We start from the raw sequence: 54791 nt of genomic DNA, 5'->3' as shown, positions 1-54791 counted from the left end.
GGAGGAGATGCCCTGCATCTGCGGGACCGACTTGGTCGTCGTGGCCAGCGTCCGGGCCGCCGCCCGCCCCAAGCTCGACGGTGCCTGCTCGGATTCCACCGGGTCGGTGACAGTCACAGCGAAAACCCCTATCAGTGGTAGCGGGGATTGGTGGCGTGCCAGGTGAAGCCGCCGCCCATCCAGGAACGGACACCCACGAGGAAACGCTGCAGCTCCGGCGACGGCACCGCCATCAGGTCCCGGTGGCCGTCCTCGAACTCGTGGACGATCTTGTTGTGCAGTGCGACGGTGGCCTCCACCGCCTCCTCGACCGGGCAACCCCGGTCGGCGGCGATCTGCAGCACCATGTTGCAGACCGGTTTTTCGTCGGCGGCGTCCTTGGCCACCGAGTGCAGGTCGTTGACCAGCACCGACGCCGTCCCGGCCCGCATCATCGCCTCGCGCACGCGCGGGTCGTAGTAGAACGGCGCGGCCAGCTCGTACCCGCCGACGGCGTCGACGAGGGTCATCGACGTGTAGAAGCTGTCGTGCTGCCGGGCGGCCAGGTACTCCCATGCCGGTGGGTAGCGCCCGGTGTGGCGCCACGCCGCGTAGGCGTCCCAGCTGACGAACATCGAGAACGTGGCGTAGCAAACGCGCTGTACGAGCACCGGCGAGCCGTGCCGGCCCAGGTGGCCGATCGCCGAGTGCAGCCCGACGAGGATCGGGTCGCTGCGCAGCGCCTCTTCCAAGGGGGTGGTGAACTCCCCGGCCGGCGCGACCGGGTCCATGGCCGCCATCACCAGCGCCAGCCGCGGCGGGAGCTCGGTGGGGGCCGCACCGAGCGTGCTGTCGTCGGCGTAGTAGTCGTCGGCCGCCCACCAGACCGCGTTGAGCTGCGCCGCGACGAGCAGCCGGTCCGGGTCGTCGCAGTCGGCGTGGGCCAGCATCGCCAGCCGCCCGAACCCGGCGCCGGCGATCTGCTCCAGGCCCTTGCCGGTGAACCCGCACTCGTCCGCCCAGGCGACCAGCCGGCGGTCGACCTCCGCGGCCAGGCCGTCGTCCACGCGGCCGACGACCGGGCAGTACAACGGCGACGCGCTGCCGTCACCCCACGGCAGGTACGCGTACGCCGGGTCGGGCCCGGGCGACGGCGCGAACTGCGTGGCGATCCGCGCCGCCGCCGTCCCGAGCCCGAACGGCGCCGCCGGCAGCCCGCCGGTGGTCCATTGTGGACAAATGGTGCTCTCCCCGGTCACCCCGCCCGCCTCAGACGCGGTCGGCGGCGATCAGCAGGTAGTGGAAACTGCCTTCGCGGTAGGCGGTCAGGAACGGCTTCTCCACGCCGGTGGCGACCGACGACTTCTCCCGCAGCTCCCAGTAGGGGATCGTCGCCGCGGTCAGGTCGACGACGTTGATCGGTACGAACCCGTTGGCGGCCAACGCCTTGAAGTAGTCGCCGCGGGCGTGGATGTTGCAGATGTAGTGCTGGTCGATCTGGCTCACCGCCCGCGACCGGCCGCCCGTGACGTCGTTGTAGCACCCGGTGATCGTCACGTACCGGCCGCCCGGCTTGAGCTGCCGCGCGTGCTCGGCGAACAGTTCGTTCAGGTCGACGTACATCGTGCTCTCGTTGTTCCAGATGCCCTGGAACGTCCCGGATTCGAAGCCGGTGTCGAGCATGTTCCGCAGGTGGTAGCGCACCGAGCCGTCGATCCCGCGCTGCCGCACGTGCTCGTTGGCGAAGCCGACCTGCTGCTCCGAAATGGAGATGCCGTCGACCTGGCAGCCGAACCGCAGGTGGGCCATGACGCTCGTGCCGCCGCGGCCGCAGCCGGCGTCGAGCAGCCGGTCCTCCGGCGTGATCGGGCCCAGGTGGTCGAGGAGGACGTCCGCCTGCGCGGTCTCGAGCCGGTGCATCTCCGCGATGATCGCCTGGTCCCGCGTGGCGGCCGGGGCCTCGAGCACGGCCGGGTCGTAGTCGCCGAGGCCGTAGTGGTGGTGGTAGAGGCCGTCGACGTCGCCCAGGCGGAGGTTCACCGGATCCTTTTCCGCGTTCCAGTAGTCGGCTACCGACTGCTGGTACGCGGTCCGGGTCACGGGCTTCTCGAGAGCGGTCATCGATTGAACTCCTCGGTCGTTTCCTTGGCAGGCAAGGGATCCCTCGGGGGCGTCCCTGATCGGAAACGCTAGTGGCGGGAGTTTCACGGGGACAAGGAGCTTCACCCCTGCTCCGCTTTCGTGGCCCGTCCGGCCCAGCGGGACCCCTGCCGCAGGTGGTTGCCCCCGAGCCGCCGCCGCTCGTTCGAGACCGGGGACGCCTCGACCGGGTGACGAAGCGCGACTGCGCGTGTCAGGTGATTTCGAGGTTCGCCATCATGCCCGTGTCCTCGTGTTCGGCGTTGTGGCAGTGGAAGAGGTAGCGGCCGCGGTAGCCGTCGAAGCGCGTGATGATCTCCGCCGCTTCGCCGGGACGCAGCGAGACGGTGTCCTTCAACCCGGCGTCGTGCGGCAGCGGCGCCCGCCCGCCGCGGGAGCGCACGCGGAACCCCGCCAGGTGCAGGTGCACCGGGTGGTGGACGTCGGCGACGAGCCGCCACACCTCGACGTCCCCGAGGGGGACGGCGACGTCCGTGCGCGCCGGGTCGAACGGCCGCCCGTCGATCAGCCAGCCGTGCCCGCCGCCGGTCCGCCCGGCGCGGAAGGAGAACTCGCGCACGCGGACCGGCCGGTCCCACGACGGCAGGTCCGCCGACAGGACCGGGGGAACGCGGCTGTCGTCCCGGGCCCGCCGCGCGACCCGGAAGGCCATCACTTCGGCCGTCCGCCCGGTCCCGAGCCGGTTGCGGAGCCGGACCCGGCCGCCGATCGGGACGGCCGCGAAGTCGACGACGACGTCGTAGCGTTCGGCCGGCCCGAGCGGCAGGGCCGCATGGGGGACGGGGGTGGCGAGCAGGCCCTGGTCGGCGCCGATCTGGACGAGCGGGAGCCGGCGGCCGTCGTCGGTGACCGCCTCGAGTTCGTAGTGGCGGGCGTTCGACGCGTTGAGGATCCGCAGCCGGTACCGGGCCGCGTCGACCTCGTGCACCGGCCACGGCGCGCCGTTGACCAGGATGACGTCGCCGAGCACGCCGCCCAGGAAGCTCTCCCGCACGCCCGGCCGCTCCCGCAGCGTGCCGTCCACCGACGGGTAGTCGAGGCTGCCGTCGGCGGCGAACGCGCGGTCGGCGATCAGCAGCGGCAGTTCCCGTGCGCCCGACGGCAGTCCGAGCGCTTCTTCGGCGTCGTCGCGCACGATGTGGAGCCCGGCGAGGCCGCGCCAAAGTGCCGGAGCGGTGAAGTCCATCCGGTGGTCGTGGTACCACAGCAGCGCCGGCCGCTGCTCGAGCGGGAACGTGTAGCTGCGGGTGACGCGCGTCCGGACGGCCCGCGGGTCGGGCCCGGCGTGGTGGCCCGCCGTCCAGCCCGCGGGCAGCACCAGGTCGGTCGGGTAGCCGTCGGAGTCCGCCGGCGTCCGCCCGCCGTGCAGGTGCACCACGGTCGGCACGGGCAGCTCGTTGCGGTGGGTCACGGTGACCGGCCGGCCCCGGCGCGACTCGATCGTCGGACCGGGGAACGTGCTGCCGTAGGTCCACATCGGTGTCCGGATCCCGGGCAGGACCTCGACTTCCGCGACGCGCTGGGTGATCTCGTAGCGGCCGGGGGCCACCGGCGCCAGCACCGCGGGCAGCGGCAGCGGCACCTCGAACGCGGGCGGCAGCGGTACGGCGCTGCGGAGTTCGGCGCCGGTGACCGGGGGACGCCGGGCCAGCGCGGCGGCGGTGGCCAGCCCGGCGGCGGTCAGCAGCCCGAAGGCGCCGCCGAGGCGCAGCACCTGGCGTCGCGACATGCCTTCACGCATCGACAGCCTCCAGCGGACGGCGCCACAGGGCGACGACGAGCGAGACGAGTCCGGCGACGGTCAGCACGCCCAGCGGGATATGCAGCCACAGGGCGCCGTCCAGGCCGGCGAAGTACTGGACCGTCTCCGCGGCCACCACCGCCGTCGTGGCGAGGCACGGCCACGCCCGCCGCAGCCGGAGCCGGACCACGATCGCCGCGACCAGCTGCAGGTAGCCGAGGGACGTGACGACGTCGGCCCCCGCCGCGTGCAGCCGCAGGCCGTCGTAGCCGCCGCTCAGGTACACCCCGGCGAACACCGGCTGGCCGGCGATCGCCACCAGGTGCGCGGCCGCCACGATCCGCAGCACCCAGCTCGTTTTCCCGGTTCTTTCCACGCTCCGAAGCTATGACCGGAAAGTCATCGTGTCTAAGATCGATATCGCTATGGCGTTATGACGCGGGAGGCATGACGTGGACCTGGGACCACTGCGGCAGTTCCTCGTGGTGGCCCGGCTGGAGCACCTCAGCCGGGCGGCCGAAGAGCTGCGCGTCGCCCAGCCGTCGCTGAGCCGCACGATCGCGCGGCTGGAGGACGAGCTCGGCACGCCGCTGTTCGACCGGGCCGGCCGGCTCCGCCTCAACGACGCCGGCCGGCTCTTCCGCGGTTACGTCGAACGCGCCCTCGGGGAGCTCGACGCGGGGCGGCGCGCGGTCGCCGACGCGACGGGCGATGGCTTCGGCACCGTGCGGCTGGCGTCGGAAACCTTCCTCACGCTCACCCGGCCGCTCGCCGCGTTCAAGCGGGCCCACCCGGATGTCGAGATCGGCCTGCACCAGCTGCCCGCCGACGCGATGGCGCGGGCGCTGCGGGCGCAGGAGATCGACCTGTGCGTTGCCTCGCAACCGATTCCGGACGAAGGCCTGGCCGGGGTCCGGCTGCTCGACGAACCCGTGCTGGTGGCCGTGCCCCTCGGGCACCGGCTGGCGGACCGCACCTCGGTCGCCGTCGAAGACCTCGACGGCGAGCCGTTCGTCACCGCCCGGCCGGGGCACTGGCACCGGCGGCTGCTCGACCGGCTCTTCGCCGCCCGGGGCCTGACGCCGAAGATCGTGTTCGAGGGCGACGAACCGGGCGCCATCCAGGAACTCATCGGCGCCGGGCTGGGCATCGGGCTCAACCCGGCGATGGCCCGCCGCGTCGCCGCGCAGGTGCCGGTCGTCTGGATCCCGGTGGACAGCCCGGACTGCCGGCGCACCCTCACCCTGTGCTGGGCGGCGGGCGACCGCCTGCCGGCGGCGGCCCGGCTGATGCGGGCCGCGCTCACCGGTTGGTCCTGGGACCCTCCGTCGTGATCCCGGCGAGGAACTGGCGCTGCGCCAGGAAGAACACGATCAGCAGCGGCACGGTCGTGATGACGCTGCCGGCCAGCACGATCTCCCACCGCTGCTCGCCGGCCTGGCCGAACTGGTCGGACAGCGCCTTGAGCCCGCGCGGCAGCGTGTAGAGCGCCGGGTCGCGCAGGTAGATCAGCGGCTTGAGCAGGTCCGACCAGCTGGCCTTCAGTTCGAACACGAAACTGACGATCAGCGCCGGGCGGCACAGCGGCACGGCGATGCGCCAGAAGAGCGTCCAGTGGCTCGCGCCGTCGACGCGCGCGGCTTCGAAGACCTCGCGGGGCAGGCCAAGGAAGAACTGGCGCAGCAGGAAGATGTAGAACGCGCTGCCGAACAGGTTCCCCGCCCACAGCGGCACCTGCGTGTGCGCCAGCCCGGCGCTGTTCCAGATCAGGTACACCGGGATCATGGTGACCGCGCCGGGCAGCATCATCGTGGCCAGTACGAGGCCGAAAAGCGCGTTGCGGCCCGGAAACCGGAAGTAGGCGAAGCCGAACGCGACCAGCGAACTGGTCAGTGTGACGGCCACGGCCGCCGCGAGCGACACCACGACGCTGTTGAGCAGCCAGGCCGCCACGGGCGCGGCCCGCCAGATCTCGACGTAGTTGTCCCAGGCCCAGGTGCGGGGGAGCAGCACGTTGTCGAAGACCTGCGCGCGCGGCTTCACCGACGCGCTCAGCAACCAGACGAACGGGTAGAGGAACAGCACCGTCGCCGCCGCCAGCGCCGTCCAGCGGACCACGCGCCGCGCCGTCACCGGTCACCGCCCTCGTAGTAGACGAACCGGCGGCTCAGGCGCACCTGCACCAGCGTGATCGCCAGGATGACGAGGAACAGCAGCCACGCCATCGCCGAGGCGTACCCGAGGTGCAGGAACTCGAACGCCTGCTGGAACAGGTAGATCAGGTAGAACAGCGCGGCGTCGTTGCTGTAGGTCGCCGACGCCGCGGAGCCGTAGAAGGCGGTGTAGGCCTCGTCGAACGACTGCAGCGCCGCGATCGTCTGGACGATCAGGGTGAAGAACAGCGCCCCGCTGATCATCGGGACGGTGATCCGCCGGAACCGCTGCCACGCCGACGCGCCGTCGAGCTCCGCGGCTTCGTACAGCTCCCGCGGCACCCCGCGCAGCGCGGCCAGGTAGATGATCACCGTGCTGCCCACCGACCACAGGTGCATGAGCACCAGCCCCGGCTTCACCCACGGCCCGTCGGTGCTCCACTGCGGCCCGTCGATCCCGACCAGCCCGAGCACGGCGTTGACCAGGCCGACCTGGCCGTTGAAGAGGATGAGGAACAGCACCCCGACGGCGACCTTCGGGGTGATCTCGGGCAGGTAGAACACCGTGCGGAAGAACCCGGCCGAGCGGCGCCCCGCGCGGCTGAGCAGGGCGGCCAGCGCCAGCGAGAACGCCATCGTGGCCGGGACCGACAGGACGGTGTACACCAGCGTGTTGACCAGGCTCTTGCGCACCGCGGGGTCCTCGAGGAGCCGCCGGTAGTTCGTCCAGCCGACGGCGTCGGGCGAGCGCAGCGCGTCGTAGTCGGTGAAGGAGAGGACCAGGCTGGCGACCATCGGGACCGCCATGAAGACCACGAACCCGATCATCCACGGCGACAAGAAGGCGTAGGCGGCCCAAGCTTCCTTCGTGCGCCGCTTCACCGGTGCGCCGCCGCGGCGTCCAGCGCCCGCTGGGCCTCCTGCTGCGCCTGCCGCAACGCGTCGGCCGGCTGCTGTTCGCCGGAAAGGACCCGGTTGACGGCGTTCTGCCACGCCGTCTTGAACTCGGAGCCGGCCGGGGAGGCCGGCATGGTGAAGGCGCTGTCCTGCGCCTGCAGGACCGTCCGGACCGCGGCGTCGAACGTCGGCCGGTCCTTCAGCTGCACGAGGTTGCCGAAGATCTCCTGGTCGGCGACGCGGTTGCCGGTGTAGACGCCGGTGAACGCCTTGCCGGCGGCTTTCCGCTTCTCCGCACGGGCCTTGGCGGCGGCGACCCACGTCGGCGCGTCGGTCATCGTCTTGATCCAGGCGCAGGCCTGGTCCTTGTGGGTGCTGCCGGCCGGGATGACCCAGGCGCTGCCGGTGACCCAGTCGATCGGCGTGCCGGCGGTGTCGGTGAACGGTGCCGCGGTGACCCGTACGTCGGGGGAGTAGTTGGCGAGGACGTTGAGGTACCAGTCGTCCATCAGGGTGGCCGCCAGCTGCCCCTGCTTGAAGGGGTTCTTCTCGCCGAAGAAGTCGAACGAGTCGCGGAACGCCTTCACCGTGCCCCAGCCGCCCTGGACGTCGATCAGCGACTTGGCGTACGTCAGCGCGGCGGCCAGCCGCGGGTCGTCGAGGTGCGCGGTGCGGCCGTCGTCGCTGAGCATCTGCACGCCGGCGGCCCTGGCCCACAGCGGGAGGAACTCCGGGATCTTCGGGTCGAACCCGATCCGCGACAGGGCGCCGTTCGTGCGGGCGGTCAGCTTCTGCGCGGCGGTGGTCAGCCCGGCCCGGTCGGCGGGGTCGACGTCCTTCGGCGTGAGCCCGCCCGCTTGGACGGCGGCGTCGTTCACGAGCAGGACGCGGTTGTCGTAGAACTCGGGCAGGCCGTAGACCTTGCCGTCGAGGGTGACCTCCTTCAGGGCGGCGGGCCGGTACTGGCCGACGTCGACGTGCTGCTTGGCGATGCAGTCGGTGAGCGGTTCGAGGGTGCCGCGGGCGGCGTAGGTGCCGAGCAGCTGCCGGTCGAGGTAGACGAGGTCCGGCGGCGTGTGCGACGCGACGGCGGCCAGGAACTGCTGGGCGTCGAAGGCACTGCCGCCGATCTTCACCGTGGCCGGCGCGATCGCCTTGCCCGCCAGGTCGGCCCGGGTGGTGGCGATCTCGTCGCCGAGGCCGAAGCCCATGGTCGTCAGGGTGGCCGCAGCGCCGCTGTCACCCCCGCTCCCGACGCCACCGCACCCGGCGAGCAGCAGGACGACACCGGCACCGGCCAGAAGTTTCCGCACCATTGCGCACCCCTCCCAGAAAGTAGCGGGACGGGTACCCGGCGCACCGGCGGTCCAAACCAGTCAGCGCGGCCAGGGGTTGGGGCGGCAGACGGCCCCGTCGGGCCGGACCTTGGTGGCGGCCCCGGGTTCGGTGCGGTTGAGGTTCGCGAGGTAGGTGTTGGAGAGCCCGAAGGTCTGCTGCATCATCACCGGCGCCGGCGCGCCGGGGGCGGGGCAACCGACGTGGCCGAGGCCGAGGGCGTGACCCATCTCGTGGTTGATGGCGTAGGTGCGGTAGGCGGCGAGGTCGCCGTCGTAGGAGTGGGCGCCGCGCAGCCACCGGGCCAGGTTGACGACGATCCGCCGGTCGTGCGAGAGGCGGCACGAGGAGTCGAAGGGGATGCTGAAGCCGCAGAGATCGGGGCGGCGCGCGGTCCCGGGCGTGGTGAGGCTGATCCGGATGTCGGGGTCGGCGCCCGGGTCCCCGAGCCGCCGGAAGGTCACGGCCCCCAGGCCGATCCAGCCGCGCGGGTCGGCGAGGATGACGTCGACGTCGTGGTCGAAGCCGGGAAGGTCGACGCCGTCTTCGACCTCGACGGTGTAGGTGAGGAGCTTTTCCCCGGCGCCGATGTCGTGCCCACCACCGGGAACGACGCGCCAGGCCCCGGCCCCGGCTTCGGTGACCGGCACCCCGTCGGGCAGGGCGGCGGGTTCGGGCGCGGGCTTCGGCGCGCCGGCCTTGACGGTGGGCTGGGCGACGGCGACACCGGAGATCCGCTTGGGCTGCGCGGCTTCCGGGGTGAGCAGAAGGCCGAGGGCAAGGGCCACGGCGAAGACGAGCACAGCGGGCGGCCACCAGTCATTCCGACCGGGAGCGGCGGCCGCGGCCGGGGCAGGCGGAACCCGCGGTTCGGGCGCCACGGCCGGGAGGCGCGGAACCCGCGGAGCGGGCGGGCCGACGGAGAGCGCGGGGGCGACGGCGAGGGCTGTCGGGAGCCGGGGGGCTGGGGTCGTTTCGGTGTCGTCGGGTTCCGGGGTTGTTCGGAGGGTGGTGTCGGGGGTGTGTCGCTCTGGTTCGAGGCCTTGGTCCGGTGTTGCTGTGGTGAGGGTCTCGGGTGAAGGTGGGGGTGGTTCTGGCGTGGCTGTTGCTTCAGCCGTGGGCCACGGTACGGCGGGCGTCGGGCTTTCGGTGGCGGCGTCCGGCGCGGTGGCTGATGCCGCTTCTTCGACCGAAGGCCACCGGACCGGTGCATCTGCCTGGGCTGCGGTGGGTGTTTCAGCTGCTGCGGACCAGGGCTGTGGTGCGAGGGTCTGGGGTCGGGCCGCGGATTGCGCTGCCGGGGCCGGTTCTTCGGTGGAGGGCCATGGTTGTGGCGCGAGGTCCTGGCTCGGGGCCGCGGGTGCCGATGCGGCCTGCGGTGCCGAGGCCGCGATTGGTTCTTCGGCGGAGGGCGTCGGCTGCGGCGCAGGAGCTTGGCTCGGGTGCGCGGTCGGCGGTGCGGCCTGCGGTGCAGAGGTCGTTCGTTTGGTGAAGGACCAGGGCTGTGGTGCGAGGGGCGAGGGCGTCGCGGCCTGCGGTGCGGAGGGGGCGGTTGGTTCCTCGGTGGGACGCCAAGACTGCAGCGCGAGGTCCTGGCTCGGGGCCGCGGGCGCCAGTTCGGGGGCCGCACCGGGTTCTTCGGTCGAGAGCCACCATTGCGGCGTAGAGTCCTGGCTCGGCGCCGCATCCGCCGGTGTTTCTTCTTCGGGCGAAGGCCAAGGCTGCGGCGCGCGAGTCCGGCTCGCGGGCGCTGGTGCCACTTCCTCACCCGCGGGCCGCTGCGCGGGTGCGGGATCCTGACTTGGGGCCGGGGTCAGAACCGAAGCCGCAGCCTCAGCTTCACCCGCGGGCCGCTGCGCGGGCGCGGGATCCTGGCTCGGGGCCGGGGCCGGAGTCTCTGCTTCACTCGCGGGCCGCTGCGCGGGTGCGGGATCCTGACTTGGGGCCGGGGTCAGAACCGAAGCCGCAGCCTCAGCTTCACCCGCGGGCCGCTGCGCGGGCGCGGGATCCTGGCTCGGGGCCGGGGCCGGGGCCGGGGCCGGGGCCGGGGCCGGGGCCGGAGCCAGAACCGAAGCCGCAGCCTCGACTTCGGCCGACCTCCGCGGCTCCGGCGCCGAAACCGACTCGGGCGCCGACACCGGACCCGGCGCCGTCCGCGTCGCCGCCGTGGCGTCCTCGCCCTGCCGCGCCGCCGGGCGTGCCGTCAAAGGCAGGATGCGGGGCGTCCTCGGTGCTTTGTGGACGGACTGCGGCTGGCGGCGTCGCGGCTGGGGGAGCCAGTCCACGCGCGCCAGCGGGTGGCGTTCAGTAGGCAAGGGCCACGCTCGCACACTCCGGCGCCACCGAGCCCTCGGACCGCGGGTACGACACCGTCGACGGGTCGCCGTCGGACGTGTAGCGGTGTCCCGTCGCCGAATCCAGCTCGTCGAGCCAGTGGGCCGATCCGTACTCCGACTCCTTGCCCGTCGACTGCGAGCGGATCCGGGGGATCGCGCCCGGCTCGAACTTCGCCGAGCACGGTGACGGCGCCGGTCCCGCGCCCACCAGCAGCGCGCCGCCGTAGGAATAGCCCGGGCCCTGCAACGCCAGGCCCGCTCGGTGGGGGCTGCTGCCGTACGGCAGCGCCAGCGTCTTCGGCTGGTAGCCGGGGACGGCCTGGCGGATCAGGGCGTCCTCCTCGGTGATCGCCGTCGTCGCCGCGGCTTCCGTTGCCGTGCGCAGGTTCGTGTGGTGGCGCGTGTGGTTGCCGATCTCGAAGTGGTGCTCCGCCAGCCAGCGCAGCGCGCGCCCGTCCGGGTCGCCGCCGAACGGGTGCTCGTTGACGTACAGGCTCGCCACCGGGCGGAACCGCGGGTGCGCCGCCGCGACGTCCAGCAGGATGCGGATCGCCGTGCCCGCTTCGGGCTGGCCCTGCGGCGTCAGGCGGAACACGCTCGGGTCGCCGTCGTCGAACGTCAGGACCACCGGGTGCGCGCCCGCCGGGAGGTCGAGCCGGCGGGACACCAGCTCCGCGGTGGTGATCGGGACGTAGTCCTCGGCCGCGAGCCGCTCGAGCTCCGCGGTGAAGTCCGCGGGCGTGCGCTCGTAGACCGATTTCGGCTGCGCGACGAGACGGTGGTACATGAGCACCGGCACCCGCCCGAGCTCGTCCGCGCCCACCTGCCGGGCGGCGGCGGGCGTGATGCGGACCGGCGCGGTGGCGGGTGCCGGCCGCGGGGGTGCGGGTGCCGGCGCGTCGGGTGCTTGGCCGCCGCAGGCCGCCAGGGCGATGAGGGTCGTGAACCCGGCACCGAACCGGGAAAGGCAACGCATGCGGGGAAGTGTGCGTCCGGGCCGCCGCGGCTGCGGGCCGGGCCACCGGGTCGGGTGACGCCGGGATGGCTTGCCACCGCCCGAAAAGCCACGGATCCGCAGGCCAGGGCCACCGGCCCGAAAAACAAAAGGGCACGATTCGGTGATCCGCGGAAAACGGGTTTGCCGAAGATTCGCGCCGGGTATTTCCCCGCGATGGTCCCGAAAAAGGCGGTCGCCGCCGAACGAACCTTCGATCGACGCCTGGTCCTCACCGCCGCTCTCGCGGGCTTCGCCACGAGTGCCTGCGGTGCGCTGCAACGGGGAAAGGCGATGGCCGTGTCGGCCCCCGCGGCCGTCGCGGCCGCGCCGGCCCCACCACCCCCGAATCCGCTGGAGAAAAGCCTGCTCGTCGGTTTCTGCGGCGCTCCGGGCGCGAAAGCGCTCGGCCGCATGACCGGCGACCTCTCCGAGGCGAGCCGGGCACTGCGCCGGCAGATCCAGGCGTTCCCCGCGGGACGGCCGATCACCCCGGTCGTCGAGCTGATCGCCACCACCGTGCACCGCTCGCCGGGCGCGGACGGCATGTTCCGCAGCCGCTGCGAGGACTCGACCGTGCGCGACTACCTCGACGCCGCCCGGGCGATGAAGGGGTTGCTGCTGCTGAACATCCAGCCCGGCCGCGCCGACTTCCTGCCGGAGGTCCAGGCCTACGAGCGCTGGCTGACCGAGCCCGACGTCGGCGTCGCGCTCGACCCCGAGTGGGCGGTCGAGCCGGGCGTCATCCCGGGCAAGAAGTTCGGCCGGACGACCGGCGGCGAACTCGACGGGGTCGCGCGCTACCTCGGGGCGCTGGCCGACGCGCACGGCCTGCCCGCCAAGGTGATGATCTACCACCAGGTCGCCGCGTCCGTCGTGCGCGAGGAAGACCAGCTGCACGCGCACAAGGGCGTTTCGGTCGTCAAGGTCGTCGACGGGATCGGTTCGGCGGAAGCCAAGAAGGCGACGTGGAAGACGCTGATGAAGACCATGCCCGCGCAGGTGCGGCCGGGCTTCAAGCTGTTCTTCGACGAGGACACCCGCCGCGGCGCGGCCCTGATGACGCCGGCGGAGGTCATGGCGCTGACGCCCACCCCGTCCTACGTCGTCTACGAATAGACCCCGCGGTCGCGAAAGCCCGGTGCGGTCCGCCGCACCGGGCTTCTTCGTGCTCGCAGGGATCAGTCGGCAGTGGACGGATCGGCAGCCGGCGACTCGGCAGTGGCCGAGCCCGCTGTGGCCAACCGGGCGGTGGTCAACCGGACAGTGCCAACCGGGCAGTGGCCGACCGGACAGTGGCCGACCCGGCTGTGGGACGACGAAAGCCCGGCGCGGGAGGGGAACCGCGCCGGGCCGTCGCCGGCTTGTCCGTCCGGGGTACCGGCCGGCTCAGCCGACCGGGACGGGCAGCCCGCCGAGAAGGTCGTTCACCAGGGCGGAGAGGCTGATCAGAACCCGCTGCAGCAGTGCGTTGAGCAGTGCCGACACCGGCGGCAGCGCCTGGCGCGACGCCAGCTGGTCGGCCAGCTTGTCGACGCCCTGGCGTGCTTCGGCGGTGTCCTTCTGCGCCGTGGCCGCGCTGTCCTTGGCCGCGGCCTGGATCGAGTACCGCTTGCCCTGGGCCAGATCCGACAGCAGCGGCTCCAGCCGGGCGAGGGTGGCCTGGGTGCCCGGCACGTCGCCGCGGTCCGCTCGTGACGCCAGCTGGTCGCGCAGGCCCTGGACCTCCGCGGCCGCGCTGGTGGTGCTCGACGACCCGGTGCCACCGGGGCCGCCCGCCGTCGCCACACCCACACCTGTCAGGGTCACCGCGGCCGCGGTGACGAACACCGTGAGCGCTCGGGCAAGTGCACTTTTCATGTCGTACTCCTCCGGATTGTGCGATGCCGACTGCGATCATCGTGATCTCCGTTCGGCGATAACGCGAGTGGATGGCCGGGTGCGGCGAGCTCCGGTTGATTCCACACGGTGTACGGCCCCGCGAGTTGCCGGTCGCAAACATCGACATCGCGTGAAGTGCCCTTTCGGCCCAATTGTGCGATGGCTACGTTCGGTGATGTCACCACTCGTTCGTGTCGGGGGATTACGATATTCGGCTGAATCGGACCGGTTTTCTTCACCAAAGGTGCGATCGGTGCCAGTTCGCGGCGAAGCGGCATTCTCACCCGATCGTGAGGTTTATGGAAAGAAGTGACGGGTAATCGACGTTGTTTGCCCTGCGCCGGGAAAGCCACTCGTACGTAGGGTAGGGTGGGAAAACACTTCTTGCGCGGCAAGCGGCTCGCTAATCTGGACGGCGGCCACGGAGCCGGCTTTCCGGTCGGCACCGTGGCTTCCTCGGTGCCGAGACCTGACAACTGGGCGCCATTCGGAGAGCAGGGAACGCAGAACGTCCCGACGCCGACGGCGCCGGGACGTTCTGCGCGAAGAGGAGGGGAATCGCGGTGCGGGGCACCAGGGTCACCCCGGCACGCGGCGAACGCCGGGTGCCCGGTGCCGGTGGCACCCGGACGCGCGGGAAACGCCTGGTGCGGGCGGTCGGCGGTGCTCCGGGACGCGGCGGGGGACGGAAGCCCGGTGGAGGTAGTGCGCCTGGGGGTGGCGCGAGTGGTGCTCCGGCGCGAGGCGAAGAATCGTTGTGCGGCAGCCGTGGTACCCCGGCCCGGGTACCGGACGCGGTGTGCGGTATAGGTATCACCTCGGCGCGCGGCAGCGCTCAGGTGCGTGACGGGGGCCGAGCGCCCGATGGGTGCAGTACCCCGGCGCGCAGTGGTGCCCGAGTAGCTGGTGAGGCTCGAAGGCGCGGCGGTGACCGCGTGCGCGACGCGTGGCGCCCCGACGGGCGGTGGGAATCCGTTGTGCGGTACGAGCAGCGCACCGACGCGCGGAGGTGTTCAGATGTGCGGCGGTGACCAGGCCCGCGTGGACGACCGCGCCGTCGCGCACGGCGCGGACCCGGTGTGCGGTACCGGCGATTCCGGTACCCGGCCCGAGAACCCGGAGTTCCCGCAGTTGCCCGGTGGCCAATCGCCACCCGACACATCTGCCGCCCGGAAGCCGTACGGGAACTCGTTGCGCCGTACGGGTGGTGCTCCGGCGTCCGGCCGGAAGGGACTCGGTGGGGAGCGGGCGACGCGCGGCCGTTGCGCTGAGGTACCGGACGGAAAGCCGTTGCGCCATCCGGGTGGCGCTCGGAACTCCGGTGGGGACCGGTCCGGCTCTCAGACGCCCGGCGGGTTCCGCCGCGGGTCGGCCGGCGGGTACGCGTTCGCCGGGGGCTCGGGTGCTCCCGCGGCCGGGTATCCCGCCATCGCGCCCGGCTTCGGGCCGCGGCGCACCAAGCCCGCCAAGCCCAGCAGGCCGACCAGCCCGAGCAGGCCCCACAGGCCGTTGTCGCCGTTGTCGCCGTTGTCGTCGCGGTTGTTGTCGTGGCTGGTGCCGTCGTCGGTCTGCTGGTGCCACGCCGGTACCGCGATGTCCGGTGCGGCCGAGGCCGGTATCGCCCCCGTCAGCGCGAACGCCGCCGCCGCGACGCCCGCGCAGCACAGCTTTCCTGCCTGGTGCTTCATCTCGGTTCTTCCTTCCGGCCGGGTATTCGGTCAACCGGCGCGTACCCCCGCAGCCGGGATCCACTCCTGCTGTCACGGGAACGGGCGAAGACGCTTCCACCGGGACCCGGATCACCCCGCGCTCCCGGCCTTTGTAGGATGGCTCCCGGTTCAAGATCGAGCCGTGCAGGGACGCGCTGTGCGTGCTCGTCCGCCTCCGGCCGTCTTTCCCTTTCTCAAGCGCAGCAGCGCATCCGAACCGGGCCGTACCGTCCACTGCCGTGGACCGGGGGAGGAATGAACACTGAACTCGCCGTCGCGCCGCTCGGCGCGACCTACACACCACGTCTGATCTGCACCACCGGCGACCGCCTGATCCACCCGGCGGACGGCCGCAACGACCTCGCCAGGATCGTCGTGCGCTGGGCCCGCGCCTGGGTCCCCGAGACCTGGCCCGCCCGCCAGTACTTCGCCGCGCTGGGCATCGGTGACGACGAAAACCCCTGCTACCGCGACGAAGACGTCGTCGGCTGGCACCTGCTGCAGCCGCGGCCGGACTCGCTCGCCTGGCGGGTGCGGTCGGGCGAAATCGACGTGACCACCGCGCTCACGGCCGAAGCCGAGGCTTGGCCGGAATAGCCGATCCCGCGAAAGAGCTCTGCGCCACCCGGTGCAGGGCTCTTCGGCGTACCCGGAAACATTTCGCGCCGCCCAAGCGACAACTCTCGGGGACGCGGAAGGCCTTGGCGGCCAACAGAACCCGGGCATAACTCGATCGGGTCAAACCGACCGCGGTCAGAGCCCTGCGTTACCACACGATGGTGGAACGAAGTGGAAACCGCGTCCCGGCACCAGTACGTTTCCCCGTAACACGGGGCGGAGTACACACGTTCCTTGCCGTTCCGTGCTCCGAATACCGTTCACCGAGGAGCAATCCATGCTGAAGAAGATCGGGTTCGTCACGGCCGCGACGGCGGCCGGTGCGTTCCTGGCCGCGGGTGTCGCCGCGGCCGGCACCCCGGAAGGCGACCACCACGGTCACCACCACGGTCACCACCACGGCAGCTACGACTACACCGGCCAGGTCGGCCTGGTGAACCTGAACAACACCGACGTGCTCCACAACGTCAACGCCACGCTCGGCCTGTGCGGCAACGACGTCAACGTCCTCGGCGTCCAGGTGCCGGTCCACGACTCGCTCAACGGCATCGGCGTGCCCATCCTCTCGCCGGGCGCGCACGAGGCCAGCGGCGAATCGCCCTACAACTGCGCCGCGAGCGAGCTCGCCGACGGCGGCACGAGCCAGGGTCACTGAAGTCTCCGTGCCCGGAGCCGCCCGCGCAAGCGGAAGCCGGCTCCGGGCACGGTGCTGCGGCCGCCGGCACCGACGCCGCACCGCGCGCCCGGAACACAGAGCGAGCTGCACACTCCGGTTCCGCGTCCGGGCCCGTCGCGACGCCGGACGGCGCCGACCCCGGGTGGGACCGGCCGCGACGCTGGAGAAGTGCGCCGGTCCCACCCGGCTCGAGCGCACCACGACGAACTTTCCCCGGGCCCGGCGAACCGAAGCCGGGCCCGTTTCTTTCCCCGATCCCCCGCCGGACCGTCCGGCGGGTACCCAGAAGGAGTATTTTTCCTGTGATCAAGCAGCTCGGCTTCGTCGCCACCGCCCTCGCCGCCGGGATGGCGGTGTTCGGCGGATCCGCGTCCGCGGCCGGTGTCAGCGTTGCGGACCAGCCGATCGACACCACCGAACAGTACGGTCTCGTCGGCAACGTGCAGAACCTCGACCTGGTGCACAACCTGAACGTGGTCGGCGGCGTCTGCGACGACGACGTCAACGTCCTCGGCGTCCAGGTGCCGCTCCACGACACGCTCAACGGCGTCGGCGTGCCGATCCTCTCGCCGGGCGAGCACGAGGCCGCGGGCAAGAGCCCGGACAACTGCGCTTCCGGTGAGATCGCCGACGGCGGGACCGCTCAGGGCAACTGACCCGTCCAGGTCGGACCGCCGCGCGAAGTCGCCTTCGCGCGGCGGTTTTCCTATGCCCGGTCGAGCCGGTGCACGGCCACTTCGCGCACGACCAGCAGCACCGCGGCCGCGACCGGCACCGCGACGAACGCGCCGACCACGCCGAGCAGTTCGAACCCGAGCAGCACCGCGACGACGGTGACCAGTGCGGGGATCCGGACGGCGCGCCCGACGATCTTCGGCAGCAGCACGTAGTCCTCCACCACCCGGTAGCCGACGAAGAAGCCCAAGGTCGCCAGTCCGACCGGCGCGGACACGGTGAACGCGAGGAGGCTCGTGCCGGCCCCGGCCGCCACCGAACCCACCACCGGCACCAGGTCGAGGACGGCGACGAGCACGGCGAGCACGAGCGGGTAGGGCACCCCGAACGCCCACAGCCACGCGAAGGTCGCCGCTCCGGCGATCAGCGAAACGACGACGTTGCCGACGAGGTACGCGCCGACCTTCCGGAAGACCGCGTCGCCGATCAGGATGACCCGCGGCCGCCGCGACCGCGGCGCCAGCCGGTAGAGCGCGGTGCGGACCCGGGGGAAGTCGGCGACGAAGTAGGTGGCGAGCACCACGACGATCACGGCGTCGACGAGCAGCCCGGCGGCCGACTTGGCCACTTCGGACAGCCGGACCGACCGGACGGCCGCCTCGAGCCCGAAGGTGTCGTTGGCCCGGCCCAGGAGGCTGCTGTGGTCGCGCAACAGGGTCAGGTACCGCGGAGCGCCGTCCTGCAGCTGCGCCACCTGGTCGGCCAGCGGAACGGCGGCCGCGGCGACGGCGCCGCCGAGGACGGCCAGCCCGGCCGCGACGACCACGGCGGTGGCCAGCGCGCGGGGCACCCGGCGGGCGAGCCGCGCGGTCACCGGCTCGAGGCCCACCGCAAGGAAGAACGCGATGCCGATCAGGAGCAGCGCGTCCGAGGCGGCGAGGATGACCTCGACGAGCGCGACCGTGACGACCACCCCCGCCGCCGCGAGCAGCCCGATGAAGAACGGCGAGCGGCGGTCCAGCGGTTTTCCCGGCGCGCCCAACGGTTTCTCCTGCCGGGCGGCCGCGCCTTCGGCCTCGCCGACGGGATGTCCGGCGCGGTAGGCCCCACGGCCGCTCGTTGCGTGCATGGGACGGCGGCTACCCGGCGCGGCGCCGGCGAAATCCACCCGAACGGGGTACCCCGGCAAGTCCACGCTTCCCGGTGACGCCGGGAGCCTGGCGTTGCCGGGGCCGTTGCGGTGTCGGCAAAATCGCCTATGCGTTTCACCCGTCTCGTGCTCGTTCCGGTCGTCGCCGTCGCCGCCGCGTTCACGGTGGCCCCGAAAGCCGCGGCGCTCAGCGCGCCGCGCCTGCTCGTCAACCAGGACTTCCCCGATCCGGACGTCGTCAAGACGGCCTGGGGCTACTTCGCGTTTTCGACGGGCACGAAGGCCACGCGGATCCCGATGGCCACGGCGACGGCGCCGGAAGGGCCGTGGCGGGTCGGCGGTGACGCGCTCGGGGCGGTCCCCGCGTGGGCGAAGGCCGACGGCGGGTTCTGGGCACCGGACGTCGCCCAGCTGGGGGACGGCACGTTCGTGCTGTACTTCGCGGCCGCGCAGACGGCCGGCGGCGAGATGTGCCTCGGCGCGGCGACCTCGGCGAAGGTGACCGGACCGTACACACCGGCCGCAGACCGGCCGCTGGTGTGCGAGCCGGCGGACCACGGGGACATCGACCCGCAGACGTTCCTGGACGCGGACGGGTCCCGCTACCTGCTGTACAAGAGCGACGGCGCGCCGACCGGGCCGCCGGCGGCGATCTGGGCGCAGAAGCTGCAGGCCGACGGGCGCGCCCTCAGCGGCCCGCGCACCGAGCTGCTCCGGTCCGACCTCACGGCCGAGAAGACGGTCGTCGAGGCGCCCTCGGTGGTGAAGACGGCGTCCCGGTACCTGCTGTTCTACTCCGCGGACACGTTCGAGAGCACGGGCTACCACACGGGTTACGCGTCCGCGCCGACACTGGGCGGCGCGTTCGTGAAGGCGGACAACCCGCTCCTGTCGACCAGCCTGCTCGGCGGCAAAGTGGACGCACCGGGCGGCGCCGACGTGGTGGACGGCCACATCTACTTCCACGGCTGGCTGGGCGGCGGCCGCACCGCGCGCGGCTTGTACGAGCTGCCGATCACCTTTCCGGGTGACGTGCCGCAATTGGGCTGACGGGTGTCACCCACCCGGGTAGCGCTCCGGTTGGGCGCGCGGGGGCCGGATATCCGTGGACGAGGGAATGGAGGAGCGTCATGACGGTGTGGTGGGGTTTGGCGGGCTTGCTGGGCTTGCTGGGGTGCTGTGGCCTCCTGCGCGGCCACCGGGCCGACGGGACGGCCGTCGACGACGACCCGCTGGCCCGCTACCCGGCGGCCCGCGAGCCGGCGACCCCGAACGCCGACGCGGCCCACACCCCGCTGATGACCCCGGCGATCACCCCGGAGATGCTGGCGGCCCACCCCCGGCCCGCGGCGGCGGTGCCGGAGTCGGGGAGCATCACGGGGGAGATCCCGGCGCCGCGGCCGCAGTCCGGAGTGGAGCAACGGCCGGGAGCGGAGCCCGGCGGGCGGTCGGAGGTCGTCGGTGCGCCGGCCGAGGTGATGCCGCCGGTGGGCGGGGCGGCGCCGGGGGCAGGGGGTGCTCCGGCCGAAGGGACGTGGTCGGCGCAGGAGGCTTATGGCGCGCCGGTGCCTTCACAGCAGGCTGCGCCGGTTGCCGAGCACAGGGCAGCGCGCGAGGCTGAGGCTGTTTCCGCTGTGCCGCGGGGAGAACGATACCCGGAGGCCGTGGATTCCGGAGCCTGGCTGCCTTCGCAGCAGGTTGGTCCGGGTTCCGCGCCGAAGGCGGTGGGGCAGACGGAGGCGTTTGCACCCGGCGCACCGGCGGCTGTTTCCGCTGTGCCGCAGGGAGAATCGTATCCGGAGGCGGTGGATTCCGGTGCGTGGGTGCCTTCTCAGCAGCCGGGTGCACTCGGCGCGCAGGAGACTGTTTCCGCCATGCCGCAGCGAGAACCGTATTCGGGCGCCGTGGATTCCGGTGCGTGGGTGCCTTCGCAGCAGGTTGCTCCGGCTTCCGCGCCGCAGGTGGTGGGGCAGCCGGAGGTGGGTGCACTCGGCGCGCCGGAGGCTGTTTCCGCTGTGCCGCAGGGAGTACTGCACTCCGAGCTGGACGGTTCTCGTGCGCCGCTGCCCTCGCAGCACGCATCCGCGCCGGGCGCAGCCGCGCCTTCGGTCGTTTCCGCTGTGCCGCAGGGAGTACTGCATCCCGATCTGGCGGGTTCTCGCGCGCCCCGGCACGCGCAGCAGGCTTCCGCGCCTCAGGTGGCAGCCGAAGACGTGCGGGCCCCTCAGCCGCGGTCCGGTGATGGTCCGCAGCAGCCGAAGCACGCCCGGCGGGAGGGTCAACCGGCGATGCGCCCGGAACCCGCGCCGCGGCGGTACTCCTCGCCGCCGCCGGAGCGGGAGTCCTCCGGGCTGCTCGGGAAGATCAAACAGCTGCTGCGCCCCTAGACCTCAGCCCAGCGGGGCGCGGTCCTCGCCCAGCCCGGCGAGCAGGTCCCCGTGCTCCTCGATGCGGTCCAGGACCTCGTCCGCCGTGAACGTCAGGTGGTTCACGTGGCGGCACGCGCGGACCTCGGCCCACGTCACCGGCGTCGAGGCCGTCGGGTGGTCGCGGCCGCGCAGGGAGTACGGGGCCACCGTCGTCTTGGCCGGGTTGTTCTGGCTCCAGTCGATGAACACCCGGCCCGTGCGCTGGGCCTTCGCCATCACCGCCGTCACCGAGTCCGGCGTCTCCTTCGCCAGGCGCTGCGCCAGCCGCTTCGCGTACGCCGACGGCGCCGCCGGGTCGTCCGTGCGGATCCCGCAGTACAGCTGCATGCCCTTGGACCCCGACGTCTTCGCGTACGGCGTCAGCCCGTCGGCGACCAGGACGTCGTACAGGCGCTCGGCCACCCGGCAGCAGTCGACGACCGTCGTGCCCGGGCCCGGGTCGAGGTCGAACACCAGGCGGTCCGGGGGACGCCGGGTGCCCGCGTCCACCGTCCACTGGGGAACGTGCAGTTCGAGCGCCGCCATGTTCGCCGCCCACACCAGGCCCGGCAGGTCGTCCAGGAGCGGGTAGTCGATCGTGCCGCCGGTGCCGGCCAGGCGGACCGTGCGCAGCCAGTCCGGTGCGCCGTTCGGCACGTTCTTCTCGAACCACTTCTGACCGTCGACGCCGTTGGGGTAGCGGATGAACGTCACCGGCCGCCCGGCGAGGTGCGGCAGCAGCACCGCCGCGACGCGGGAGTAGTAGTTGATCACTTCGCCCTTGGTGAACCCGTCCGCCGGGTACAGCACCTTGTCCAGATTGGACAAGGTGAGCCGCCGGTTGCCGGCCTGCACGGTGATCCGCTGTCCGGCGGACTCGGGGGACGGCGACGGCGGAGGCGGCGCCGGGTCCGCCGCGGTCGGATCGGGCACCGCGCGCGGCGTGAGGACCTCGGCCGGATCCTTGTCGTGGCGCAGACCCCGCCAGGCGGTGTGGCGCACCCGGCCGCCGCGGGTGAACTGCCGGTAGACGATCTCGCCCACCAGCCGCGGTTCCACCCAGCGGGCGCGGACGGTGTCCTCCCGCGGCGGCGTCGTCACGAACGGGTGCGTGCGGCGCTCGATGGCCTGCAGCTGCGCCTTCAGCTCGGCGCGGGTGGCCTGGCTGAAGCCGGTGCCGACGTCGCCGATGTAGACCAGGTCGCCGGTGGCGGGATCGTGCGCCCCGAGCAACAGCCCGCCGAGCGTGCCGGTGAAGCTGCGCTGGCCGGGCCGCCAGCCGCAGACGATCACCTCCTGCGTCCGGATCAACGGGTGCTTCAGCCACGAGTCCGGCCGCTGACCCGGGTGGTAGGCCGACGAACGCAGTTTCGCGACGACCCCCTCGTACCCGGCGGCCGCGGCGTGGGCGAGGAAGTCCGCGGGCGTGCGGCGGTCGGCGGCGAGCTCGTCGAACGTCACCGCGCGGACCACCGAAACGCGGTAGGGATCGGGCATCGGCAGCTCGGCCAGCAGGCGGCGGCGCTCGTCGTACGGCAGCGCCATCAGGTTCCGGTCCCCGAGGCGAAGCAGGTCGAAGGCCAGGAACCGGACCGGGGCGTCCTTGAACTCCAGCCCCTTCGGCCCGCTCTGGTGCCGGACGTACCGGCCGCGGCGCTCCTGCATCCGCTCGAAGTCGATCCGGCCGTCGTCGCCGTAGACGACGACCTCGCCGTCCAGGTAGGCGGCCCGGCCGTCCAGCGCGGGGGCGAGCACGCCTTCGAGGTCGGAGAATTCGGCGGTGAAGTCGATGTTGTTGCGGCTGGTGAGCACGGTGGTGCCGTCCGGGGCGATCCGCATGGCCGCCCGGTAACCGTCCAGTTTGTACTCGTAGGCCCACTCCGGGCCGCTGCGCAGCCGGCCGCCGTCGGCCTTGGCGAGCATCGGCTCCACCCAGGCCGGGACGAGCGAAGTGTCGTCTGCCGCCATTTCGGACCTCCGTCACCTTACGTGCCCAAGGTAACCCGTTCGGCCTAGCTGTGCCCGGTTTGTGCAGGTGAACGCGGCTTGAACGCCTGTTCGGGGCGCCGGTCAGGCGGGCAGGAGGTCGTCGACCGCCCGGCGGAGCGTCGCGCGCACCGCTTCGGGGTCGTCGAGTTCGCCGCCGTGGAGGGCGCCGTCGCGCAGGAGGACGAGCACCCGGGCGGCGTGGTTCGGTTCCGGGTGACCGAGGGCCGCGGCCTGCTCGCGCAGGACGTCGAAGAACCACCGGCGGTGGTCGTCGATGACCTGGCGCACCTGGTGCCGCGGGTCGGGGTACTCGGCGGCGGCGTTGAGGAACTGGCAGCCGCGGAAGTCCTTGCCCTGGGTGGCGTCGCCGACTACCGCCATGGTGTCGACCAGGGCTTCGCGCGGAGGCTTGCCTTCCCGCGCCGCGGCGACGGCGGCGCGGATCAGGCGGCTGGTCTCGGCGAGGTAGGCCGCGACCAGGTCGTCCTTGGTGGGGTAGTGCCGGTAGAAGGTCGCCCGGGTCACGGCCGCCTCGGACACCAGGCGTTCCACCCCGACGGCGTGGATGCCTTCGGCGTAGAAGAGCCGGGCGGCGGCCGCGAGCAGCCGGTCCTTGGGGTGCGGCTCGGCAGTCGTCATCCCCTCAGCATAGAGAAAGACCGATCGTTCTGCCAGATTGGCTTCATCACATTGCCACGGCGTCGCCGCCGGTCCAGAGTGGTTGGCAGAAAGACCGATCGTTCTCCCTGAAGGAGCCAGCCATGAGCAAGCCCACCATCGTCCTGGTCCACGGCGCGTTCGCCGACTCGTCGAGTTGGACCGGCGTCGTCGCGAAGCTGCAGGAGCAGGGCTATCCGGTCCGCGCGGTGGCGAACCCGCTGCGTGGCGTCGAGTCCGACGCGGCCTACGTGAAGGCCGTCGTCGACGGCGTCGAAGGCCCGGTCGTCCTGGCCGGCCACTCCTACGGCGGCGCCTTGATCACCCGCGCGGCCACCGACGCGCCGAACGTCCGCGCGCTGGTCTACATCGCCGCGTTCCAGCCCGACGCGGGCGAAAGCGTGTTCGAGCTGTCCGGCCGCTACCCGGGCGCCAAGCTCGGCCCGAAGACGACGAACGTGCTGGACGCGGACGGCGGGCCGGAGCTGTCGATCAAGCCGGAGGACTTCGCCGAGGTCTTCGCCGCCGACGTCCCCGCGGCCACCGCGGCGGTACTGGCGGTGACCCAGCGACCGGTCGCGCAGCAGGCGCTGGCGGCGCCGTTCGAGGGCACCCCGGCGTGGACGAAGCTGCCGTCGTGGACGCTGGTCGCCAACCAGGACAACGCGATCCCGGCCAAGGCGCAGGAGTTCATGGCCGAGCGCGCGTCGTCGACGGTCCGCCGGATCGACGCCTCGCACGCGGTCGCGGTGTCCCAGCCGGAGGTCGTCGCCGAGGTCATCCTCGCCGCCGCCGCGGCCGTCGAGTGACTCAGCGGCGCAGCGGCCTCGCCTCGGCCAGGCGCGACAGCTTTTCCGGGTTGCGCACGGCGTAGCGCCCGGTGACGAGGTCGACGGCGCGCCGGGACGCCTCGAGCGCGTCCCGGGTGGCCGCGGGCGAGACGGCCTCGCGCGGCCGGCGCGCGGTCACGTGGGAGCGGGCCCGGTGCGCGATCTGCCGGACCGCGGCCGGGCTCTTGCCGACGGCTTCGGCGATCTCGCCGAGCAGCTGGTAGGCGACGGTGAACAGCAGGGTGCGGTGGGCGAGGAAGGCCTTGGTGGCGGGGTCGGCCACGGGTGGCTCCTCTTCGTCACCCTGACCGACACGGGATCGGCGCCGAGTTCGCCAAGCGGTTCGGCGCCGCGAGCCTGACCATTCGCCGGTCGCCGCTGGCGAAGGTCACGCAGATGAACTCAGCCAACCGGCCCGCGCTGATCGTCCACCTCCAGGGCGGCGCGTACGAGCCCGGCACGTTCGACTGGGGTGACGCCGGCCGGGCTCAGCCGATCAGCACGCTGTCGTCCAGCCCGGCCAGCAGCGCCGCGGCGTCGTCGTAGACGGCCACCGCGCCGGCGTCGGTGAGTTCTCCCGGGCCGACACCGCCGGAGAGCACCGAAACCGTGCGCACACCGGCCTTGGTGGCGGCGTGGACGTCCCAAACCGCGTCGCCGACGAAGATCGTCTCCTCCGGCTTGGTCCCGGCCTTCTCGAGCGCGGCGACCACCGGCTCCGGGTCGGGCTTCGTCGCCTCGACGTCGTCGCCGGACACGATCCCGGAGACGACGTCGTCGACGTCGAGGACCTTGCGCAGCACTTCGAGCTCGTCCGGCGCCGCCGACGTCGCCAGCACGACGCTGATCCCGCGGCCGGCCAGGGTCCGGAGGAGCTCGGGGGCGCGGTCGAACGGCCGCAGCAGCTCGGCGGTCTCGAGGTAGAAACGGCTGTGCAGGTCCTTCGCCTCGTCGCCGATGCGGGCGGCGTCTTCGTCGCCCAGCAGGGTGCTCAGGAGCTTGCCGGACCCCTTGCCGATCGCGCGGTGCACGCGCCAGGAGTCGACGTTCCGGTCCAGCGCGTGGAACGCCCGGCGCCAGGCGTGGACGTGGAGGTAGTTGGAGTCGACGAGCGTGCCGTCGACGTCGAACAGGACCGCGGTGGCGATGACAGGCTCCTTGGGGTCGGTTTCCCGCTGCCCGGCGCGGGTAACGGGAGGGATGATCCGATTACCCCGCGGCGCCGGGGAGTACACATGACCGATCTCGTGTCGGCGGGCTTCCGCGGCCTGGCGGCCCTGCGGCGCGCCCCGGCCTTCCACCCCGCGGGCGTGGTGCTGCGCGGCGAGCTCCGCGCGGTCGCGGACGACCTGCCGTGGCCGTCCGGGCCCGCGCCGGTCGTCGCGCGGCTGTCCAAGGGCGCCGGGACGCCGGGCCGGCTGCCCGACGCGCTCGGGCTGGCGCTGCGGATCCCCGGAGCGGGCCGCGACGGCGGGCCGTGGGACATCCTCCTGACGACGGCGGGCCGCGGCCACCTGGGCCGGATGCTGCCCCGCCCGTCGGCGGCGTGGACGCGCGGCGCGTACTGCAGCCTGATGCCCTACCGCCGGGCCGACCGGCTGGTCTGGCTGGGGGCGTGGGCGGCGGAGTCGTCCCCGCGGATCGAAGCGTCCCTCGCCGCGGCGGGCGCGACGCGGCGGTGGGAGTTCGTGCTCCGGACCGGCCGCGAGGACGGGCGCTGGTGCGACAGCGCGGTGCTGACGCTGACCGAACCCGGCGGGGAGGCGCCGGCGCTCGATCCGATGCGGAACCGGCCCGCCGGGGTGGAGATCGCGCCGGAGTGGCTGGTGCGGGTGCGCGAGCGGGCCTACGCGGGCAGCCGCGCGGGGCGGCCGTAGGGGCAGGCTTGCTCCAGTGCGGGGTTAGATGCCGGGGATCGCGGTGCGATCGGCGGCGGCCTCCGGCTGCGGGCCCAGGCGCGCAACCGCAGTGAGGCGGGGTGCGTGTTTCTCCGCCGCAACGCCGGGTATGCGCGGGGCTCGCCTGATCGGAGGAACCGTGAGCACTCCCGAAATCGACCCCGTCACCGCCGAGAGCATGGAAGCCGACCCCGATATCGGGGGTGAGCACACCGAGCCGACTTTTCGTGACCAAGAGCCCCGCGCGGGCGACAGCGACGAAGACGATGCCGACCGCGGGGGCATGCCCTCGGCGTGACCTCAGGAACGAGCCCTCGGGTACGTCCGGCGCTCGCCGATCCGGCCGTCCTTCGTGTGGATGAAGTGGGCCGTGCCGCGCTTGATCGCCAGCTTGCGGCCCGCCGCCACCGCCTCGGACTTCGTCTCCGCGCTGCCGGATGCCCGCGTGTTGCCGACGACCTTGTTCTTCCAGACCGAGCCGTCGTGGAAGGTCTCGACGTCGCCGTCGGCCGGTTCGAGGTCGGGCGCCTCCGCGGTGGCCGGTTGCGTTTCGGCCGTGGCGAACAGCGCGGGGTCGGGCGGCGGCGGGGTGCCCGGACCGCCGAGCGGCTGGGGGTCCATCAGGTACTCGAGGCCGGCGCCGGTGGTCCAGCTGGTGCCCGTGGCGCCGTCCGGGCCGTCGGAGAGGTGCCAGATCGTCTTGTTGTGCTCCTGGTCTTCCTCGTCGAACAAGGCACTCGGGGCGATGTCGGTCTCCAGCCCGTCGGCCTGGAGCTCTTCGATCGCGGCCAGCCACTGCTTCTGGTGGACGGTGTCGCGGGCGAGGTTGAACTTCAGCATCGCCTTGACGCCGGGGTCGTCGGTCATGGTGTACAGCCGCGCCGTCTGCAGGCGGCCCTGCGCTTCGGCGGCGGCGTTCGCGCGGAAGTCGGCGAGCAGGTTGCCGGAGGCGACGATGAACTTGCCGTTCCACGGGGTGCCGTTGCTGTCGGCGGGCAGGGCGCCCCCGCCGGCGACGATCGCCTGCTGGACGTCCATTCCGCCGAGCACCGCGGCCATGACGGGGTCTTCGGCCGCTTCGGCGGTAGCGGTGGCCGGGGCGCCTTCGAGCAACCGCGCGACCATGGTGGCGAGCATCTCGACGTGCCCGATCTCTTCGGTCGCGGTGTCCATGATCAGGTCTTTGTACTTGCCTTCGATGCGGCAGTTCCAGCCCTGGAACAGGTACTGCATGGTCACGGTCATTTCGCCGTAGGCGCCGCCGATGAGTTCCTGGAGTTTGCGCGCGTACACGGGGTCGGGCTTTGCGGGCTTGGCTTCGAACTGCAGCAGCTTGGTGTGACGGAACACATCGTCTCCCTTCCGATGCCGCGGGGTTCCCCCGATCGGCCCCGTCAATCGGGCAAACGCGGTGTTTGACGGGTTCGGATGGGGTTATCCGATCGAGTGATCGTCGTGAAGGAGGTGGTCACCGGTGCTCGCCCCGCACAACTCGGTCCGGCTGGTGCCCCGGCATGGTGCCCCGGCACGCGCCTCGGTCGTCGGCGTGCTCGACCGGACGACGTACCCGCAGCTGCGCGACCGGTTGCTCGAATTCGCGGTCGACTCCGAAGACGGCGTGGTGATCGACATCGAGCGCCTCGAACTGCGCGACCGCGCGCTGATCAAGGTGTTCGCGCTGGTGGCCCTGCGGGTCGGCGACTGGCCGGCGCTCCCGTTCGCCCTGGTGACCGGCCGCCCGGAACAGCGGGCGGCTCTGGCCGCGAGCCACGTGCCGGTGTACCCGGACGCGGCCGCGGCGGAGGCGGCGCTGACCTGCCCGGCCCGGCAGCGGGCCGTCCGCCTGCTCGACCGGTCGCCGCGCACGTCGGCGCGCGCCCGCGCGTTCGTCCGCGGGGTCTGCGCCGAGTGGATGGTGCCCGAGCTGGCCGAAGACGCCGAGCTGGTCGCCACCGAACTGGTCGAAAACACGCTCCGCCACACGGGTTCGGCGCCGCGGCTGCGGCTCGAGCTGCGCCGCGGGACGCTCTCGGTGGAGGTCGCCGACGACAGCGCGCGGCCGGCGGTGCTGCGCGAGGAACTCGACCTGGCCGACGCCGGGCTGGGCCTGCGGATGATCGCCAAGGTCGCGAAGCGGTGGGGGAGCAGCCGGTCCGGGGCCGGCGGCAAGACGGTGTGGGCCCTGCTGGCCCGATAGCGCCCGTGACGCAGCAGGCCGCCGCCGGGGTCGCGGACCCCGGCGGCGGCCTGTTCACCGCGGAAGCGTCAGGAACCCGGGCCGGAGTAGATTTCCGCGGCCGGGGGCGCGGAGATCGTCGTCGGCTTGTTCCAGTCGCCGAACTCCATCGCGCCGTTCTTCGGGTCCGCCATACGCAGCAGGTAGTGCGGCTCGGTCGCCGCCACCGTCGCGGTGCCGTCCGTGCTGGTGAAGGTCAGGGCCGGCGCGCCCGCGAGCGTCGTCGGCTCGCCCGCCTTGAAGGTCGACTTCTGCAGTTCGCCCAGGGTGCCTTCGGTGAACGCCTGGTAGTCGAGGAAGGTCTTGAACGACTCGCCGATGCTCTGGCCGATCTTGGCCTTCGACGACACCCACTTGCCGGTGAGCTGCTTGGCGACCGCGGCGGGCGCGCCGGCCTGCTTCACCAGCGACTCGGTGAACTTGAAGAAGTACTGGTCGCCGACCCGCAGCACCGGGATCTCCAGGCCGTCCTTGACCACCGTGCCGCTCGCGCTGTCGGAGTTCAGCTGCAGGTCCAGGTTGATGGTGCTGCCCTCTTGGGCCATGGTGCCCTTGACGTGCACGGCCGAGGCCTGCTTGGCGGCGTCGTTGACGGCGGCGCCCACCTGGGTGGCGTCGAGGGCCGGGGCCGCGGGCGCCGTGGAGGACGGCGAGGCCGTGCTGGCGGCCGCGGCCGGGGCGGGCGTTTCCGTGGCGCCGGAGCAGCCGGCGATGGCGAGGGATCCGGCCGCGAGCAGCGCGGCCAGGCGGAGGCGAGGCATGGACAGTCCGTTCATGAAGGCCGGGGCGTCCCCGGACACGAACGGGCTATCGTCCGAACGGGGGATCTGTTACATCCTCCGTCACCGGATGGCCCGGATCACCGGCCGGCGTCGTCCGCGGGGCCCGCGGCCGGAAGTCGCGTTCGGTTTCGACCTCGCCCTCCGGCGTGTGGACGAAGTGCCCGACCCGGCGCTTCCGCGCGATCTGCCGTCCCGCCAGCACGGCGTCGACGCGGCGGGGGGAGGTGTTGGACGCGCGGCGGCCGCCTTCGACGCGGTTCTTCCACAGTCCGTCTTCGTAGTAGGTGTGCACGTCACCCTCCGCCACGACTCCGCCTCCCATCGTGAGACCCAGGAGGGACCCGGTTGCCCGGGGAGGTAGCGGACAAACGTTTTCCGCGTCTCAGGCCAGGCGGAGTACTCGGATGGCGTTGTCCTTCAGGATCAGCGGCCGCACCTCGTCCTTGAGGTCCAGCTCGGCGAAGTCGGCGAGCCAGCGGTCCGGGGTGATCACCGGGAAGTCGGACCCGAACAGGACTTTCCGCTTCAGCAGCGTGTTCGCCGCCCGCACCAGCTGCGGCGGGAAGTACTTCGGCGACCAGCCCGAGAGGTCGATGTACACGTTCGCCTTGTGCGTCGCGACCGAGATCGCCTCGTCCTGCCACGGCACCGACGGGTGCGCCAGGATCACCGTGAGCTCCGGGAAGTCGGCGGCGACGTCGTCGAGCAGCATCGGGTTCGAGTAGCGCAGCTTGATCCCGTGCCCGCCCGGCAGGCCGGCGCCGATGCCGGTCTGCCCGGTGTGGAACAGGGCGGGCACCCCCAGCTCCGCGATCGCTTCGTACAGCGGGTAGTGGCGGACGTCGTTGGGCTCGAACGCCTGCAGGCTCGGGTGGAACTTGAACCCGCGCACGCCGTGCTCGCCCACCAGCCGCCGCGCGCGCAGCACCGCCGCCTTGCCGGCGTGCGGGTCGACCGAGCCGAACGGGATGAGCACGTCCGCGTGCTCGGCGGCGGCGTCGGCGATCTCCTCGCTCGAGAGCGCGGGGTGCCCGGTCGCGGCCGGCGCGTCCACCGTGAAGACGACCGCGGCCATGTTCCGGGCCCGGTAGTGCTCGGCGATCGCGGTCACCGTCGGCGTGCGGTCCTGGCCGGCGCGGAAGTACTTCTCGGAGGCGTCCAGGAGTTCCTGGTCGAGCGCGAAACAGCCGTGGCCGTCCTGTTCCACGTGGGTGTGGACGTCGATGGCGGTCAGCTGGGAAAGGTCCACGAGGAGCTCCAGGGTCAGGGCAGGTCGGGCTGGGCGGCCTTGGCGGCCAGCAGGGCGTTCAGGACGGTGTCGCGGGCCGTCACCAGAGCGCGGTCGTCGGTGCCGGCCAGTTCGGCGTCGACGCCCGCGACGAGCGTCTCGGCCAGTTTCGGGGTGAGGTGGACCCGCCCCAGGTCGCGCCACCACTCTTCGGTGGGCGGCCCGAGGTGGGCCAGGACGTGCGCGAGCCCGCCCGCGCCGCCGGAGAGGTGCTGGTTGGCGAACGGGCCGAGCACGGCCCAGCGCAGCCCGGGCCCGTTGGCGATCGCGGTGTCGATGTCGGCGACCGTCGCGATGCCGCGCTCCACCAGCGAGTACGCCTCCTGCCACAGCGCGGCCTGCAGCCGGTTCGCGACGTGGCCGGGCACCTCGCGCGCGAGCCGGATCGGCCGCTTCCCGAGCGAGGTGTAGAACGCCACGGCCCGGTCGACGACCTCGGGTGCGGTGTCGCGGCCCGGCACGACCTCGACGAGCGGGATCAGGTGTGGCGGGTTGAACGGGTGCCCGACGACGACCCGCTCGGGGTGGTGCGGGCAGCCGCGGGCGATGGCGCTCGGCAGCAGGCCGGAGGAGCTGCTCGCCAGCACCACGTCCGGCCGCGCGGCCTCGTCGAGGACGGCGAACAGCGCGTGCTTGACGTCTTCCCGCTCCGGCCCGTTCTCCTGGACGAAGTCCGCGGCGGCGGCCGCCTCACCGGCGTCGGCGACGAACCGCAGCCGATCCGTCGGCGTGCCTTCGAGCGCACTGCGCAAGCGCTCCTCGGCGCCGGGTGCCGGATCGGTGGCGACGACGTCGAGGCCCCGGGTCAGGAAGAGGGCGGCCCAGCTTGCGCCGATGACGCCGGTGCCGACGACCGCGACGGTGCTCATGCGAGCGTCCCGAAGTGGTCGAGCGCGCTGGGATCGGCCAGGACGTCCCGGCCGACGACGTCGTCGGCCCGGGCGCCGAGCAGGATCTTCTTCACCGGCAGCTCCAGTTTCTTCCCGGTGCGGTTGCGGGGGATCGACGGCACGGCGGTGATCGCGTCCGGCACGTGCCGCGGCGAGAGCGCGGTCCGCAACGCCGAGGCGATCTTGCGGCGCAGCGGGTCGTCGAGGGTGGCGCCCTGCCGCAGGGCCACGAACAGCCGCAGGTCACCGTTTCCGCCCGCGCGGTCTTCGAGGTGCACGACGAGGGAGTCGGTGATCTCCGGCAGCTCCTCGACGACGGCGTAGAACTCCGCGGTGCCGAGCCGGACGCCGCCGCGGTTGAGGGTGGCGTCCGAGCGCCCGGCGATGACGCAGCTGCCGTCCGGGGCGAAGCGGACCCAGTCGCCGTGCCGCCAGACACCGGGGTAGGTGGCGAAGTACGTCTCGCGGTAGCGTTCGCCGGAGCCGTCGCCCCAGAAGCCCACGGGCATGGACGGCATCGGGGCGGTGATCACCAGCTCGCCCAGTTCACCGATGACTTCGGCGCCGTGCTCGTCGAACGCCTTCGCGTCGACGCCGAGGCAGGGGCCCGAGATCTCGCCCGCCCGGACCGGCTGCAGCGGGCTGCCCTGGACGATGCCGCTGCACACGTCCGTGCCGCCGCTGCCGACGTTGAGCAGGACGCCCGGGAACTTCTCGTGCACCCACTGGAAACCCTCGGCGGGCAGCGGGCTGCCGGCCGCGCCGAGCTGCCGCAGCGCGGAGAGGTCGTGCTCGGCGGCCGGGTCGAGGCCCGCTTTCCGGCACGCCATCAGGAATCCCGGGCTCGCGCCCAGCAGCGTCGCCCGGGTTTCCGCGGCCAGCCGCCACTGCCAGGCCAGGTCCGGGTGCAGCGGGTTGCCGTCGACGAGCACGATCGACGCGCCGGTGAGCAGCCCGGAGACCAGCGCGTTCCACATCATCCAGGCCGTGGTGGAGAACCAGAGGATCCGGTCGCCCGCGCGCAGGTCCCAGCTGAGGCCGTGGTTCTTGAGGTGCTCCAGCAGGATCCCGCCGTGGCCGTGCACGATCGCCTTCGGCTTGCCCGTGGTGCCGGAGGAGAACAGCACGCACAGCGGGTGCGCGAAGGCGACCGGCTCGAACCCGGGTGTGCTCTCGGTGAGCAGGTCGGCCCAAGCGAGCGTGCCCGGCAGGTCGTGCTCGCCGTACGGGACGTGCACGACGTGCTCGGCGGTGGGCAGGCCCGCGCGGATTTCGGCGACCTCGGCGCGGCGGTCGACGTCCTTGGTGCCGTAGCGGTAGCCGGACACCGTCAGCAGCACCCGCGGCTCGATCTGCCCGAACCGGTCGATGACCGACCGGGCGCCGAACTCCGGCGCGCAGGACGCCCAGATCGCGCCCAGGCTCGCGACGGCGAGGTAGGCGACCACGGCTTCCGGGATGTTCGGCAGGTACGCGGCGACGCGGTCGCCGCGGCCGACGCCGAGCCGGGCCAGCCCCGCGCGGGCGCGCGCGACCTGGTCGCGCAGCTGCGCCCAGGTGAGCTCGGTGCGATCCCTGGTCTGGGAGTGGGCGATGACCGCGGTGGCGTCGTCCGGGCCGTGACCGAGTGCGTGTTCGGCGTAGTTCAGCGTGGCGCCCGGGAACCACTCGGTGCCGGGCATCGTGCGGTCGGGCACCACCGCCGTGGCCGGGGTGTGCAGGCGGACGCCGAAGAAGTCCTTGATCGAGGACCAGAAGCCGTCGAGGTCGGTCACCGACCACCGGTGCAGGGCCGCGTAGTCGCCGAACGAACGCCCGCGGGCGTCCAGCCACCGCAGGTACCGGCCGATCTCCGTGGTTTCGCGGACGTCGGGGGCGACCGGGCGCAGGATCATCGGCCGACCTTCCCGGCGCGCTTGTCCAGGAACGCCTGCATGCGTTCCTTCGCCTCGGCGCTGCCGCCGGCGATGGCGGCCATCAGCGCCTCCATCAGGTAGCCCTCGGCCGGGTTGGCCTCGGCGATGCGGGGCAGCGCCTGCAGCACCGCGAAGTTCGTGATCGGCGAGTTCGCCGCGATCTTGCGGGCCAGCTCCAGTGCGTGCTCGAGGCCGTTTTCCACGCGGTAGTGCGACAACCCGGCGGCCTGGCCCTCGTCGGCGTCGAGCACGCGGCCGGTGAGCATCATGTCGGCCATCCGGTGCGCACCGATCAGCCGCGGCACCCGCACCGACGCGCCGCCGCCGACGAACAGCCCGCGCTGCCCCTCCGGCAGGGCGTAGAACGCCGACGGCTCGGCGACGCGGATGTGCGCGGCTGCGGCGAGTTCCAGGCCGCCGCCGACGACCGCGCCCTTGAGCACGGCGACCACCGGGACGCGCCCGCGTTCGAGCCGCTCGAAGGCGCGGTGCCACATCATCGAGTGCTCCAGGCCCTCGAACGCGTCCCGCTCGGTGAGCTCGGACAGGTCCAGGCCGGCGGAGAAGTGGTCGCCGACGGCGTCGAGCACGACCGCCTTGACCCCCGGCGGCGGGGCGCCGAAGAACGACTCGATGCCGAGCACGGTCGCGTCGTCGAGGGCGTTGCGCTTCTCGGGACGCGCCAGCCGCAGCACGGCGACGTCGTCCCGCAGCTCCAGGCGCAGCGTCGGGGGCAGGAGAGGGCTGGTCATGCGGGTCCGTTCGTGAAGGTTTCGGCGGCCAGGGTGCGCAGCTCGACGCGGCGGATCTTGCCGGTGGCGTTGCGGGGCAGGGTGTCGGTGAACTGCACGTGCTTCGGGATCTTGTAGCGCGCCAGGTGCCGTTCGAGGTGGGCGCGGAACTGCGGTTCGTCCAGCTGCGCCCCGGGCCGGACGACGACGAAGGCGGCGCCGGCTTCGCCCCAGCGCTCGTCGGGCACCCCGACGACGGCGCAGGCGTCGACCGCGTCCAGCTGCACGGCGACCGCTTCGATCTCGGCGGGGTACACGTTCTCCCCGCCGGAGATGATCATGTCCTTGACCCGGTCGACGACGTGGGCCCAGCCGTCGTCGTCGACGCGGACGACGTCGCCGGTGCGGAACCAGTCACCGTCGACGAAGCTCGCTTCCGATTCGCCGGGCCGGTTCCAGTAGCCGCCGAAGACGTGCGGGCCGCGCACGAGCAGCTCGGCCGGTGTCCCGTCGAGCGGCTGCGGGGTGAGGTCGGGGCCGAGCGCGGCCACGTCGGTGAAGAAGTGCGGCACCCCGGCGGCGACCGGGTGGTCGAGCGTGCCTTCGTGGGTGGCCATCGAGACACCCGGCGCGGCCTCGGTCATGCCGTAGCCCTGCAGGAGTTTCACGCCGCGGTCGAGCCACGCGCGGGCGACGCGCTCGGCCACCGGCGAGCCGCCGTAGAGGACGCAGGTCAGCGAGCTCAGGTCGGTGCTCGCCCAGTTCTCGTGGCGGCACAGCATTTCGAGCATCGTCGGCACCGCCGAGAAGCTGGTGATCCCGGCTTCGCCGATCCGGGCGAGGATGGTGCCCGGGTCGAACCTGGCCACCGGCTCCACGCTGCCGCCCTTGAACAGCGTCGGCAGCGTGATCTGGCCCAGCCCGACGCAGTGGAACAGCGGCGCGATGCACAGCGCCTTGTCGGTGCCGAGGACGTCGAGGTGCGCCAGCTGGTTGACGGTGTTCCAGGTGAGGTTGCCGTGGCTGAGGACCGCCGCCTTCGGTCGTCCGGTGGTGCCGGAGGTGTAGAGCAGCAGGCACGGGTCCTCCAGCCGGACCGCGGTGTCCGGCGCCGGCCCGGCCGCGGCGAGCTCGCTTTCGAAGCCCGGTTCGCCGCCGGCCGGGTCCGTCGCGAGGACGACCCCGCCGGGGAGCGCCCCGGCCGCCGCGACGAGGCCGGCGGTGTCCGCGCTGTGCACGAGGACCGAGGCGCCGGCGTCGTCGAGCATGTAGCGGATCTCGGTGGGGGAGAGGCGGTAGTTGAGCGGGACGAAGATCGCGCCGCAGCGGGCGGTGGCGAAGAGCGTCTCGAACACGGTGATGGCGTTGACGCCGAGGTAGGCGACGCGGTCGCCGGGCCGCACGCCACGGCGGGTCAGCGCTCCGGCGAGGCGCTCCACCCGATCGGCGAGCGCGGCGTAGGTCAGCGACCGGTCGTGCTGCACCAGCGCGGTGCGGCCGGGCGAGATCCGCGCCCGTCGCGCGGGCCAGCTGCCGAGCCCGAAGTCGGGGAGGTGCACGGCGGCCTCCTTCACCGGTATATCAGGAACCCTGAGATGCTCAGGATGCGTGGGGAGCCCGGTTCCTGTCAAGGGACCGGTGTCCGGGCGGGCGCGGCAAGGCAATTCCCGGGAGGTGTGACTCACCAATGCTCCCGAACGGGCCTTGCCCCGGCTCGACTTTCGGAAACGAGGTTGCCCGTGCGCACCGGCGATTCCCGGCGGTTCGCCCGCCGCCCGGCGCCGCGGTGTCCGCCTTGCCGGCCGGTGCCCGCGTACGTGGCCGCCGACCCGGCGGGCGTTCTTCGGCGCGGCCCGGCCGATGGCCGTCCCCGGGACGTCGGACATCTTCGCCGACCACGCGGGGTGAACGGCGGGCCGGGAACGCTCGCCGCTCCCGGCACGGTTCACCCGGATGGGTGGTTTGACTGGCGCGCGTGCGGGCCGCGTGCGGAGGTAGGGGGTTCGGCCGTTGGCGGGGTTGCGCCGTTCGGATCAAGGACTACGCTGCGAAGAGCGGTTCAGCAGCATCCGTCCCCCGATTTGCCAGCGACCGAGCGGGTCGGTCGAGCACCACCCGCTCGTCACGTCATCTGCGAATGAGGCGTGGAGAAATGTTAGTCGTCCAGCCCCCCGCGACGGCGATCCCGGTAGCGCCGTCGAAGTACGAACAGTTCGACATCCAGGTCATCCGCCCGTACTTCGGCGCGGTGATGGTCCGGATCCGCGGCGCTCTCGACGCAGACAGCGCGCCGCAGGTCCGGTCCGCGCTGAGCACGTGGGCCCACCGCCGGTTCCCGGTGCTCGTCCTCGACCTGTCGGAGGTCGACTTCCTCGACGGAGCCGGCCTCGCGGCCCTCGCCGGCATCCAGGCCCGCGTGGCCCGCGAGAACGCGACCCTGCGCGTCGTCACGGGCGACAACCGGGTGGTGCGCCGAGCGCTGTCGGCCAGCGGGCTCGACCACGCGCTGAACGTGAGCCGCCTGCCGTCGGGGTGGGAACGCGCGACGGAGATCCCCAGCCAGAGCTGAGGGGTTGGGTTCGCCGCCCGGGTGACCCGGGCGGCGAGTGCTGCTGCGCCTTCCGCCGGTATCTCGCGATGCTCCGCGTCTGCGCTCGGCCACATACGCCAGCCGACGCTCCAGGCATGCCAGCCGACCCTCCGGGTACGCAAGCCGACCCTTCAGGTACGCAGGCCGACCCTCCGGGTACGCGGGCCGACCTTGCAGATGCGCGGGCCGACGATCTGGGTACGCGGACCGATCATCCGGGTACGCGGCCGACCCTCCAGATTCGCAAGCCGACTCTCCAGGTACGCCGGTCGACGATCCGGGTACGCAAGCCGACCCTTCAGTTACGTGGGCCGACCCTGCGGGTGCGCGGGTCGATCTCGCGAGCGGCGGCGGTCGTCGTGCTGCGGGAGGCTTCCGGCAACGCTGCGCGGGATGATCGAGCCGGGCCCGGCTCGCTCGACCGGCGGTCTCCTCACCGGCCGCGGCGTGGCACGCTGGCGGCATGCGGGAGCCGGACGACAGTGAGCCGGACGACAGAGAGCCCGTTTCGGCGACCTCGACCCAGGTCATGCTGGCCGAGTACGCGGCCCTGCGCACCGAAGTCGAGCGGCGGGCGAACACGCAGTGGAGCGTCTTCGCCCTGCAGCTGGCTTCGGCGGGGGCGATCGGCAGCGTTGCCGTCGCGGCGACCGCCGACTCGGCCGTGCTGCTGCTCGTTCCGCTGTCCTCCTACCTGCTGGGCAGCCGGTACATCCTGCACGACTTCCACATCAAGCTGATCCGGCGCTACCTGCGGGAGTCGTTGTCGGAACGCCTGGCGGACGACATCCGGTGGGAAACCTGGCGCACCGAGGCCCTCGCCGGTCCCACGACACGGGGCTGGTTCAGCGTCACCGGCTGGAACTTCGTGCACTCGACGCGTCTGGCGTTCGAAGGCGTCGGGATGCTCGCCGTGCTCTGCGCCGGGTTCGCCGGGGTGTACCGCTGGTCGCAGCGCGCCCCGGCGTGGCCGGTCGCCGTCGGGTACGCGGTCGGCTGGCTGCTCGGTGTGGGCGTCGTCCTGCTGCTGCGGCGCGCCTTCCGGCGGGCCTCCGACCTGTGAACGCCGGACCTGTCACCGCTCAGGACCGGTCGAGCTGAGCCAGCTCATCACTCCACCATGGACAGACGGGGTTGAACCGCTGCCGTCGTGGGAAATCGAATGGCCATGCCGAGCGAAAAGTCCCTTCGTGCCGGAGAAGGACCGGACAGAAACGACCTTCCGGTCACCCGGCCCGCGTGGCCGGTCACCGCGCTCAGCACGGCTGCCCAGGGCGGCCTGCTGTGGGCTCTCGTGGCCGGGGTGCTGGCGTGGCGGCCGGGCCCACGGCGCCGCGCCGCGGGGCGTGGGCTCGTGGCGGGCGCGGCCGGCATGGCCGCCGGACACGGTGTGAAGGCCGTCGTGCGACGTCCGCGGCCGCCCGGGCGGCAGTTGCCCGCCCGCCGGGCCCTGCCCGAACAGCCGTCGTCGCCGTCGTTCCCGTCCACGCACGCTTCGACGGCGGCCGCGTTCACCGTCGGCGTTGCGCTCGCCGCCCCCGCGGCGGGCGCCGCGATCGCGCCGCTGGCGGCCGTCGTCTGCTACAGCCGGGTCCGGACGCGGGCGCACTGGCCGACCGACGTGTACGGCGGTGTCGCCATCGGTGCCGTCGCGGCCGGTCTCGTGCACGGCCGGCTCAGGCGCGGAAGTACGCCCGGAAGGTCGTCCCGTCGTCGCCGGCGTGCTGGCGGACGAGGTCGGCGAGGTGGTGGACGAGCAGCAGCCCGCGGCCGCGGGGCTGGCGCGGGCTCGCGGGCCGGCGGCCGGCGAGGGGGTCGGTGAGCCGGCCGCGGTCGTGGACCTCGCAGACGAACTCGCCTTCGCCGCCCCAGAACCGGAGGGTGCCCGACCCGCTGCCGTGTTCGATGCTGTTGGTCAGCAGTTCGGTGACGACCACCTCGACGTCGGCGACCCGGTCGTCGCTCAGCCCGCAGGCGGCCGCGCGGACGTGGGCCAGCGCCCGTGCCCCCGCGAGGTCGGTGGTGTCCGGCAGCTCGAACGCGGTGTCCGGCACGGGAAGCGGCTCGTTGTACCGGGCGACCACCGCGCCCGGGTCGTAGGCGGGGCTGGTGCGGTGGGCGGTGCCGTCGACCAGGACCGGGTGCGTGCACTCGGCGTCGGCCAGGACGTCCGGGGCGAGCGCGTCGGCGTCGTAGGGGCAGAGGATGGTGCCCTCCCGGCCGGCAAAGGCGAGGTTGATGAGGGCCTCGTGCTGGGCGCACGCCGGGTACTCCGCAGCCGAGCGGGCCGCCCAGATCGGCTCGCCGATGATCCGCACCGGACGGCCGGGGTGGCTGTCGGCGAAGGCGCGCAGCACGCCGGGGATGATCCGCCCGGGGTTGCGCCCGGCCTCGGACATGTTCAGCAGCCGGACGCGGGCGGCGTCCGCGCCGAGTTCCCGCCGCAGCAGTTCGAGGTTGCCGCCGGGAACGGCGACCGCGACCGGTTCGCCCGCGGCGAGGCCGTCCCACACGAACGGCACGGTGCCCGCCAGGTAGTCGGTGTCACCGCGGTAGAACAACGCGGGGTGCTGGAACGCACCGGTACCGGTCTCCGCGGTCGTGCTCAAGCCGCCTCTCCTTCCGCCGGGATGTCACCAGTATGCGCGAAGGCGTCCGGAGATCGGCTGAGACCTGGTCAGTGCTCGCGCCTGGGCGCTCGTCAATCGATGGGGACGTAGGGGCCGTCGCCGAGCCGGGCCGATTCGACGTCCGCGTGCGTCGACGCCTTCGTGAGGAAGCGGCCCTGGACCACCCGCACCCAGCCACCCTCCGACGGGAACACCAGCACGAACTTCGGTCCGTCGTTCCCGCGCAGGACAACCCCGCTCCGCAGATTGCCGAGGAACTCGACGATGTCGCGCTCGATCTCCTCGGCGAACCAGCGGTGCTTCTCCTGCGAGATGTCGTACAGGTCCGTGTCGATGTCGTACGTCGCGCGGCGGCCCGTCACGGGGTCGTGCGCCGCGAACTCCAGGCCGAGCCAGCGTCCCGGGGTGACGGTCACCGTCGCCCGCCAGGTCGATCCGTCCAGCTGCCACCTGTCCGTGCCGGCCGTGCGGGTCGCCCCGAGCTCGTCCAGGAACTCCGTGAGCCGGTGGCCGGTCATGTCGTGGGCGCGGTCGGCATGACCCCGAGTATGCAGCACCGCGCGCCGGTAGCAGTCCGTCGTTGAGAGGACACTGAGAGCGTCATCGCCGCGCTCGTGAACTCTCCGGGGCCCGGCCGCGTGACCTGGGCAGACGATCCACTTCCGGGAGGTCACGGATGACCCACATCATCGAGGCGCGGCGCGCGGCCGTCGTCCGCAGTGAGGGCGAGTACCGGCTGGTCACCAACCAGGCCGTGCCGGCGGGCACCCTGCTGTTCACGCTCGAAGGCGAGGTCACGGGGACGCCGACGCGCTACACCGTCCAGCTCGACGAGCGGCGGCACGTCGACATGCCCGCCGGCTGCCCGCTCGAGGAGGTCCTGGACCGCTACTACTGGCGGTTCATGAACCACGCCTGCGAACCGGCCGCGGTGATCCGCGATCGCGCGGTGCTCAGCCTGCGTCCCATCCCCGCCTGGTCGGAGATCACCTTCCACTACGCCACCACCGAATACGACATGGCCGAGCCCTTCGGCTGCCGGTGCGGTGCCGAGCGCTGCGACGGTGTCGTGCAGGGCTTCCGGTACCTGACGCCGCAGCGGCGCGAAGACCTGCGCCCGCTGCTCTCGCCGTACCTGCTGGCCGTGCTCGACGGCCGCGCCGGCGAACCCGTCGGGGCGTGAGCGGTGAGCGAGGCGCTCCAGCCGGGCCGGGCCGCCGAAGCCCCGCTCCTGCACCACTTCTTCGAGCAGTCGGCCCGGCGGTGGCCGGACGCGGTCGCCGTCGACCTCCCGCCGTCCGGTGGCCGGCCGCGGCGGACGGTCACCTACCGCGACCTGCACCGCCGGTCCACGGCCGTCGCCCGCGCGGTGCAGCACGCGGTCCGGCGGCCGGGGATCGTGGCGATCCTGCTGCCCCGCACCACCGAAGACCTCCACCTCGCGCAGCTCGGCGTGCTGCGGGCCGGCTCGGCCTACGTCTGCCTCGACCCGTCGTTCCCCGACGAGCAGCTCGGCCACATCCTCGGCGACGCCGCGCCCGCGCTGCTCGTCACCGACGAAGCCGGGCACGAACGGGCCGTCCGCGCCGGTTACACCGGGGCGGTTCAGCGCGTCGACGGCCCGGCCGGGCCTCCGGCGCAGCCGGTCATCACGCCCGCGGCGCCACCCGGGCTCGCCTACGTCATCTACACCTCCGGGACCACCGGCAAGCCGAAGGGCGTGCTCGTCGGCCACCGGGGCGTGGTCAACCTGATCCGGTCCGACGTCGCCGAGTTCGGCCTCGGGCCGGGGGATCGCGTGGCCCAGGGCTCCTCGCCCGCGTACGACTCCTCGGTCGAGGAAGCGTGGATGGCCTGGGCGTGCGGGGCCACCGTGGTGGTGATGGACGACGAGACCGCGCGGCTCGGCCCCGACCTCGTGCCGTGGCTGCGGCGCGAACGGATCACCGTGCTCTGCCCGCCGCCGACCCTGCTGCGCGCGACGGCGTGCGAGGACCCGCGGCGGGAGCTGCCCGACCTGCGGCTGCTCTACGTCGGCGGCGAAGCGCTGCCCGACGACGTCGCCGAGCGGTGGGCGCCCGGCCGCCGGATGGTCAACGGCTACGGGCCCACCGAGTGCACGGTGACCTGCCTGCGCGCCGACGTCGAACCGGGGAAGCCGGTCGCCGTCGGCAAACCCGTGCCCGGCATGCGGGCCTGGGTGCTCGACGAGCGGCTCGAACCCGTCAAGCCGGGGGAGCAGGGCGAGCTGTGCATGAGCGGGGCCGGGCTGGCACTGGGCTACTACGGCAAGCCCGAGCTCACCGCCGAGAAGTTCCCCCACCACCCGCGGCTCGGGCGGCTCTACCGCACCGGCGACCTCGTGCACGCCGGCCCCGACGGCACGCTCTTCTACCACGGCCGCATCGACTCCCAGGTCAAGCTGCGCGGCTACCGCATCGAGCTGGAGGCCATCGAGGCGTCGCTGGCCCGGTTCCCCGGCGTGCGCGAGGCCGCGTGCCGGGTCCAGGGCGAGGGCGCCGGCCAGGTGATCGCCGCGCACCTGGTGCCGGACGGCCCGATGCCGGCCGCGGCCGCGCTCAAGGACCACCTGCGCAAGGTCCTGCCCGCGTACATGATCCCGGCGGTGTTCGGGGAAACCGCGGGGCTGCCGCGCAGTGCCGGCGGCAAGCTCCGCCGCAACGACCTCCCGGTGCTGGCCACCGCCCGGCGGCACGCGGCCGAGCCCGCCGCGGCCGGGAACGCGACCGAGGAGTTCATCGCCGAGGCCCTCCGCGAAGTGCTGCAGACGCCGGACATCGGGCTCGGCGACGACTTCTTCGACGACCTCGGCGGCAGTTCGCTGCAGGCGGCGATGCTCATCTCGAAACTGCGGGCCAACCCGCTCACCGAAGCCATCGCCGTCCGGGACGTCTACCGCGCCCGCACGGTGTCCGGGCTGGCGCAGCTGGCCGCGCCGGTCACCCACGACGAGATCGACGCGGTCGCGGCCCCGGCCCGCAACGCGGTCGCCATCACCCTGGCCCAGGCGGCGTGGCTGGGCGCCGAGCTGGCGATCGCCGCGCCGATCGGCTGGTTCGCCGCGTTCGTCGCGCTGCCCTGGCTGGCCGCGCGGCTCGGGCTGGTTCCGCTGATCGTGCTGCTGCCGGTCGCGCTGCTGGTGCTCGGGGCCGGCTGGACCCCGCTCGCGGTGTTCTTCGCCGTGCGCGCGAAACGGCTGCTCATCGGCAAGTTCGAGCCGGCGCGGGTCCCCGTCTGGAGCGGGTACCACTTGCGGCTGTGGCTCGTGCGGCACCTGCTGCGGTTCGTGCCGTGGGGCACCATCGCCGGCACCGAGTTCCAGAACGTGGCACTGCGGCGGCTCGGGGCCCGGATCGGCAAGCGCGTGCACCTGCACCGCGGCGTCGACCTCGTCCAGGGCGGCTGGGACCTGCTGGACATCGGTGACGACGCCACGATCGGCCAGGACGCCTCGCTCGGCCTGGTCCAGCTGACCGAAGGCCACCTGGTGATCGGCCGGATCACCGTCGCCGGCGGGGCCACCGTGGACGTGCGCGCGGGGATGTCGCCCAACACGCGCCTCGGCCGCGGGGCGTGGCTGGCCGCGCTGTCGTCCCTGCCGTCGGGAACCGCCGTTCCCGACGGACGGCGCTGGGACGGCGTCCCGGCGCACGACGCCGGTCCCGCCCCCAAGGCGCCGGTCCCGGTCGTCACCGGCAGCATGCTGTCGCCGTTCGCGCACGGGCTCGCCACCATCGCCGCCCGCGCGCTGTTCGCCTGGGTGTTCGCGCTGCCGCTGTCGATCGTCCTCATCGGACTGGTGCTGGCCTTCGACGTCACCTACCCGGCCCTGCTGGACGCCGTGACGCGGCCGTGGGAGCACGTGGCTTTCCTGCTCGTCTTCGCACTGGCCAGCTGCCTTTCGCTGCTGATCGGCGTCTGGGTCGAAGCGTTCTGCGCCCGCGCGCTCGGGCGCGTCGAGGAAGGCGTCATCAGCCGCTGGAGCCTCGCCTACATCCGGGTGAGCCTCAAGACCGGCCTGGTCACCACGGCCGGGAACTGGCTGTCCGGCGGGTTGTTCTGGCCGGTGTGGCTGCGCTGGGCCGGGATGCGGGTCGGGCGCGGCTGCGAGATCAGCACGATCATCGACGTCGTCCCGGAACTCGTCGAGATCGGGCCGGACACGTTCTTCGCCGACGGCATCTACCTCGGCGGCCCGCGGATCCAGCAGGGCACGGTCACGCTCGCGAAGGTCCGGCTCGGCCACGACACGTTCCTCGGCAACCACGCCGTCGTCCCGGCCGGGCAGCGGCTGCCCCCGGACATCCTGATCGGCGTCTGCACGGTGGCCGACGACCGCATCATGCGGCCCGGCACGTCGTGGTTCGGCCATCCGCCGATGCTGCTGCCGCGCCGGGAAATCGTGGAAACCGACCGGAGCCTCACGCACGACCCGTCGTTCGCGCGGGTCGTCACCCGCGTGTTCTGGGAGTGGCTGCGCTTCGCCATCCCGGTCGTGCCGCTGGCGGTGCTGACCGCCTGGTTCGTCATGATGTCCTACGCCGCAACGGTGCTGCCGCTCGCCGCGTTCGCCTTCCCGGGCGCCGCCGTGGTGACGCTGGTGACCGGTCTGCTGCCGTGCCTGGTCGTGCTCGCGCTGAAGTGGGGCCTGCTCGGGCGGGTCAAGCCGGGCGTGCACCCGCTGTGGTCCTGCTGGTGCAGCCGGTGGGACTTCCTCTACGTCGCCTGGGGCGTCATCGCGGGCGGGGTGCTGTCGGCGCTGGAAGGCACCCTGATGCTGCCGCTGTTCCTGCGCCGCACCGGTGTGGACATCGGCAAGCGGGTGGTGCTCGGCGAAGGGTTCGCCCAGGTCGTCGACCCGGACATGCTGCACTTCGGCGACGGCGCGACGGTCAGCGCGATGTTCCAGGCCCACACGTTCGAGGACCGCGTGCTCAAGATCGACCACGTGTACGTCGGGGCGCACTCGACGCTTGCGCATGGCACGGTTCCGTTGTACGGCGCCGAAATCGGCGAGCACACGCACGTCGCGCCGCACAGCGTCATCATGAAGCAGGAACGCCTGCTCCCGCGGCTGCGTTACGCGGGCGTCCCGACGAAGGAGCAGAAAGCCCCTTCGCCGCGGACGAACCCGGAGCCGCGGACCCAGCCGCTGCGCCAGGCCGGGCGGCAGCGGCCCGTTCCCGAGCCGCCGACGCAGGCGTTCTGGCAGGTCGACCGGACCTTCGCCGTGCCCGGCGAGCAGCCGGGACGGCGAAGCCCGCAGGCTACGGCTCGGTCAGGTCGAACCGCTGGAGGGTCACCGAGCCACCGAGCGCCTGCGTGGCGTGGTTGAAGACGGCGAACCGGTAGCCCATGAAGAACTGCCAGGCGTTGTTGAGCGTGAACGGCGTGCCGAGCGGGGTGAAGTTGACCCCGTCCGTGCTGTAGGAGAAGCGGGCCTGGCGTCCGGTGCCGGGCCGGATGTCGGCGTTGGCGCGCAGCCAGATCCGGGACCCGGGCAGGTCGGCGCCGGCGACTTCGGTGCCGGTGCCGGTCGTGTTCCAGTTGCTGTCCATGGTCAGGCCGTTGACCATGACCACCCGGTTGCGGCCGCCGTCGCGCTTGACGCCGATGTAGGCGGAGGAGTCGCGCAGCATCGCCAGGCCGGTGCGGTCGCCGTCGCGCATCGACGTCAGGTCGAGCGTGGCGGTGGCCGTGGACGTCGGGCCTTGGATCCGGTGGGTCAGGGTGTTGCGGGCGGAGTAGAGGTCGTTGGTCACCGTGGCCGTCGACAGCTTGAGACCGTTGCCGACGGAGAACTTCGTGGTGTCGGGGTTGTGGTTCCACTCCCACTGCGGGCTCAGCGCCGGGCCGGGGAAGGTGTCGGTGCCGGTCATCGGCTCGACCTGCCGCGGTGGCGGCGGCAGGTTCGGCGCCGGGTAGGTCGTGCCCCAGCGGCCGTTGACCGTCTGCAGCTTGGGCCAGCCGTCGGCGGTCCAGGTGACCGGGGCGAGCACGGGGACGCGGCCGCCGGGGTAGGAGTCGACGAAAGCCATGTAATACCAGTCGCCGTTCTGCGTCTGCACCAGGCCGCCCTGGTGCGGGACACCGCCGCCGGAGATCGGGCCCGGCAGGTCCAGCAGCACCTGCTGGACGGTGTAGGGCCCCCACGGGCTGCTCGCCTTAAGGATGTACTGGCCGTTGGCCGGGCGGGTCGCGAAGATGTAGTAGCTGCCGCCCCGCTTGTAGAACCGCGAGCCCTCGAGCGTGCCGATGTTCGACGGCGTCTGGAAGACCTGCTGCGAGCGGACTTCGGTCTTGCCGTCCTTGGAGAGCTGGGCGACGCTCAGCGTGGTGTTGCCGTAGGCGACGTACATCGTGTCGTCGTCGTCGACGAGCATGCCGGCGTCGTAGTAGCACTTGTCGATGGTCGTGAGCTTCGACCACGGGCTGTCGACGGCGGTGGCGGTGTAGATGTAGGTCTTGGCGAAGTCGACGCAGCCGCCCCAGTAGTACGTGTCGTTGCTGGCGCGGTGGTTGAAGAACGACGCCCAGATGCCGCGCACGTACCCGCGGCCGCCGTTGAGGTCGTACTTCGCGCCGAAGTCCAGCTTGGGCACGGAATGCCCGGCGAACTCCCAGTGCACGAGGTCGTAGGAGCGCAGGATGGGGGCGCCGGGGGAGTAGTGCATCGTCGAGGCGGAGTAGTAGTAGGCGTTGCCGACCCGGATGATGTCGACGTCGGCGAAGTCCTGCCACAGCACCGGGTTGGTGAAGGTGGACGGCTGGTTCGGGGTCGTCGTGGTGGTCGGGGTCGTCGGCGTGGTGGTCGGCGTGGTCGTGGTTGGCGTGGTCGGCGTGGTCGGTGTGGTGGTCGGACCGACGTCGCCGGTGCACAGGGTGCCGTTGAGCCGGAACTCCGCCGGCGCCGGGTCGGCCGAGGTGAACGTGCCGTTGAAGCCGAAGTCGACCTTGCCGCCGGTGGGGACGGCGCCGTTGTAGGTGACGTTCTTCGCGCTGACCTGCGTGCCCGTCTGGGTGATGGTCGCGTTCCAGTACTGGCCCACCTGCTGCCCGGCGGTGAAGGACCAGTCCAGGCTCCACCCGCTGATCGCGTCCCCGAGGTTGGTGATCGACACGGACGCGCCGAAGCCGCCCTGCCACTCGGAGGTCTTCGTGTAGGTGACCGAGCACCCGGCCGCGGCGTGCGCGGCCGGGGTGGCCACCAGGAGGGCGCCGGCGAGGCCGGTCGCGGCGAGCAGGGCCGAAGCGGCCGCCCGGGATCGTCGGCGTGACACGGCTGTCCTTTCGGGTCGGGGGAGGAGCTCAGGCGGCGAACTGCCACCAGTTCACGTTGAAGAGGTAGCCGCTGCCGCCGGTGAACCGCAGGACCAGGTCCTGCGTGCCGGTGACGCCGCTGACCGGGCAGGACACCGACGCCCACGTCTGCCAGCCGCCGGTGCCGGACACGGTGCAGCGGCCGACCACGGTGCCGGTGGCGCTGCCCAGCCGCACCTCGATCGTGCCGCCGGAGCTCGCCGAGGCGACCCGGGCGGTGAACGTCTTGGCGCCCGCCCCGAAAGCGACGTTGCGGACCTTGACGTTGTCGCCGTTTTCGATCCAGCCGATGTTCATGCCGCCTTCGGACGCCGGCTCGGTTTCGATCCCCGACTCCCAGTTGATCGTTTCGGCTTCCTGCCGGACGTAGGGGTTCAGCGTGTCGGCCGGCGGCGGTCCGCTGGTCGTCATGTTGATCGTCGGAATGCTGCCGTCGGCGTTGTAGGCGAACTTCTCGACGGCCACCGAGCGGGTGTAGCCGCCGCCGCCCGGCAGCGCGCCGTTGTGGTAGAAGAAGTACGAGCTGCCCTTGAAGTCGACGAGCCCGGGGTGGTTGGTGAAACTGCTGCCCTGCGTCGGCATCACCGTGCCCCGGTAGGTCCACGGCCCGGTCGGGCCGGGCGAGGTGGAGTAGCCGATGAACTCCGAGCAGCACTTGGCCGCGAACACGTTGTAGTACGTGCCGTTGCGCTTGTAGACCCAGGGGCCTTCTTCGTACAGCGTCGGACGGCTGCCGCCGTTGGGTCGCGTGCCGAACCCGGCCGTGGTGAGCGGGATCTGGTTGACGCCGCCCGAGTACGACGTCATGTCGGCGTTGAGCCGGACGTACCAGAGGTTCGGGTTGCCCCAATACAGGTACGCCTGGCCGTTGTCGTCGATGAACACCGTCGGGTCGATCTCGCCGTTCTCCACGAGCGGGTGGCCGATGGCGTCGCGGAACGGCCCGGTGGGGCTGTCCGCGACGCCGACGCCGATGGCCATCCGGCCGGTCGCCCGGTCGACCATCGGGGCGTACCAGTAGAACTTGCCGCCGCGTTCGACGGCCTGCCCCGCCCACGCGTCCTGTTTGGCCCAGCTGAACGTCGCCAGGCTCATCGGCGAGCCGTGGTCGGTCCAGTTGACCATGTCCGAGGACGACCAGACCCGCCAGTCCTTCATGGTGAAGTAGGTCGAGCCGTCCTCGTCGTGTCCCGTGTAGAGGTAGACGCGGCCGTTGTACACCAGCGGTGCCGGGTCGGCGGTGTAGATGTGCTGGACGATCGGGTTGTCGGCGTGCGCGGTGGCGGGCAGGACCGCCGTCGCGCACAGGGCCGCGGTCAGCCAGGCGAGCAGGCGCCTTCGGTGGGACACGGTGGTCTCCGTTCGTCGGAAGCGGTCAGTTCGCCGAGCAGGTGGCGCCGAGGCCGTCGGCGCTGCCGGTGCCCTGGAAGCCGAACTCGGTCGACTGCCCGGCCGCGACACTGCCGTTGTAGGAGACGTTGGACCAGGTGACGCTGCCGGTGGTGCCGCTGTTGGTCGCGCTCCAGCCGTTGGTCACGGCCGCGCCGCCGGGCAGGTCCGTCGTCACCCGCCAGCCGGACAGCGCGCTGCTGCCGGCGGTGACCTTCACGGTGGCCACGAACCCGCCGTTCCACGAGTTCAGTGACACCGAGGCGCTGCAGCCGCCGGGGTTGTTCGGTGTGGTCGGGGTCGTCGGCGTGGTGGGCGTGGTCGGACTCGTGGGCGTGGTCGGGGTCGTCGGCGTCGTCGGGGTGGTGGGCGAAGTCGGGGTCGCGGCGTTCAGCGCGTCGAGGACGCTGTTGTAGGCGGCCTTCTTGTTCCCGTTGCCGTCGAACAGCAGCGGGTTCTCGCCGGTGCGCCAGGAGTCGGTGTCGCGGATGCCCCACGTGGTGATGCCGGCGCAGCGCGAGACGGCCACGCAGGCGCGGGTGACCGCGCCGTAGGCGTTCGCCTGGTTGCTGCCGGCGATGTCGAGCTCGGTGATCTGGACCTCGACGCCGAGGTCGGCGAACCGCTGCAGGTTGGCCTGGTAGTCGCCGGGCGGGTTGCCGGAGAGGTGGGACTGGAAGCCGACGCAGTCGATCGGGACACCGCGGGACTTGAAGTCCTTCACCATGTTGTAGACGCCGGTGCTCTTGGCGTTGACGCCGTCGGTGTTGTAGTCGTTGTAGCAGAGCTTCGCGCCGGGGTCGGCGGCCCGGGCCGCGCGGAACGCCGCTTCGATCCAGTCGTTGCCGGTGCGCTGGAGGTTCGAGTCGCGCCGGCCGCCGCTGCCGCCGTCGGCGAACGCTTCGTTGACGACGTCCCAGGCGTAGATCTTGCCCTTGTAGTGGGTGGCGACCTGGGTGACGTGGTTCATCATGGCCTGGCGCAGGTCGGTTCCGGACAGGCCCTGGGCCCAGCCGGGTTCCTGCTGGTACCACAGCAGCGCGTGCCCGCGCACCCGCTTGCCGGTGCTCACGGCCTGGTTGAGGATCCGGTCGCCGCCGCTGTAGTTGAACTGGCCGCGGCTGGGCTCGGTGGCGTCCCACTTCATCTCGTTCTCGGGGGTGACCATAGTGAACTCCCGGTTGAGGATGTTCACGTAGGTCGTGTCGCCGAGCTTCCCGGCCGCGACGGCGGTGCCGAAGTACCGGCCGCTCTGGGCGGCCGCCGCGCCGAGCGTGGTGGCCGCACCGTCGGCGGACGTGGCGAGCACCAGGGAAACCCCGAGCGTCGTCGCCAGGAAGGCCGAGGCCAGCGCGGCTCGGGAGAGCGACCGCGATGTCGTCTTCATCTGCACACCTTCGTTTCGTGGGGAGGGGAGGAGCACGGTCACGGGCTGGTGCACGTGGCCGTGCCGAGGCTCGCCGCGCCGGGACCGGACACGAGGAAGCCGAACGTCGTGGCCGCACCGGCGCCGAGCGTGCCGTTGTAGGCGGCGTTCTTGACCGTCACCGGGCCGGTGCCGCTCGCCGTGCCGCCCCAGACCTGGCCGACGCTCTGGCCGCCGGGCAGGGTGAACCGCACGGTCCAGCCGTCGAGGGCGGCGGTGCCGGTGTTCGCGACGGTCACTTCGCCCTGGAAGCCGCCGTTCCAGCTGCCCACGACCCGCGGGGTCGCGGTGCACGGCCCGCCGCCCGACGGCGGCTGCTGGTCCCCGCCGATGCTGCCGGGGACCGCGTTGAGCGCGTTGTACCAGGTGGTGGCCATCTTGCTGTAGCCGGCAGCGTCGGGGTGGATGCCGTCGGGCAGGTCGGCGATGGCCACCGAGGGGTACATGTCGACCAGGTGCACGCGCTTGCCGGCGGCGGCCTTGGCCCGCAGGTCGGGGGCGATCGCCGCGTTGAAGGTGCGGACCGTCTGGTCGGCGAACCGGATCGGGATGATGGTGGCGACGAAGACGTCGGTGTCCGGTGCCTGGTTCGTGATCCGGTCGACCAGCGCCGACAGCCGCCGCGGCGCACCGGCCGGATCGGCGCCGTACATGTCGTTCGTGCCGATGTGGAGCAGGATCGTGCGCGGGTGGAACCGGGTCAGCCAGCCGGAGACGTTCGCGTCGATCTGCGCGATGGTCCAGCCCGGGTGACCTTCGTGGTCGCGGTCGGGCATGCTCGCCGGCCCGTCGGAAAGGGAGCCGACGAAGTCGATCGAGCGTCCGTCGGCCCGCAGTTTCGCGCCGAGGTCGAGGCGGTAGCCGCCGATCGAGCCGCCCTGGGTGATGGAGTCCCCGAGCGGCATGATCGCCACCGGGGTGGCGGCCGCCGCGGGCACGGACACCGCACCCAGCGCGGCGCAGGCCGCCAGCGCACCGGCGACGATCTTCGCGAGTTTCATCGGGGGATCCTTCGCATACCGCGGGGGCGGATTCGCCTTTCACGCCCTATTCCGCTCGGTTTGAACCAGCGTATCCGGGCGCGGGATCCGTGACCACGAATTCGGTGTAACTTACAATTCTTCCGCTATTCCGCGAAACTTTCGGGCAGGCCGGAGCCGGGCGCCTCCCCGGCGCCCGGCTCCGGTGCTCCCCGGCTAGTTGATGCTCGCGGAGAACGAGTTGACCGCGAGGCCGACGCCGCCGCTCCACGGTTCGAAACCGGCCTGGATGCTGGTGAGGTACCAGGACCGGTCGACGCGGGTGCGGTTGTCGACGTCGTTGACGAAGTCCATCACGTTGAACGACCAGCCCGACAGCGCCGAGGTGGCCACATAGGACACCACGTCGTTGCCGCCGTTGTTGCCCTGCCACACGTCCCAGCTGCGGCCGCCGATGCTGGTGGTGCCGACCCGGCCGCCGACCGGCTGGACGTTGCCGGTGTGGTTGAGCCAGATCATCAGCTCCATCTGGTTGACCCCGTTGGTCTTCGGTGTCGGGTCCATCCAGATGTCGTACGAGGCGTCGAAGACCGAGTTTCCGACGTAGTTGTACGAGATCGACGACGGCGCGCTGCCGATCCGGCTGAGCTGCCGGGGCAGGGGCGAGCCGGGCGAGCAGTTCGAGTAGTGGCAGCCGAGGTAGACCGCCGGGTAGGACAGCGGTGCGCCGCCGCTGGTGGACCCCTGCTGGGTCTGGATCCGGAAGCCGCTGCCGGTGACGTTGATGCACTGCTGGGCGCTGCTGCCCCACCGGTTGTTCATCACGACGTACCGGCCGCCGATGGTGGTCGAGCCGTACTGGTCGCAGATCAGCGTGTCCGCGTGCGCGGCCGGGGCCGCGACGACCGGCGCCGCGAGGCCGGCCGCGGCCAGCAGCACCGCGGACAGGGCGTTCCTCAGCTTCATGGGTCTCCTCCACGTCGTTGTGGCTGTTCTGGGAGCGCTCTCAATCTGAAGTGGTATCGATGTAACCACAGCGGCGCGCCGGTGCAAAGAGGGTCGCCGTGATCGATTCACCGAATGCGGGCAATTGGTTGGGAGCGCTCCCGGTCAGGCGGCCGCCCGCAGCGTCCACTTCTGGTTCGCCTGCCCGTTGCAGGTCCACAGGATCAGCTTGGTGCCGGCGGCGGTGCCCTGCCCGGTCGCGTCGAGGCACCGGCCGGACTGCACGCCGGTGACCGTCCCGTCGGCGTTGACGGTCCACTGCTGGTTGGCCTGGCCGGAACAGGTCCAGATGATCACCGGGGTGCCGTCGGCCGTGCCCTGCCCGGACGCGTCCAGGCACTTCGACCCGAAGGCCGTCAGCTGCTTGCCGCTGGGCGTCCAGGGCGCCCCGGCGCAGTCCTGCAGCTGCACCGCGGTGCCGTCGGCGGACCCCGGGACGTCGGCGCACCGGCCCGACTGCGTCCCGACGAGCTGCCGCCCCGACGACGGGCCGGGGGTGCCGATGCTGCCCGGGACCGACTCCAGGGCGGCGTACCACACCGCGGCCATCTTGTCGTAGCCCCCGGCGTTGGGGTGGACGCCGTCGACCAGGTCGGCGGCGGTCAGCGCGGCGTGCATGTCCACCAGGTGCACGTGCTTGCCGGCGTTCTGCTTGCTCTGCACCAGGCCGGGGATCGTGGCGTTGAAGGTCCGCGCGGCGGCCTCCTGGCCGCTGTTGGCGATCGGGATGATCGTCGCGACGAAGACCTCGGCGTCCGGTGCCGTCGCGGTGATGTGGTCGACCAGCGCGGACAGGCGGTCCGGCGCGTGGGCGACGTCGTAGTTCTGCAGGACGTCGTTGGTGCCGATGTGCAGCAGGACCGTGTGCGGGCCGCTGGTGCGCAGCCACGACACGGTGTTGGCGTCGATCTGGTCGATGCGCCAGCCCGGGTGGCCCTCGTGGTCGTGGTCGCCGAGCGTGGCGGGCCCGTTGGACTGCGAACCGACGAAGTCCACCTGGTAACCGCCCGCCGTCACCCGCTGCCAGAGCCCGATCCGGTAGCCGCCGGGGACCTGCGTGCCCTCGGTGATGGAATCACCGAGGGGCATCACCCGGACTCCGCCGTTGGATTCGGCGCCGGCGGTGCCGGGCAGCAGGGTGCCGGCCAGGACCGCCGCGGCCGCGGCGAGCCACCCGAGCCGTGTGCGCATCTCGTCCTCCTCGCTGACCGGCCGTCACACGCCGGTGATGGTCCACTGGTTGTTGGTGCTGCTGTTCGGGGTCCACAGGCCCACGCTCGAGCCGGCGGTGGTGCTGCCCATGCCGTCGAGCGCGGTCCCGGTGGCCCGGTTGACGATCTGGTACCGGCCGTTGCCCAGGGCGGTCAGCCGCCACTGCTGGCTGGTGCCGCCGGTCCACGCCGCCTGCGCGGGCGTGGCGCCGTTGGCGGTGTTGCCCCGGCTGTCGGCGACCATCCCGTTGGTGCGGTTGACGATCCGGACGTAGCCGCCGCCGGCGTCGGTCAGCTGCCACTGCAGGTTCGTGCTGCCGTCCCAGTTCCACTGCTTGAGCGGCGAGCCGGCGGCCACGCTGCCGCCGCTGTCCAGCACGAGACCGGTGGTGACGTTGGCGATCCGGGCCCAGCCGGTGGGCAGCGGGCCGGAGCCGGGGGTGGGTACCTGGCCGGCGAACGTCAGCTTCACCACGTAGGCCGGTGCGTCGAACGGCGGGGTGGCCGACGGCAGCTGGACGCGCAGGGCGGACGCGTCCTGCACCGGCGTGGGCAGGGCCGTGGCGGCCCCGGCGTTCGGGCCGAGCAGCTGGGCGGACACGAGGTTGCCCAGGTTGATCCGGTTCGACCCGAGCGTCGTGATCGGGAAGGTGCTCCCCGGCCAGCCCAGCACGGTCGCGTACAGCACGGTGTTGTCCTTGCTGCGGGTGAACCGGACGTCGGTCTTCGTCCCCTCCACCGGGGTGGTGAACGACCCGCCGCCCATCTTCGTCGGGCCTTCGCCGTACACCGCCCACGCGCGGGTGCCGTAGAAGGACTCGCCGAACCGCTTGAGGTAGTCGCCGATGCCGAGCAGGATCGAGCGCTGCCCGGCGGGGATGGTGCCGTCGGCCATCGGGGCGATGTTCAGCAGCATGGTGCCGTTCTTGCTGACCCGGTCGAGCAGGGAGTGCAGGATGGCCTTCATCGAGTAGTAGCCGATGCCGTTGGTGTAGCACCAGCTGGAACTGGAGATGCTGTCGTCGGTCATCCAGTACGGGCTGAGCAGGTCGCCGGGGCCGCCGCGTTCGAAGTCGAAGACCTCGCCGCGGTTGTCGAACCCGTCCTTGTAGGTCGCGACGACGTCCTTGTTCCAGGCGACGGCCTGGTTGTAGTAGTGCGAGAGGAAGTTCAACCGCTGGGCTTCGTCGACCTGGGTCAGGTTGAAGTCCTGGTACACGATGTCGGGCTGGTACCCGTCGACGACCTCCCGGAGCTTGTCGTACCACAGCTGGTTCTCCGCCGTCCTGCCGTTCTGGCCGAACAGGCGGCGCAGCGACTCGGTCGGCTGGGTCGGCACGTGGTCGTAGTAGCCGGTGAAGTGGTACGCGTGGTGCAGCGCCGTCAGCAGCTTGAGGCCCTTCGCGCGGATCGCGTCCGCGTGCAGCCGCAGCAGGTCCAGCTGCGGGCCGGTGCGGACCGAGTTCCACTCGTTGGCGCTGCTGTTCCACATCGAATAGCCGTCGTGGTGCTCGGCGACCGGGCCGGCGAACTTCGCGCCGGCGTCGGCGAAGAGCTGGGCCCAGTCGGCGGGGTCGAAGTTCCCGCCCGCGGACTTGAGCTTCGGCGCGAACTGCACCCAGTTGCCCGCCTTGTCGCGGGCGCCGTTGATGAAGTTCTGGTACGGCCACGCCGACGGATCGCCGTAGACGGCCTTGTGGTGGTTGTTCTCGTTGGACCCGCTGATGTACATGTTCCGCGGGTACCACTCGTTGCCGAACGCCGGGACGCTGAACACGCCCCAGTGGTAGTAGATGCCGAACTTGGCGTCCTGGAACCACTCCGGTGCGGGCGGGTGCTGGTCGACCGACGACCAGCTCGCGGTGTAGCTGCCGGGTCCTTCGGTCGCCCACACGGTGCGGACGCGGAACACGCCGGCGGCCGCGGCGGCCCCGGCCACCACGATCAGCCTGCGCCGGGACAGCTCGAACGAAGACATGGGGAGGCCTTTCAGTTCAGGGACCACTTCTGGTTGTTCGCGCCGGTGCAGGTGGCGAGCTGGACCGCGGTGCCGTTCGCGGTCCCGGAGCTGGTGACGTCGAGGCAGAGCCCGGACTGGGCGCCGGTGACGGTCCCGTTGGCGGCGAACGTCCACTGCTGGTTGTTCTGGCCGTTGCAGTTCCAGATGATGACCTTGGTGCCCGGGGTGGTGCCCCGGCCCGAGGCGTCGAGGCAGCGCAGGTTGCCGCCGTCGTAGACGGTCAGCTCGCCGGCCGCCGTCCGGGTCCACGTCTGGTTGGTGCCGCCGTTG

The 54791-nt window shown here is 72.2% G+C and carries 49 protein-coding genes and 3 pseudogenes (1 of these 52 cut by a window edge); 16 read left to right on the top strand and 36 right to left on the bottom strand.

The window, feature by feature from the left end:
• Positions 1–131: 131 nt before the first annotated feature.
• The 4 genes from ACLJPY_RS44680 to ACLJPY_RS44665 form a co-directional block, all read right to left on the bottom strand.
• The gene (locus tag ACLJPY_RS44680; protein WP_410597057.1) at positions 132–1238 is read right to left on the bottom strand and encodes a family 2 encapsulin nanocompartment cargo protein terpene cyclase; all 1107 of its coding nucleotides are present in this window, start codon (positions 1236–1238) and stop codon (positions 132–134) included.
• 10 nt (positions 1239–1248) lie between these two features.
• Positions 1249–2100 carry a geranyl diphosphate 2-C-methyltransferase gene (locus ACLJPY_RS44675; protein WP_410597056.1) on the bottom strand — a complete coding sequence of 284 codons (852 nt, stop codon included), beginning with the start codon at positions 2098–2100 and terminating at the stop codon, positions 1249–1251.
• Between the two features lie 232 nt (positions 2101–2332).
• Entirely contained in the window at positions 2333–3880 is a 1548-nt protein-coding gene (locus ACLJPY_RS44670; RefSeq protein WP_410597055.1) for a multicopper oxidase family protein, read from the bottom strand.
• A complete protein-coding gene (locus ACLJPY_RS44665) occupies positions 3873–4256 on the bottom strand; it encodes a hypothetical protein (protein ID WP_410597054.1) in 384 nt (127 codons plus the stop codon). The genes ACLJPY_RS44670 and ACLJPY_RS44665 overlap by 8 nt, the downstream gene beginning before the upstream one ends.
• 76 nt (positions 4257–4332) lie before the next feature.
• Here ACLJPY_RS44665 and ACLJPY_RS44660 point away from each other — a divergent pair, with 76 nt between their 5' ends.
• A complete protein-coding gene (locus ACLJPY_RS44660; protein ID WP_410597053.1) occupies positions 4333–5214 on the top strand; it encodes a LysR family transcriptional regulator in 882 nt (293 codons plus the stop codon).
• Here ACLJPY_RS44660 and ACLJPY_RS44655 read toward each other — a convergent pair.
• From ACLJPY_RS44655 to ACLJPY_RS44635, 5 genes are all read right to left on the bottom strand, one after another.
• Positions 5183–6013 carry a carbohydrate ABC transporter permease gene (locus ACLJPY_RS44655; RefSeq protein ID WP_410597052.1) on the bottom strand — a complete coding sequence of 277 codons (831 nt, stop codon included), beginning with the start codon at positions 6011–6013 and terminating at the stop codon, positions 5183–5185. The two genes, ACLJPY_RS44660 and ACLJPY_RS44655, sit on opposite strands and share 32 nt — an antisense overlap.
• Positions 6010–6915 carry a carbohydrate ABC transporter permease gene (locus tag ACLJPY_RS44650; protein WP_410597051.1) on the bottom strand — a complete coding sequence of 302 codons (906 nt, stop codon included), beginning with the start codon at positions 6913–6915 and terminating at the stop codon, positions 6010–6012. Before ACLJPY_RS44650 ends, ACLJPY_RS44655 begins: the two co-directional genes overlap by 4 nt.
• Positions 6912–8246, bottom strand: coding sequence for an extracellular solute-binding protein (locus ACLJPY_RS44645; protein WP_410597050.1), 1335 nt, complete (start codon positions 8244–8246; stop codon positions 6912–6914). Before ACLJPY_RS44645 ends, ACLJPY_RS44650 begins: the two co-directional genes overlap by 4 nt.
• A 60-nt stretch (positions 8247–8306) precedes the next feature.
• A complete protein-coding gene (locus ACLJPY_RS44640; protein ID WP_410597049.1) occupies positions 8307–9068 on the bottom strand; it encodes a DUF3152 domain-containing protein in 762 nt (253 codons plus the stop codon).
• Between the two features lie 1501 nt (positions 9069–10569).
• Positions 10570–11577 carry a polysaccharide deacetylase family protein gene (locus ACLJPY_RS44635; protein WP_410597048.1) on the bottom strand — a complete coding sequence of 336 codons (1008 nt, stop codon included), beginning with the start codon at positions 11575–11577 and terminating at the stop codon, positions 10570–10572.
• A gap of 195 nt (positions 11578–11772) precedes the next feature.
• Here ACLJPY_RS44635 and ACLJPY_RS44630 point away from each other — a divergent pair, with 195 nt between their 5' ends.
• Positions 11773–12714, top strand: coding sequence for a hypothetical protein (locus ACLJPY_RS44630; RefSeq protein ID WP_410597047.1), 942 nt, complete (start codon positions 11773–11775; stop codon positions 12712–12714).
• 270 nt (positions 12715–12984) lie between these two features.
• On the opposite strand, the gene ACLJPY_RS44625 is transcribed toward ACLJPY_RS44630, so the two are convergent.
• On the bottom strand, positions 12985–13455 hold the full coding sequence (locus tag ACLJPY_RS44625) for a hypothetical protein (RefSeq protein ID WP_410597046.1): 471 nt from the start codon (positions 13453–13455) through the stop codon (positions 12985–12987).
• A gap of 1361 nt (positions 13456–14816) precedes the next feature.
• The gene (locus tag ACLJPY_RS44620; RefSeq protein WP_410597045.1) at positions 14817–15164 is read right to left on the bottom strand and encodes a WGxxGxxG family protein; all 348 of its coding nucleotides are present in this window, start codon (positions 15162–15164) and stop codon (positions 14817–14819) included.
• A 276-nt stretch (positions 15165–15440) separates the two neighbouring features.
• On the opposite strand from ACLJPY_RS44620, the gene ACLJPY_RS44615 reads away from it, so the two are divergent.
• From ACLJPY_RS44615 to ACLJPY_RS44605, 3 genes are all read left to right on the top strand, one after another.
• Positions 15441–15782, top strand: coding sequence for a hypothetical protein (locus ACLJPY_RS44615; protein ID WP_086843416.1), 342 nt, complete (start codon positions 15441–15443; stop codon positions 15780–15782).
• Between the two features lie 298 nt (positions 15783–16080).
• The gene (locus ACLJPY_RS44610; RefSeq protein WP_410597044.1) at positions 16081–16458 is read left to right on the top strand and encodes a hypothetical protein; all 378 of its coding nucleotides are present in this window, start codon (positions 16081–16083) and stop codon (positions 16456–16458) included.
• 323 nt (positions 16459–16781) lie between these two features.
• Positions 16782–17135 (top strand): hypothetical protein, encoded by a 354-nt coding sequence (locus tag ACLJPY_RS44605; RefSeq protein WP_410597043.1) that lies wholly within the window; start codon positions 16782–16784, stop codon positions 17133–17135.
• 50 nt (positions 17136–17185) lie between these two features.
• Here the strand turns inward: ACLJPY_RS44605 and ACLJPY_RS44600 are convergent, their stop codons facing one another.
• Positions 17186–18196: an AI-2E family transporter gene (locus ACLJPY_RS44600; RefSeq protein ID WP_410597062.1), complete on the bottom strand. Its 1011-nt coding sequence runs from the start codon at positions 18194–18196 to the stop codon at positions 17186–17188.
• 216 nt (positions 18197–18412) lie between these two features.
• Between ACLJPY_RS44600 and ACLJPY_RS44595 the strand changes: the two genes are divergently transcribed.
• Positions 18413–19354, top strand: a complete 942-nt coding sequence (locus ACLJPY_RS44595; protein ID WP_410597042.1) for a glycoside hydrolase family 43 protein — start codon at positions 18413–18415, stop codon at positions 19352–19354.
• A gap of 190 nt (positions 19355–19544) precedes the next feature.
• Here the strand turns inward: ACLJPY_RS44595 and ACLJPY_RS44590 are convergent, their stop codons facing one another.
• The 3 genes from ACLJPY_RS44590 to ACLJPY_RS44580 form a co-directional block, all read right to left on the bottom strand.
• Positions 19545–19682, bottom strand: coding sequence for a hypothetical protein (locus ACLJPY_RS44590; protein WP_410597041.1), 138 nt, complete (start codon positions 19680–19682; stop codon positions 19545–19547).
• A 1012-nt stretch (positions 19683–20694) separates the two neighbouring features.
• Positions 20695–22680, bottom strand: a complete 1986-nt coding sequence (gene ligD, locus ACLJPY_RS44585) for a DNA ligase D (protein WP_410597040.1) — start codon at positions 22678–22680, stop codon at positions 20695–20697.
• A gap of 102 nt (positions 22681–22782) precedes the next feature.
• The gene (locus tag ACLJPY_RS44580; RefSeq protein WP_410597039.1) at positions 22783–23340 is read right to left on the bottom strand and encodes a TetR/AcrR family transcriptional regulator; all 558 of its coding nucleotides are present in this window, start codon (positions 23338–23340) and stop codon (positions 22783–22785) included.
• 122 nt (positions 23341–23462) lie between these two features.
• Here ACLJPY_RS44580 and ACLJPY_RS44575 point away from each other — a divergent pair, with 122 nt between their 5' ends.
• On the top strand, positions 23463–24167 hold the full coding sequence (locus ACLJPY_RS44575; RefSeq protein ID WP_410597038.1) for an alpha/beta fold hydrolase: 705 nt from the start codon (positions 23463–23465) through the stop codon (positions 24165–24167).
• A gap of 79 nt (positions 24168–24246) precedes the next feature.
• Here the strand turns inward: ACLJPY_RS44575 and ACLJPY_RS44570 are convergent.
• A pseudogene (locus ACLJPY_RS44570) lies at positions 24247–24396 on the bottom strand (RNA polymerase subunit sigma-24); the annotation flags it as partial.
• 77 nt (positions 24397–24473) lie between these two features.
• On the opposite strand from ACLJPY_RS44570, the gene ACLJPY_RS44565 reads away from it, so the two are divergent.
• The gene (locus ACLJPY_RS44565; RefSeq protein ID WP_410597037.1) at positions 24474–24734 is read left to right on the top strand and encodes a hypothetical protein; all 261 of its coding nucleotides are present in this window, start codon (positions 24474–24476) and stop codon (positions 24732–24734) included.
• Here the strand turns inward: ACLJPY_RS44565 and ACLJPY_RS44560 are convergent.
• Positions 24677–25423 (bottom strand): HAD family hydrolase, encoded by a 747-nt coding sequence (locus tag ACLJPY_RS44560; RefSeq protein ID WP_410597036.1) that lies wholly within the window; start codon positions 25421–25423, stop codon positions 24677–24679. The genes ACLJPY_RS44565 and ACLJPY_RS44560 overlap by 58 nt on opposite strands.
• Between ACLJPY_RS44560 and ACLJPY_RS44555 the strand changes: the two genes are divergently transcribed.
• Both ACLJPY_RS44555 and ACLJPY_RS44550 read left to right on the top strand, forming a co-directional pair.
• Complete coding sequence (locus ACLJPY_RS44555; protein WP_410597035.1) at positions 25424–26065, top strand: hypothetical protein; 642 nt, start codon at positions 25424–25426, stop codon at positions 26063–26065. It abuts the gene before it with no gap.
• Positions 26066–26225: 160 nt separating this feature from the next.
• A complete protein-coding gene (locus tag ACLJPY_RS44550) occupies positions 26226–26384 on the top strand; it encodes a hypothetical protein (RefSeq protein ID WP_410597034.1) in 159 nt (52 codons plus the stop codon).
• A gap of 2 nt (positions 26385–26386) precedes the next feature.
• Here the strand turns inward: ACLJPY_RS44550 and ACLJPY_RS44545 are convergent, their stop codons facing one another.
• Both ACLJPY_RS44545 and ACLJPY_RS44540 read right to left on the bottom strand, forming a co-directional pair.
• Complete coding sequence (locus tag ACLJPY_RS44545; protein ID WP_410597061.1) at positions 26387–26653, bottom strand: DUF2188 domain-containing protein; 267 nt, start codon at positions 26651–26653, stop codon at positions 26387–26389.
• Positions 26636–27436, bottom strand: a pseudogene (locus ACLJPY_RS44540) (manganese catalase family protein); the annotation flags it as partial. The gene ACLJPY_RS44545 and the pseudogene ACLJPY_RS44540, both read right to left, overlap by 18 nt.
• A 124-nt stretch (positions 27437–27560) precedes the next feature.
• Here ACLJPY_RS44540 and ACLJPY_RS44535 point away from each other — a divergent pair.
• Positions 27561–28283 carry an ATP-binding protein gene (locus ACLJPY_RS44535; protein ID WP_410597033.1) on the top strand — a complete coding sequence of 241 codons (723 nt, stop codon included), beginning with the start codon at positions 27561–27563 and terminating at the stop codon, positions 28281–28283.
• 68 nt (positions 28284–28351) lie between these two features.
• Here ACLJPY_RS44535 and ACLJPY_RS44530 read toward each other — a convergent pair whose 3' ends face one another.
• The 7 genes from ACLJPY_RS44530 to ACLJPY_RS44500 form a co-directional block, all read right to left on the bottom strand.
• Positions 28352–29083, bottom strand: a complete 732-nt coding sequence (locus ACLJPY_RS44530; RefSeq protein WP_410597032.1) for a hypothetical protein — start codon at positions 29081–29083, stop codon at positions 28352–28354.
• 46 nt (positions 29084–29129) lie between these two features.
• Positions 29130–29411 (bottom strand): DUF2188 domain-containing protein, encoded by a 282-nt coding sequence (locus tag ACLJPY_RS44525; protein ID WP_410597031.1) that lies wholly within the window; start codon positions 29409–29411, stop codon positions 29130–29132.
• A 75-nt stretch (positions 29412–29486) separates the two neighbouring features.
• Complete coding sequence (gene couO / locus ACLJPY_RS44520; RefSeq protein WP_410597030.1) at positions 29487–30353, bottom strand: 4-hydroxyphenyl-beta-ketoacyl-CoA hydrolase; 867 nt, start codon at positions 30351–30353, stop codon at positions 29487–29489.
• A gap of 14 nt (positions 30354–30367) precedes the next feature.
• Positions 30368–31261: a 3-hydroxyacyl-CoA dehydrogenase NAD-binding domain-containing protein gene (locus ACLJPY_RS44515; protein ID WP_410597029.1), complete on the bottom strand. Its 894-nt coding sequence runs from the start codon at positions 31259–31261 to the stop codon at positions 30368–30370.
• The gene (locus tag ACLJPY_RS44510) at positions 31258–33177 is read right to left on the bottom strand and encodes an acetoacetate--CoA ligase (RefSeq protein ID WP_410597028.1); all 1920 of its coding nucleotides are present in this window, start codon (positions 33175–33177) and stop codon (positions 31258–31260) included. The genes ACLJPY_RS44515 and ACLJPY_RS44510 overlap by 4 nt, the downstream gene beginning before the upstream one ends.
• Complete coding sequence (locus ACLJPY_RS44505) at positions 33174–33950, bottom strand: crotonase/enoyl-CoA hydratase family protein (protein ID WP_410597027.1); 777 nt, start codon at positions 33948–33950, stop codon at positions 33174–33176. Before ACLJPY_RS44505 ends, ACLJPY_RS44510 begins: the two co-directional genes overlap by 4 nt.
• Positions 33947–35488 (bottom strand): acyl-CoA synthetase, encoded by a 1542-nt coding sequence (locus ACLJPY_RS44500; RefSeq protein ID WP_410597026.1) that lies wholly within the window; start codon positions 35486–35488, stop codon positions 33947–33949. The genes ACLJPY_RS44505 and ACLJPY_RS44500 overlap by 4 nt, the downstream gene beginning before the upstream one ends.
• 593 nt (positions 35489–36081) lie before the next feature.
• On the opposite strand from ACLJPY_RS44500, the gene ACLJPY_RS44495 reads away from it, so the two are divergent.
• The 3 genes and pseudogenes from ACLJPY_RS44495 to ACLJPY_RS44485 all read left to right on the top strand — a co-directional run.
• The gene (locus ACLJPY_RS44495; protein WP_410597025.1) at positions 36082–36498 is read left to right on the top strand and encodes an STAS domain-containing protein; all 417 of its coding nucleotides are present in this window, start codon (positions 36082–36084) and stop codon (positions 36496–36498) included.
• Positions 36499–36982: 484 nt separating this feature from the next.
• The gene (locus ACLJPY_RS44490; protein ID WP_410597024.1) at positions 36983–37582 is read left to right on the top strand and encodes a hypothetical protein; all 600 of its coding nucleotides are present in this window, start codon (positions 36983–36985) and stop codon (positions 37580–37582) included.
• Between the two features lie 99 nt (positions 37583–37681).
• Positions 37682–38176 (top strand): annotated as a pseudogene (locus ACLJPY_RS44485) (phosphatase PAP2 family protein); the annotation flags it as partial.
• 19 nt (positions 38177–38195) lie between these two features.
• Here the strand turns inward: ACLJPY_RS44485 and ACLJPY_RS44480 are convergent.
• Both ACLJPY_RS44480 and ACLJPY_RS44475 read right to left on the bottom strand, forming a co-directional pair.
• On the bottom strand, positions 38196–39128 hold the full coding sequence (locus ACLJPY_RS44480) for an anti-sigma factor RsbA family regulatory protein (protein WP_410597023.1): 933 nt from the start codon (positions 39126–39128) through the stop codon (positions 38196–38198).
• Positions 39129–39220: 92 nt separating this feature from the next.
• Complete coding sequence (locus tag ACLJPY_RS44475; RefSeq protein ID WP_410597022.1) at positions 39221–39706, bottom strand: hypothetical protein; 486 nt, start codon at positions 39704–39706, stop codon at positions 39221–39223.
• Positions 39707–39825: 119 nt separating this feature from the next.
• Here ACLJPY_RS44475 and ACLJPY_RS44470 point away from each other — a divergent pair, with 119 nt between their 5' ends.
• Both ACLJPY_RS44470 and ACLJPY_RS44465 read left to right on the top strand, forming a co-directional pair.
• Positions 39826–40332 carry an SET domain-containing protein-lysine N-methyltransferase gene (locus tag ACLJPY_RS44470; protein ID WP_410597021.1) on the top strand — a complete coding sequence of 169 codons (507 nt, stop codon included), beginning with the start codon at positions 39826–39828 and terminating at the stop codon, positions 40330–40332.
• Positions 40333–40335: 3 nt separating this feature from the next.
• Complete coding sequence (locus ACLJPY_RS44465; RefSeq protein ID WP_410597020.1) at positions 40336–44505, top strand: amino acid adenylation domain-containing protein; 4170 nt, start codon at positions 40336–40338, stop codon at positions 44503–44505.
• Here ACLJPY_RS44465 and ACLJPY_RS44460 read toward each other — a convergent pair.
• The 8 genes from ACLJPY_RS44460 to ACLJPY_RS44425 all read right to left on the bottom strand — a co-directional run.
• Positions 44438–46450 (bottom strand): family 43 glycosylhydrolase, encoded by a 2013-nt coding sequence (locus ACLJPY_RS44460; RefSeq protein WP_410597019.1) that lies wholly within the window; start codon positions 46448–46450, stop codon positions 44438–44440. The genes ACLJPY_RS44465 and ACLJPY_RS44460 overlap by 68 nt on opposite strands.
• A gap of 28 nt (positions 46451–46478) precedes the next feature.
• The gene (locus tag ACLJPY_RS44455) at positions 46479–47840 is read right to left on the bottom strand and encodes a glycoside hydrolase family 43 protein (protein WP_410597018.1); all 1362 of its coding nucleotides are present in this window, start codon (positions 47838–47840) and stop codon (positions 46479–46481) included.
• A gap of 25 nt (positions 47841–47865) precedes the next feature.
• Positions 47866–49266 (bottom strand): endo-1,4-beta-xylanase, encoded by a 1401-nt coding sequence (locus ACLJPY_RS44450; RefSeq protein WP_410597017.1) that lies wholly within the window; start codon positions 49264–49266, stop codon positions 47866–47868.
• Between the two features lie 38 nt (positions 49267–49304).
• Entirely contained in the window at positions 49305–50306 is a 1002-nt protein-coding gene (locus ACLJPY_RS44445; protein ID WP_410597016.1) for a cellulose binding domain-containing protein, read from the bottom strand.
• A 195-nt stretch (positions 50307–50501) separates the two neighbouring features.
• A complete protein-coding gene (locus tag ACLJPY_RS44440) occupies positions 50502–51251 on the bottom strand; it encodes a GH12 family glycosyl hydrolase domain-containing protein (protein ID WP_410597015.1) in 750 nt (249 codons plus the stop codon).
• A gap of 144 nt (positions 51252–51395) precedes the next feature.
• Positions 51396–52481: a ricin-type beta-trefoil lectin domain protein gene (locus ACLJPY_RS44435; RefSeq protein WP_410597014.1), complete on the bottom strand. Its 1086-nt coding sequence runs from the start codon at positions 52479–52481 to the stop codon at positions 51396–51398.
• Positions 52482–52505: 24 nt separating this feature from the next.
• Complete coding sequence (locus ACLJPY_RS44430) at positions 52506–54479, bottom strand: alpha-L-fucosidase (protein WP_410597013.1); 1974 nt, start codon at positions 54477–54479, stop codon at positions 52506–52508.
• Positions 54480–54490: 11 nt separating this feature from the next.
• On the bottom strand, positions 54491–54791 hold the 3' end of the coding sequence (locus ACLJPY_RS44425; RefSeq protein ID WP_410597012.1) for an arabinofuranosidase catalytic domain-containing protein. Its footprint extends 1175 nt past the window's final position; only the last 301 of its 1476 coding nucleotides appear in the window; its start codon lies beyond the right edge, outside the window; the stop codon is at positions 54491–54493.

The sequence above is a fragment of the Amycolatopsis sp. lyj-23 genome (assembly GCF_046549135.1).
Taxonomy (GTDB): Bacteria; Actinomycetota; Actinomycetes; order Mycobacteriales; family Pseudonocardiaceae; genus Amycolatopsis.
This window is presented reverse-complemented; position numbering and strand designations above follow the sequence as displayed.

Bases quoted from the DNA above. Each gene is read 5' to 3' on its own strand.
- ACLJPY_RS44675 (WP_410597056.1), bottom strand. From the start codon at position 2,100: ATGACCGCTCTCGAGAAGCCCGTGACCCGGACCGCGTACCAGCAGTCG.
- ACLJPY_RS44670 (WP_410597055.1), bottom strand. From the start codon at position 3,880: ATGCGTGAAGGCATGTCGCGACGCCAGGTGCTGCGCCTCGGCGGCGCC.
- ACLJPY_RS44645 (WP_410597050.1), bottom strand. From the start codon at position 8,246: ATGGTGCGGAAACTTCTGGCCGGTGCCGGTGTCGTCCTGCTGCTCGCC.
- ACLJPY_RS44635 (WP_410597048.1), bottom strand. From the start codon at position 11,577: ATGCGTTGCCTTTCCCGGTTCGGTGCCGGGTTCACGACCCTCATCGCC.
- ACLJPY_RS44630 (WP_410597047.1), top strand. From the start codon at position 11,773: ATGGTCCCGAAAAAGGCGGTCGCCGCCGAACGAACCTTCGATCGACGC.
- ACLJPY_RS44625 (WP_410597046.1), bottom strand. From the start codon at position 13,455: ATGAAAAGTGCACTTGCCCGAGCGCTCACGGTGTTCGTCACCGCGGCC.
- ACLJPY_RS44620 (WP_410597045.1), bottom strand. From the start codon at position 15,164: ATGAAGCACCAGGCAGGAAAGCTGTGCTGCGCGGGCGTCGCGGCGGCG.
- ACLJPY_RS44615 (WP_086843416.1), top strand. From the start codon at position 15,441: ATGAACACTGAACTCGCCGTCGCGCCGCTCGGCGCGACCTACACACCA.
- ACLJPY_RS44610 (WP_410597044.1), top strand. From the start codon at position 16,081: ATGCTGAAGAAGATCGGGTTCGTCACGGCCGCGACGGCGGCCGGTGCG.
- ACLJPY_RS44595 (WP_410597042.1), top strand. From the start codon at position 18,413: ATGCGTTTCACCCGTCTCGTGCTCGTTCCGGTCGTCGCCGTCGCCGCC.
- ligD (WP_410597040.1), bottom strand. From the start codon at position 22,680: ATGGCGGCAGACGACACTTCGCTCGTCCCGGCCTGGGTGGAGCCGATG.
- ACLJPY_RS44580 (WP_410597039.1), bottom strand. From the start codon at position 23,340: ATGACGACTGCCGAGCCGCACCCCAAGGACCGGCTGCTCGCGGCCGCC.
- ACLJPY_RS44575 (WP_410597038.1), top strand. From the start codon at position 23,463: ATGAGCAAGCCCACCATCGTCCTGGTCCACGGCGCGTTCGCCGACTCG.
- ACLJPY_RS44555 (WP_410597035.1), top strand. From the start codon at position 25,424: ATGACCGATCTCGTGTCGGCGGGCTTCCGCGGCCTGGCGGCCCTGCGG.
- ACLJPY_RS44530 (WP_410597032.1), bottom strand. From the start codon at position 29,083: ATGCCTCGCCTCCGCCTGGCCGCGCTGCTCGCGGCCGGATCCCTCGCC.
- ACLJPY_RS44515 (WP_410597029.1), bottom strand. From the start codon at position 31,261: ATGAGCACCGTCGCGGTCGTCGGCACCGGCGTCATCGGCGCAAGCTGG.
- ACLJPY_RS44510 (WP_410597028.1), bottom strand. From the start codon at position 33,177: ATGATCCTGCGCCCGGTCGCCCCCGACGTCCGCGAAACCACGGAGATC.
- ACLJPY_RS44505 (WP_410597027.1), bottom strand. From the start codon at position 33,950: ATGACCAGCCCTCTCCTGCCCCCGACGCTGCGCCTGGAGCTGCGGGAC.
- ACLJPY_RS44495 (WP_410597025.1), top strand. From the start codon at position 36,082: ATGTTAGTCGTCCAGCCCCCCGCGACGGCGATCCCGGTAGCGCCGTCG.
- ACLJPY_RS44490 (WP_410597024.1), top strand. From the start codon at position 36,983: ATGCGGGAGCCGGACGACAGTGAGCCGGACGACAGAGAGCCCGTTTCG.
- ACLJPY_RS44470 (WP_410597021.1), top strand. From the start codon at position 39,826: ATGACCCACATCATCGAGGCGCGGCGCGCGGCCGTCGTCCGCAGTGAG.
- ACLJPY_RS44450 (WP_410597017.1), bottom strand. From the start codon at position 49,266: ATGAAGACGACATCGCGGTCGCTCTCCCGAGCCGCGCTGGCCTCGGCC.
- ACLJPY_RS44445 (WP_410597016.1), bottom strand. From the start codon at position 50,306: ATGAAACTCGCGAAGATCGTCGCCGGTGCGCTGGCGGCCTGCGCCGCG.
- ACLJPY_RS44440 (WP_410597015.1), bottom strand. From the start codon at position 51,251: ATGAAGCTGAGGAACGCCCTGTCCGCGGTGCTGCTGGCCGCGGCCGGC.
- ACLJPY_RS44435 (WP_410597014.1), bottom strand. From the start codon at position 52,481: ATGCGCACACGGCTCGGGTGGCTCGCCGCGGCCGCGGCGGTCCTGGCC.
- ACLJPY_RS44430 (WP_410597013.1), bottom strand. From the start codon at position 54,479: ATGTCTTCGTTCGAGCTGTCCCGGCGCAGGCTGATCGTGGTGGCCGGG.